This is a genomic window from Planococcus maitriensis, from assembly GCF_003289925.1.
Lineage (GTDB): Bacteria > Bacillota > Bacilli > Bacillales_A > Planococcaceae > Planococcus > Planococcus maitriensis.
Window position 1 is genome coordinate 171962 of the sequence record NZ_QLZQ01000002.1, and the last position, 57283, is coordinate 229244.

The 57283-nt window shown below is 51.0% G+C and carries 61 protein-coding genes and 1 riboswitch (2 of these 62 cut by a window edge); of the genes, 8 read left to right on the plus strand and 53 right to left on the minus strand.

Translation table 11 applies throughout. The annotated features are described in order from the left end of the window. The 4 genes from efp to DP119_RS07205 form a co-directional block, all read right to left on the minus strand. Positions 1-68, minus strand: partial view of an elongation factor P gene (gene efp, locus DP119_RS07190; RefSeq protein ID WP_112232272.1) — the 5' end (the start) only. Its footprint begins 493 nt before the window's first position; only the first 68 of its 561 coding nucleotides appear in the window; the start codon lies at positions 66-68; its stop codon lies off the left edge, out of view. Between the two features lie 17 nt (positions 69-85). Then, on the minus strand, positions 86-1144 hold the full coding sequence (locus tag DP119_RS07195; RefSeq protein ID WP_112232274.1) for a M24 family metallopeptidase: 1059 nt from the start codon (positions 1142-1144) through the stop codon (positions 86-88). A gap of 5 nt (positions 1145-1149) precedes the next feature. Beyond that, complete coding sequence (gene aroQ, locus DP119_RS07200; RefSeq protein ID WP_112232276.1) at positions 1150-1590, minus strand: type II 3-dehydroquinate dehydratase; 441 nt, start codon at positions 1588-1590, stop codon at positions 1150-1152. 165 nt (positions 1591-1755) lie between these two features. Beyond that, on the minus strand, positions 1756-4314 hold the full coding sequence (locus DP119_RS07205) for a vitamin B12-dependent ribonucleotide reductase (protein ID WP_112232278.1): 2559 nt from the start codon (positions 4312-4314) through the stop codon (positions 1756-1758). A 388-nt stretch (positions 4315-4702) separates the two neighbouring features. Here DP119_RS07205 and DP119_RS07210 point away from each other — a divergent pair, with 388 nt between their 5' ends. Further along, positions 4703-5083, plus strand: coding sequence for a rhodanese-like domain-containing protein (locus tag DP119_RS07210; protein WP_068869066.1), 381 nt, complete (start codon positions 4703-4705; stop codon positions 5081-5083). Positions 5084-5124: 41 nt separating this feature from the next. On the opposite strand, the gene gcvPB is transcribed toward DP119_RS07210, so the two are convergent. The 10 genes from gcvPB to comGA all read right to left on the minus strand — a co-directional run bounded on the left by gcvPB (position 5125) and on the right by comGA (position 13692). Next, positions 5125-6597, minus strand: a complete 1473-nt coding sequence (gcvPB, locus tag DP119_RS07215; RefSeq protein WP_112232279.1) for an aminomethyl-transferring glycine dehydrogenase subunit GcvPB — start codon at positions 6595-6597, stop codon at positions 5125-5127. After that, positions 6590-7957, minus strand: a complete 1368-nt coding sequence (gcvPA, locus tag DP119_RS07220) for an aminomethyl-transferring glycine dehydrogenase subunit GcvPA (RefSeq protein WP_112232281.1) — start codon at positions 7955-7957, stop codon at positions 6590-6592. The genes gcvPB and gcvPA overlap by 8 nt, the downstream gene beginning before the upstream one ends. Positions 7958-7984: 27 nt before the next feature. Beyond that, positions 7985-9085 carry a glycine cleavage system aminomethyltransferase GcvT gene (gene gcvT, locus DP119_RS07225; protein ID WP_112232282.1) on the minus strand — a complete coding sequence of 367 codons (1101 nt, stop codon included), beginning with the start codon at positions 9083-9085 and terminating at the stop codon, positions 7985-7987. Between the two features lie 148 nt (positions 9086-9233). After that, positions 9234-9324: riboswitch (glycine riboswitch) on the minus strand. A 143-nt stretch (positions 9325-9467) separates the two neighbouring features. Further along, a complete protein-coding gene (locus DP119_RS07230; protein ID WP_112232284.1) occupies positions 9468-9980 on the minus strand; it encodes a shikimate kinase in 513 nt (170 codons plus the stop codon). A gap of 200 nt (positions 9981-10180) precedes the next feature. After that, entirely contained in the window at positions 10181-10621 is a 441-nt protein-coding gene (locus tag DP119_RS07240) for a ComGF family competence protein (RefSeq protein WP_112232288.1), read from the minus strand. Next, positions 10609-10881: a hypothetical protein gene (locus DP119_RS07245; protein ID WP_240616393.1), complete on the minus strand. Its 273-nt coding sequence runs from the start codon at positions 10879-10881 to the stop codon at positions 10609-10611. The genes DP119_RS07240 and DP119_RS07245 overlap by 13 nt, the downstream gene beginning before the upstream one ends. A 13-nt stretch (positions 10882-10894) precedes the next feature. Then, entirely contained in the window at positions 10895-11338 is a 444-nt protein-coding gene (gene comGD / locus DP119_RS07250) for a competence type IV pilus minor pilin ComGD (RefSeq protein WP_276308710.1), read from the minus strand. Beyond that, positions 11323-11640, minus strand: a complete 318-nt coding sequence (gene comGC / locus DP119_RS07255; protein ID WP_112232290.1) for a competence type IV pilus major pilin ComGC — start codon at positions 11638-11640, stop codon at positions 11323-11325. The genes comGD and comGC overlap by 16 nt, the downstream gene beginning before the upstream one ends. Before the next feature lie 11 nt (positions 11641-11651). Beyond that, positions 11652-12695: a competence type IV pilus assembly protein ComGB gene (gene comGB / locus DP119_RS07260; RefSeq protein ID WP_112232292.1), complete on the minus strand. Its 1044-nt coding sequence runs from the start codon at positions 12693-12695 to the stop codon at positions 11652-11654. Further along, entirely contained in the window at positions 12667-13692 is a 1026-nt protein-coding gene (comGA, locus tag DP119_RS07265; RefSeq protein ID WP_112232294.1) for a competence type IV pilus ATPase ComGA, read from the minus strand. Before comGA ends, comGB begins: the two co-directional genes overlap by 29 nt. Before the next feature lie 286 nt (positions 13693-13978). On the opposite strand from comGA, the gene DP119_RS07270 reads away from it, so the two are divergent. Then, a complete protein-coding gene (locus tag DP119_RS07270) occupies positions 13979-14221 on the plus strand; it encodes a DUF2626 domain-containing protein (protein WP_112232296.1) in 243 nt (80 codons plus the stop codon). A 56-nt stretch (positions 14222-14277) separates the two neighbouring features. On the opposite strand, the gene DP119_RS07275 is transcribed toward DP119_RS07270, so the two are convergent. Further along, positions 14278-14916 carry an MBL fold metallo-hydrolase gene (locus DP119_RS07275; protein ID WP_112232298.1) on the minus strand — a complete coding sequence of 213 codons (639 nt, stop codon included), beginning with the start codon at positions 14914-14916 and terminating at the stop codon, positions 14278-14280. Between the two features lie 152 nt (positions 14917-15068). Here DP119_RS07275 and DP119_RS07280 point away from each other — a divergent pair, with 152 nt between their 5' ends. Next, entirely contained in the window at positions 15069-15251 is a 183-nt protein-coding gene (locus DP119_RS07280) for a DUF2759 domain-containing protein (protein ID WP_068869055.1), read from the plus strand. Positions 15252-15351: 100 nt separating this feature from the next. Here the strand turns inward: DP119_RS07280 and DP119_RS07285 are convergent, their stop codons facing one another. The 13 genes from DP119_RS07285 to DP119_RS07345 all read right to left on the minus strand — a co-directional run bounded on the left by DP119_RS07285 (position 15352) and on the right by DP119_RS07345 (position 28440). After that, complete coding sequence (locus tag DP119_RS07285) at positions 15352-17250, minus strand: LTA synthase family protein (protein WP_112232300.1); 1899 nt, start codon at positions 17248-17250, stop codon at positions 15352-15354. 155 nt (positions 17251-17405) lie between these two features. Next, positions 17406-17612 (minus strand): YqgQ family protein, encoded by a 207-nt coding sequence (locus DP119_RS07290; RefSeq protein ID WP_112232302.1) that lies wholly within the window; start codon positions 17610-17612, stop codon positions 17406-17408. Further along, positions 17609-18184 (minus strand): 5-formyltetrahydrofolate cyclo-ligase, encoded by a 576-nt coding sequence (locus DP119_RS07295; RefSeq protein WP_112232304.1) that lies wholly within the window; start codon positions 18182-18184, stop codon positions 17609-17611. The genes DP119_RS07290 and DP119_RS07295 overlap by 4 nt, the downstream gene beginning before the upstream one ends. Before the next feature lie 115 nt (positions 18185-18299). Continuing rightward, the gene (gene rpmG / locus DP119_RS07300) at positions 18300-18449 is read right to left on the minus strand and encodes a 50S ribosomal protein L33 (protein WP_082799233.1); all 150 of its coding nucleotides are present in this window, start codon (positions 18447-18449) and stop codon (positions 18300-18302) included. A 158-nt stretch (positions 18450-18607) separates the two neighbouring features. After that, positions 18608-19267, minus strand: coding sequence for a phosphate signaling complex protein PhoU (gene phoU, locus DP119_RS07305; protein WP_112232306.1), 660 nt, complete (start codon positions 19265-19267; stop codon positions 18608-18610). 71 nt (positions 19268-19338) lie between these two features. Then, positions 19339-20166, minus strand: a complete 828-nt coding sequence (gene pstB / locus DP119_RS07310; protein ID WP_112232307.1) for a phosphate ABC transporter ATP-binding protein PstB — start codon at positions 20164-20166, stop codon at positions 19339-19341. Between the two features lie 26 nt (positions 20167-20192). After that, positions 20193-21071 (minus strand): phosphate ABC transporter permease PstA, encoded by an 879-nt coding sequence (pstA, locus tag DP119_RS07315; RefSeq protein WP_112232308.1) that lies wholly within the window; start codon positions 21069-21071, stop codon positions 20193-20195. Between the two features lies 1 nt (position 21072). Then, positions 21073-21999: a phosphate ABC transporter permease subunit PstC gene (pstC, locus tag DP119_RS07320; RefSeq protein ID WP_112232309.1), complete on the minus strand. Its 927-nt coding sequence runs from the start codon at positions 21997-21999 to the stop codon at positions 21073-21075. Positions 22000-22069: 70 nt separating this feature from the next. Next, the gene (locus DP119_RS07325) at positions 22070-23038 is read right to left on the minus strand and encodes a PstS family phosphate ABC transporter substrate-binding protein (RefSeq protein ID WP_112232310.1); all 969 of its coding nucleotides are present in this window, start codon (positions 23036-23038) and stop codon (positions 22070-22072) included. A gap of 193 nt (positions 23039-23231) precedes the next feature. Continuing rightward, positions 23232-25400, minus strand: coding sequence for a peptidoglycan D,D-transpeptidase FtsI family protein (locus tag DP119_RS07330; RefSeq protein WP_112232311.1), 2169 nt, complete (start codon positions 25398-25400; stop codon positions 23232-23234). A gap of 113 nt (positions 25401-25513) precedes the next feature. Continuing rightward, positions 25514-26122, minus strand: coding sequence for a superoxide dismutase SodA (sodA, locus tag DP119_RS07335; RefSeq protein WP_112232313.1), 609 nt, complete (start codon positions 26120-26122; stop codon positions 25514-25516). A gap of 117 nt (positions 26123-26239) precedes the next feature. After that, positions 26240-26722, minus strand: coding sequence for a DUF456 domain-containing protein (locus tag DP119_RS07340; protein WP_112232315.1), 483 nt, complete (start codon positions 26720-26722; stop codon positions 26240-26242). An 86-nt stretch (positions 26723-26808) separates the two neighbouring features. Further along, on the minus strand, positions 26809-28440 hold the full coding sequence (locus DP119_RS07345; protein WP_112232317.1) for a Na/Pi cotransporter family protein: 1632 nt from the start codon (positions 28438-28440) through the stop codon (positions 26809-26811). A 170-nt stretch (positions 28441-28610) separates the two neighbouring features. On the opposite strand from DP119_RS07345, the gene DP119_RS07350 reads away from it, so the two are divergent. The 3 genes from DP119_RS07350 to DP119_RS07360 all read left to right on the plus strand — a co-directional run bounded on the left by DP119_RS07350 (position 28611) and on the right by DP119_RS07360 (position 31031). Further along, complete coding sequence (locus DP119_RS07350) at positions 28611-29126, plus strand: DUF1189 family protein (RefSeq protein ID WP_112232319.1); 516 nt, start codon at positions 28611-28613, stop codon at positions 29124-29126. Between the two features lie 186 nt (positions 29127-29312). Beyond that, positions 29313-30431 (plus strand): flavodoxin-dependent (E)-4-hydroxy-3-methylbut-2-enyl-diphosphate synthase, encoded by a 1119-nt coding sequence (ispG, locus tag DP119_RS07355; RefSeq protein ID WP_205853862.1) that lies wholly within the window; start codon positions 29313-29315, stop codon positions 30429-30431. Between the two features lie 12 nt (positions 30432-30443). Beyond that, a complete protein-coding gene (locus tag DP119_RS07360; protein WP_112232323.1) occupies positions 30444-31031 on the plus strand; it encodes a hypothetical protein in 588 nt (195 codons plus the stop codon). A 380-nt stretch (positions 31032-31411) separates the two neighbouring features. Here DP119_RS07360 and DP119_RS07365 read toward each other — a convergent pair whose 3' ends face one another. The 5 genes from DP119_RS07365 to DP119_RS07385 all read right to left on the minus strand — a co-directional run bounded on the left by DP119_RS07365 (position 31412) and on the right by DP119_RS07385 (position 35891). Then, on the minus strand, positions 31412-31822 hold the full coding sequence (locus tag DP119_RS07365; protein WP_112232325.1) for a Fur family transcriptional regulator: 411 nt from the start codon (positions 31820-31822) through the stop codon (positions 31412-31414). Continuing rightward, positions 31819-32673, minus strand: a complete 855-nt coding sequence (locus DP119_RS07370) for a metal ABC transporter permease (protein ID WP_058380914.1) — start codon at positions 32671-32673, stop codon at positions 31819-31821. Before DP119_RS07370 ends, DP119_RS07365 begins: the two co-directional genes overlap by 4 nt. After that, positions 32666-33439 (minus strand): metal ABC transporter ATP-binding protein, encoded by a 774-nt coding sequence (locus DP119_RS07375; protein ID WP_112232327.1) that lies wholly within the window; start codon positions 33437-33439, stop codon positions 32666-32668. The genes DP119_RS07370 and DP119_RS07375 overlap by 8 nt, the downstream gene beginning before the upstream one ends. 241 nt (positions 33440-33680) lie before the next feature. After that, positions 33681-34583: a deoxyribonuclease IV gene (locus DP119_RS07380; RefSeq protein ID WP_112232329.1), complete on the minus strand. Its 903-nt coding sequence runs from the start codon at positions 34581-34583 to the stop codon at positions 33681-33683. Between the two features lie 12 nt (positions 34584-34595). Further along, on the minus strand, positions 34596-35891 hold the full coding sequence (locus tag DP119_RS07385) for a DEAD/DEAH box helicase (protein ID WP_112232331.1): 1296 nt from the start codon (positions 35889-35891) through the stop codon (positions 34596-34598). A 131-nt stretch (positions 35892-36022) separates the two neighbouring features. Between DP119_RS07385 and DP119_RS07390 the strand changes: the two genes are divergently transcribed. Beyond that, positions 36023-37003 carry a 4-hydroxy-3-methylbut-2-enyl diphosphate reductase gene (locus DP119_RS07390; RefSeq protein WP_112232333.1) on the plus strand — a complete coding sequence of 327 codons (981 nt, stop codon included), beginning with the start codon at positions 36023-36025 and terminating at the stop codon, positions 37001-37003. A gap of 42 nt (positions 37004-37045) precedes the next feature. On the opposite strand, the gene DP119_RS07395 is transcribed toward DP119_RS07390, so the two are convergent. The 8 genes from DP119_RS07395 to ccpN all read right to left on the minus strand — a co-directional run bounded on the left by DP119_RS07395 (position 37046) and on the right by ccpN (position 45526). Then, positions 37046-38158 (minus strand): Nif3-like dinuclear metal center hexameric protein, encoded by a 1113-nt coding sequence (locus DP119_RS07395; protein ID WP_112232335.1) that lies wholly within the window; start codon positions 38156-38158, stop codon positions 37046-37048. Next, positions 38145-38858 (minus strand): tRNA (adenine(22)-N(1))-methyltransferase, encoded by a 714-nt coding sequence (locus tag DP119_RS07400; RefSeq protein WP_112232337.1) that lies wholly within the window; start codon positions 38856-38858, stop codon positions 38145-38147. Before DP119_RS07400 ends, DP119_RS07395 begins: the two co-directional genes overlap by 14 nt. A gap of 59 nt (positions 38859-38917) precedes the next feature. After that, on the minus strand, positions 38918-39310 hold the full coding sequence (gene cccA / locus DP119_RS07405) for a cytochrome c550 (protein ID WP_112232339.1): 393 nt from the start codon (positions 39308-39310) through the stop codon (positions 38918-38920). Between the two features lie 191 nt (positions 39311-39501). Further along, on the minus strand, positions 39502-40641 hold the full coding sequence (locus DP119_RS07410; protein WP_112232341.1) for an acyl-CoA dehydrogenase: 1140 nt from the start codon (positions 40639-40641) through the stop codon (positions 39502-39504). 208 nt (positions 40642-40849) lie between these two features. Next, positions 40850-42004, minus strand: coding sequence for an RNA polymerase sigma factor RpoD (rpoD, locus tag DP119_RS07415; RefSeq protein ID WP_058380923.1), 1155 nt, complete (start codon positions 42002-42004; stop codon positions 40850-40852). Between the two features lie 33 nt (positions 42005-42037). Further along, a complete protein-coding gene (gene dnaG, locus DP119_RS07420) occupies positions 42038-43843 on the minus strand; it encodes a DNA primase (RefSeq protein WP_112232343.1) in 1806 nt (601 codons plus the stop codon). Between the two features lie 224 nt (positions 43844-44067). After that, positions 44068-44877, minus strand: a complete 810-nt coding sequence (locus tag DP119_RS07425) for a pyruvate, water dikinase regulatory protein (protein WP_112232345.1) — start codon at positions 44875-44877, stop codon at positions 44068-44070. Positions 44878-44887: 10 nt separating this feature from the next. After that, positions 44888-45526, minus strand: a complete 639-nt coding sequence (gene ccpN / locus DP119_RS07430) for a transcriptional regulator CcpN (RefSeq protein WP_112232347.1) — start codon at positions 45524-45526, stop codon at positions 44888-44890. Between the two features lie 316 nt (positions 45527-45842). On the opposite strand from ccpN, the gene DP119_RS07435 reads away from it, so the two are divergent. Next, positions 45843-47219 (plus strand): glycine--tRNA ligase, encoded by a 1377-nt coding sequence (locus DP119_RS07435; RefSeq protein WP_205853852.1) that lies wholly within the window; start codon positions 45843-45845, stop codon positions 47217-47219. Positions 47220-47238: 19 nt separating this feature from the next. Here DP119_RS07435 and recO read toward each other — a convergent pair whose 3' ends face one another. The 12 genes from recO to deoC form a co-directional block, all read right to left on the minus strand. Next, positions 47239-48024 (minus strand): DNA repair protein RecO, encoded by a 786-nt coding sequence (gene recO / locus DP119_RS07440; RefSeq protein WP_112232351.1) that lies wholly within the window; start codon positions 48022-48024, stop codon positions 47239-47241. A 12-nt stretch (positions 48025-48036) separates the two neighbouring features. Then, entirely contained in the window at positions 48037-48954 is a 918-nt protein-coding gene (gene era / locus DP119_RS07445) for a GTPase Era (RefSeq protein WP_112232353.1), read from the minus strand. Then, positions 48938-49348, minus strand: a complete 411-nt coding sequence (locus DP119_RS07450) for a cytidine deaminase (RefSeq protein ID WP_112232355.1) — start codon at positions 49346-49348, stop codon at positions 48938-48940. Before DP119_RS07450 ends, era begins: the two co-directional genes overlap by 17 nt. A 49-nt stretch (positions 49349-49397) precedes the next feature. Next, complete coding sequence (locus DP119_RS07455) at positions 49398-49751, minus strand: diacylglycerol kinase family protein (RefSeq protein ID WP_112232669.1); 354 nt, start codon at positions 49749-49751, stop codon at positions 49398-49400. Continuing rightward, positions 49738-50220 (minus strand): rRNA maturation RNase YbeY, encoded by a 483-nt coding sequence (gene ybeY, locus DP119_RS07460; RefSeq protein WP_112232357.1) that lies wholly within the window; start codon positions 50218-50220, stop codon positions 49738-49740. Before ybeY ends, DP119_RS07455 begins: the two co-directional genes overlap by 14 nt. Positions 50221-50241: 21 nt before the next feature. After that, a complete protein-coding gene (locus DP119_RS07465; protein WP_112232359.1) occupies positions 50242-52371 on the minus strand; it encodes an HD family phosphohydrolase in 2130 nt (709 codons plus the stop codon). A gap of 172 nt (positions 52372-52543) precedes the next feature. Next, entirely contained in the window at positions 52544-53503 is a 960-nt protein-coding gene (locus DP119_RS07470; RefSeq protein WP_112232361.1) for a PhoH family protein, read from the minus strand. Between the two features lie 136 nt (positions 53504-53639). Continuing rightward, on the minus strand, positions 53640-54182 hold the full coding sequence (locus DP119_RS07475; RefSeq protein ID WP_112232363.1) for a hypothetical protein: 543 nt from the start codon (positions 54180-54182) through the stop codon (positions 53640-53642). 33 nt (positions 54183-54215) lie between these two features. Then, positions 54216-55205 (minus strand): flotillin-like protein FloA, encoded by a 990-nt coding sequence (gene floA / locus DP119_RS07480; protein WP_112232365.1) that lies wholly within the window; start codon positions 55203-55205, stop codon positions 54216-54218. Beyond that, positions 55206-56534 (minus strand): NfeD family protein, encoded by a 1329-nt coding sequence (locus tag DP119_RS07485; RefSeq protein ID WP_205853853.1) that lies wholly within the window; start codon positions 56532-56534, stop codon positions 55206-55208. A 246-nt stretch (positions 56535-56780) separates the two neighbouring features. Beyond that, the gene (gene rpsU / locus DP119_RS07490) at positions 56781-56954 is read right to left on the minus strand and encodes a 30S ribosomal protein S21 (protein WP_112232367.1); all 174 of its coding nucleotides are present in this window, start codon (positions 56952-56954) and stop codon (positions 56781-56783) included. Positions 56955-57049: 95 nt separating this feature from the next. Further along, on the minus strand, positions 57050-57283 hold the 3' end of the coding sequence (deoC, locus tag DP119_RS07495; protein WP_112232369.1) for a deoxyribose-phosphate aldolase. It continues 435 nt past the right edge of the window; 234 of the gene's 669 nt are visible here — the last part of the coding sequence; the start codon falls outside the window, past its right edge; its stop codon occupies positions 57050-57052.

The window sequence follows — 57283 nt, forward strand, 5'->3', positions numbered from 1 at the left end:
ATCACGCGCCAAATATCGTTATCCACTTCGATCGTCAAGCCTGTTTTAAAATCGTTTACTGAAATCATAGTAGTTCCTCCGTTTGTTATAAAATGCGAAGCTCTTTCGAAGAATGCGTCAAGCGCTCGTTCCCCGTCTCGGTTATCAGTATATCATCTTCGATGCGCACTCCGCCAATCCCCGGCAAATAGATGCCGGGCTCGACCGTGACAGCCATACCCGGTTCAAGCACAGTTTCCGAGCGGAATGACAGCCCCGGCCCTTCGTGGACCTCGAGCCCGATGCCGTGGCCGGTCGAATGCCCGAACGCTTCCCCGTAGCCTTTTGATTTGATGTAATCGCGCGCGATGGCATCCGCTTCGATGCCGGTCATGCCTGGCTTGATTTTATCGAGCGCCAGCACTTGTGAATCCAGCACCACTCGATAGATTTCCTTGAGCTTGTCGGATGGTTCGCCGACCGCAACGGTACGGGTGATGTCCGAGACATAGCCATTGTACAAGGCGCCGAAATCGAGCGTGATGAGGTCGCCTTGTTCGATTTTCTTGTCGGACGCGACGCCGTGCGGCAATGCGGAGCGCAAGCCCGATGCGACGATGATGTCGAACGAAGAAGAAGTCGCGCCTTGTGAACGCATATAAAATTCCAATTCGTTCGAGACCTGCAATTCCGTCATGCCGGGTTTGATATAGGTGCAAATATGCTCGAATGCATCGTCGGCGATCTTGGCTGCCGCTTTCAGCACTTCCAGTTCTTCCGGCGATTTCACCATGCGCAGCTTTTCGATCAGGCCGCTGACTGGTTCGAGGGCAGCGGATAATTTTTCCTTATACTGCGAGTAAGTCGCAAAGGTCATATAATCCTGCTCGAATGCCAGCCGCTCGACTGCCGCTTCCTCTGCAATGCGTGCCACTTCGTCAATCAAGCCTTTTTGCGCCTGGACCACTTTGAATTCCTTGACTTGCTCCCCAGCCTGCTCCGTATAGCGGAAGTCGGTAATGAACCAAGCATCATTCGGCGTGATGAGCGCAAGCCCAGCCGTTCCGGTGAAGCCTGTAATAAAACGAAGGTTGTATGGATTTGTCACCAGCAGGGAATCCAGTTCCCGCTTTTGCATTTGTTCGCGCAGTTTCATCAATTTCATCTGTTTCATCCTTTCTGTTGTCGAAGCAAGAGCGCCTGGAGCCCCAGCTTGTAGACATGCTTGCCGAGCCCTGCAATCTGTCCGATGGCTACCGGTGCGATATAGGAATGGTGGCGGAATCCTTCACGCCCGTGGATATTGGAAATATGTACTTCAACGACCGGCACCTGGATCGACTCGATGGCGTCGCGTATGGCGATGCTCGTATGTGTATAGGCACCGGCATTCAAGACGATGCCCGAGACGGCATCATCGTCCGCGCCATGGATCCAGTCGATCAGTTCGCCTTCGTGATTGGACTGGCGACAGATCAGCTCGAAGCCTTCCCCATCGGCGAATTCCTGCAGCTCTTGCTCGAGTTCCTGCAAGGTGAAGCTGCCGTACTTTTGTTTATCGCGTTTTCCGAGACGGTTCAGGTTAGGACCGTTCAACACCAGGACTCTCATGCCCCTGCACCCCTTTCTTGGCTTTCCTTTTCCATTTTAGCATACGATCACTTCGCAGCAAGCTAGAAGACGGGCTTAAGAGGGGACATAAAAAAAGCGGAAGCCTATTTTGGCTTCCGCTTTTTGTCACTGGAGAGTGTTCCTCCGGCTTTATGGAATTTCCTTTTACAGTCCGCATTTCAATTGGGCTGCGCAGTTCGTGCACGTATTGCAACCGCCCATTTCTTCCACTGTCCCTTTGCGGCAGACAGGGCAAGTATTACCTACTTCCGAACCGATCGTGACATTCGTTGAACGCAAGTCCTGGATCGTGTCGATCAAGACGACCGGGCGCTTTCCGGTGTCTTCTTCCTTGTGGTCTTCTTCGAATGTATTGTCTTCAGCTTTCAAAGTCAGCACCTGTGAATCACGGCTGCCGTCGACGTAGACTGTGCCGCCTTTGGCACCGCCTTTGTAGAGGCGCTCATAGACGCCTTCAACCTGCTCGACGGTATAGCCTTTCGGCGCATTGACCGTTTTCGAGATCGAGGAGTCGATCCAGCGCTGGATGATGCACTGCACATCTGCATGCGCTTCCGGCGCAAGGTCCATTGACGTGATGAACGCTTGCGGCAAGTTGTCTTCATCCGCATCCGGGTTATTTTTCAAATATTCACGGACGATATCCGCTTTCACTTCGATGAATTTCCCGAGGCGCCCGCTGCGGTAATATGTGAAGGAATAATACGGTTCCAAGCCTGTCGATACGCCCACCATCGTCCCAGTCGATCCTGTCGGCGCAACCGTCAATAGATGGGAGTTGCGGATCCCTTTATCGAGCACCGCTTGGCGGATTTCTTCAGGCATCCCTTGCATAAAGCCGGTTTCAGTAAATGCACGGCGCAAGTTCTCCGTTTCTGCATCTGTTTCGCCGACGAGGAACGGGAAGCTGCCGCGTTCTTCAGCGAGCTCAGTGGACGCTTCGTATGCTGCGACCGCGATCGTCTTGAAGATTTCATCGACCAGCTCATTTCCTTCAGGCGAACCGTATTCGCGGTCCGAGTAGATGAGCAGGTCGGCAAGTCCCATGACACCGAGCCCTACACGTCGTTCGCCGAGTGCTTGGACGCGGTTTTCCTCAAGGAAATAAGGGGTTGCGTCGATTACGTTATCCTGCATGCGGACACCAACGCGCACCGTTTCTTTGAGTGCCTCGAAGTCGACTTGCTTCGTTTTCGGATCCGCGAAACGCGCCAGGTTGACCGCTGCCAAGTTGCACACCGAGTAAGGAGCAAGCGGCTGTTCACCGCATGGATTCGTCGCTACGACTTTTTGGCCGTAAGCGGTCGCGTTTGTCTTTTCATTGGCATTGTCGATGAAGAAAATGCCCGGTTCTGCGGAATAGGTCGCGCACACATTGATCAAGTTCCACAGTTCGCGCGCTTTGATCACGCGGTATGTGCGGACCTTATGGCCGAGGCGTTCCCATTCGCGGACATCGCCGATCTTGTGCCATTCTTCGTTGTAGACGGCCATCTCTTCTTTCGAATACGTCTCCACTGCCGGGAAGCGCAGTTCGAAATCGGCGTCTCGCTCTACAGCTTCCATGAAATCCTTCGTCAGCGTAACGGAAATATTAGCGCCTGTCAGGAATTCTTCGTTGTGCACCGAGAATGTTCCGCCGTCGCGCAGCTTCGTCTCCGCATCACGCATGATTTTTTCGTTGAAGCCGCCCATGCCAGGAATCGCACGGTAGTTAAGCAAGCCTTGGTACATCGCTTCTTCCTGTTCCGTCAAAGGCTTGAACTTCAATTTATCGTTGGCCAGGCGCTTGATCGTTTCGTCTTGCGTGTTTTCGATCAAATAGCGCAGGATACGCGGATTCTGCATCTTGGAAATGATGAACTCCACGATATCCGGATGCCAGTCAGCAAGCATGATCATCTGTGCACCTCGGCGCGATCCGCCCTGTTCAACTAAATGCGTCAGTTTGGCGATGTCATCCAACCATGAAACGGAACCGGATGATTTGCCGTTTACGCCTCTTGCAAGCGTATTGCGCGGGCGAAGAGTCGATCCGTTCGTCCCGACACCGCCTCCGCGGCTCATGATTTCCATCACTTGCTTGCGATGGTCTGAGATGCCTTCGCGCGAATCGGCGACAAAAGGCATGACGTAGCAGTTGAAATAAGTGACATCGGTGTCAGCGCCTGCACCGTACAGCACACGGCCGGCCGGCACGAAGTTCAAGTTGACGAGCTGTTCGTAGAATTTCTCGAACCATTCGCTTTGCTTTTCCGGGGTTTTCTCGACCGCAGACAGCCCTTTGGCGTTGCGTTTGGCGATTTGCTCGTAGAATACTTCAAGCGGTTTCTCGATGACATCGATCGGGCGGTTCACGATGCCCTGTTCCACTTCTTCAGGGTTGTCGATGGCGCTGCGGTAATCTTCTTCGATCCATACGCGCGCTTTGTTCGCGTCCTGATCGATCGAGACGATGTATCCAAGCCCGCGTGCCGGGAACTTCGGGTCCTCTTTGACTGTCAGGACGACGAAATCACCGGCTTTCAATGTTTTCTTGCTGGTATCCTTGAAGGAATAGCGGTCGATCATGACCAGGCGGGATACGCCTTTATGCGTCTTCTTCATATCCTTCGTTACAGCGTGGACTTGCGGAAAAGCCTCAATGTCTTTGTTCAGGGACTCAATGTTCAATGTATAATCGGATTGTGTGGCGGAAACCATTTGACAAATCCTCCTTTGTATTATATGGAGTAAACACTATATATAGTATTATTACAATTCCCATGATACTATATATTGAAACTTACTCGCAATAACATTTTTATGATGGAAAATCGGCCTGCCCGGACAACCGAGCAATGGCAAGGGTTCCGCGTTTCGGCTCTCGCCAAAATGAGACGAAAGACACGTACGTTCGCATAATTGAGCACAAAAATCGGTTTAATTCCCCGCACAATCCGCTTGACAACTGCAAGTGCAGGCGCCGTGCGGTTCCGGCCGGCCGGCTTCACAGGATTGCCTCTGATTTGCCCAGATTACTGTAACATAGCCATTGAATATCCGTCACCTTATCTTTTATAATGGGTAAGTATAGAAAGGGGCAAGAACAGTGGAATTATTGTATATCACATTGGGTGTCGTCATTGCCATCCTCATTTTTGCGGTCGTCTCCTTCCTGCGCATCCGCAAAGCGGTCACCGACCTGAACCAGGAAGAATTCATCCAAGGCTACCGGAAAGCGCAGCTCATCGATGTCCGGGAACCAAAAGATTTTGCAGCCGGCCATATTCTCGGGGCGCGCAATATCCCGCAATCGCAATTGCGCCAGCGCTATAAGGAAATCCGTGCGGACAAACCGGTCTATTTATACGACCAGAACGGCGCCAGAAGCGGCCGTGTCGCATTGTTCCTGAAGAAAAAGGGCTATGACCAATTGTTCCAATTGCAGGGCGGCTTCAAGAAATGGACAGGCAAAATCAAATCCAAATAATCAAAAACCCCGGAAGCATTCGCTTCCGGGGTTTTTTTCTATTATTCGCTGCCTGTCGTTTTCTGGTAGCGGAGAACCGGCTTGCGGGCCGCTTTCGTTTCATCCAGCCGGTTGATGACCGTCGTATGCGGCGCATTTTGGACGATCTCCGGATTTTCTTCCACTTCACGCGCGATCTGGATCATCGCATCGATAAAGTTATCGAGTGTTTCTTTCGATTCGGTCTCGGTCGGCTCGATCATCATGCCTTCTTCCACATTGAGCGGGAAGTAAATCGTCGGCGGATGGTAACCGAAGTCGAGCAGGCGCTTCGCCATATCGAGCGTTCTGACGCCGAGTTTCTTCTGGCGGCGGCCGCTCAGCACGAATTCATGCTTGCAATGGCGGTCGTACGGCAAGTCGAAATGAGGCGCAAGGCGGCGCATCATATAGTTGGCATTCAATACGGCGTATTCAGTCACTTTCTTCAAGCCATCCGGCCCCATCGTGCGGATATAGGTATAGGCACGGACGTTGATGCCGAAGTTACCGTAGAAAGGCTTGACGCGCCCGATAGACTCAGGGCGGTCGTAATCGAATGTAAAGCCTTCATCTGTCTTGATGAGGATCGGTTTCGGCAAATACGGGATCAGGTCCGCATTGACGCCGACAGGTCCAGACCCTGGCCCGCCACCGCCGTGGGGGCCGGTGAATGTTTTATGCAAGTTCAAATGGACCACATCAAAGCCCATATCGCCAGGGCGCGCTTTGGACATGACGGCATTCAGGTTCGCGCCGTCGTAGTACAGCTTGCCGCCGACTTTGTGGATGATCGATGCCATTTCAAGGATATCTTCTTCAAAAAGGCCGAGCGTGTTCGGGTTTGTCAGCATGAGTGCCGCAGTGTCGTCGCCGACTACGCGCTTCAAGTCTTCTAAATCGACTAGGCCGTGCTCGTTCGATTTCACCGTCACCGTCTCGAAACCGGCGACTGTCGCAGAAGCCGGGTTCGTTCCGTGGGCAGAATCCGGCACGATGACTTTCGTCCGGTTGAAATCCCCGTTCGCTTCGTGGAAGGCACGGATCATCATGAGGCCCGTCCACTCACCGTGTGCCCCAGCAGCCGGCTGAAGCGTCACTTCGTCCATGCCGGTGATTTCCTTCAAATGTTCCTGTAGGTCGTACATCAATTCCATCGCGCCTTGTACAGTCGATTCCTCCTGAAGCGGGTGGATGTTCGCGAAGCCTGAGAAGCGCGCGACGGATTCGTTGATTTTCGGGTTGTATTTCATCGTGCACGAGCCCAGCGGATAGAATCCAGAATCGACACCGTGATTGCGTTTCGATAGCGCTGTGTAATGGCGCATGATATCGAGCTCCGAGACTTCCGGCAATTCCGCAAATTCTTCACGGACAAGTTCTTGGCCGAGCAGTTCATTCAAATCCACTTCCGGCACATCAAGTTCCGGAAGGCTGTAGCCGACGCGGCCTTGTTTGGTCATTTCAAAAATGAGTGGCTGGTTGTCTTTATGCATGGGAAGCCTCCGTTTCTCGCACGAATGCATCGATTTCCTGTACAAACGCGTCGATTTCTTCTTTAGAACGCTGTTCAGTGACCGCAATCAGCATATGCCCTTGCAACTCGTCATAGCTCAAGCCGAGGTCATAGCCGCCGATCATGCCTTTTTCGAATAAAGCCGCATTCAATTCCTTGACCGATGAATCGACCTTGACGGCAATTTCGTTGAAATGTGCGCCGTCGAATGCGATTTCAAACCCGGATTTCTTCAGCTGTTGCTTCATGTAATGTGTCTTGGCGATGTTCTGCACCGCAATTTCCTTCGTGCCTTCCTTGCCGAGTGCCGTCATGGCGACAGAAGCCGCAAGGGCGTTCAAGGCCTGGTTCGAACAAATATTCGAAGTGGCTTTATCGCGGCGGATATGCTGCTCGCGCGCTTGCAAGGTCAGGACGAACCCGCGTCTGCCTTCATCGTCCGTCGTCTCGCCGACAAGGCGCCCCGGCACTTTGCGCATCAATTTCTGTGTCACGGCGAAATAGCCGCAATGGGGGCCGCCGAATGCTTCAGGAATGCCGAACGGCTGTGCATCGCCCACTGTGATATCCGCCCCGAATTTGCCCGGTGGCGTTAGCGCACCAAGTGCCAGCGGATTGGAAGAGACGGTGAAAAGAGCACCCGCTCCGTGGACGATCGGTTCGATTTCTTTCAAATCCTCCACTTGACCGAAAAAGTTCGGGTATTGGATCATGACGGTTGCCGTGTTTTCATCGACCATTTCCTTCAAGGCGCCAATATCCGTACGCCCGTCTTTCAACGGGATTTCCACAACGTCGATCGATTGGCCGAGCGCATATGTGCGGACTACGTCTCTTGACTCGGGATGGACGGCACGGGAAACGAGGATTTTCTTGCGGCGTGTTTGGCCGGCTGCGAGCATGCCCGCTTCTGCGAGTGCCGTGCCGCCGTCGTACATTGAAGAGTTCGCGATATCCATGCCGGTGATTTCTGCGATCATCGTCTGGAATTCGAAAATCGCCTGCAGTTCACCTTGGGAGATTTCAGGCTGGTAAGGCGTATAGGCAGTATAGAATTCCGAACGCGAGATGACGTGATCGACAATGATCGGTTTGTAATGGTCATAAACACCTGCGCCGAGGAAAGACGCATAACGGACTGAATCCGCATTCTTGCCGGCAAGCTGTGCCAATTCCTTCGTCAATGCCGATTCGGATTTGGCAGGCTTGATGTTGTATTCGCCTTTAAAGCGTACTTTTTCAGGAATATCCGAAAACAATTCGTCGATCGATTGGACGCCGATCGTCTCGAGCATGTCTTTTTCATCTTGGGAAGTCATTGGTAAATAGCGATGTTTCATCGTGTGCAGTCCCCTTCTTTATTCGGATTAGTTAGAGCGTTTGTAAAATGGCGCTGCGACAATTTTTGCTTTGAGGCGCTTATTTCGGATTTCGATATCCACTTCCGTGCCAAGCTCATCATGGTTGGAATCCAGCAAGGCCAGCCCGATATTCTTTTTCAATGTCGGCGACTGCGTACCGGTCGTGACTTCGCCGATTTTCTCGTCGCCCTTGTAGACTGCATAGCCGTGGCGCGGGATGCCCTTGTCGATCATTTCGATGCCGACCGATTTGCGCGGTACCCCAGCCTCTTTTTGTTCCGCTAAAGCCTGTTTCCCGATAAAGTCGGCGTCTTTTTTCAGTTTGACCGCAAAGCCGATTCCGGCTTCAAGCGGTGTGATGTCTTTCGATAGTTCTTGCCCGTATAAAGCGAGACCTGCTTCAAAACGCAGCGTGTCGCGGGCGCCCAAGCCTGCCGGCACGACGCCTTCGGATTCGCCGGCCTCAAGGATCCGGTCCCATAGAACCGTGACCGCTTCGGGGCTTCCGTAGATTTCAAATCCATCTTCCCCTGTGTAGCCGGTGCGGGAAACCAGTACTTGCTGTCCGGCAACTTCCACATTGTCCTTGAAGCGGAACGGGCGGATTGCCGATAAGTCCTCTTCCGTCAGCTCAGACAATACTTTTTCTGCCAACGGCCCTTGAAGCGCCAGCAAGCCAAAACGGTCAGAGGCGTTATCAAGGTCGATTACGCCTTCCTGATGCTTCTGCAACCAATCGAAATCCTTGTCGATATTCGATGCATTGACCACTAGCAGATAGCGGTCATCGCCGAGTTTGTAGACAAGCAGATCGTCGATGGTGCCACCATCTTCATAGCACAAGGCTGTATATTGCGCCTGCCCGTCCTGAAGCTTCGATACATCATTGGTCAGCAATTTCTGCAAATAAGGCAGGCTGTCCGGTCCTGAGACGAAGATCTCGCCCATATGGGAGACATCAAACAATCCCGCTTTTGTGCGGACTGCTTCATGCTCGTCTTTGATGGAAGAAAATTGCACAGGCAATTCCCATCCGCCGAAATCGATCGTTTTCCCGCCGTAGCGGGCGTACGATTCAAACAAAGGTGTTCGCTTCAATTGTCCCAATCTTTTCCCCTCCTGTTTTCAAGGCACACAAAAAAGGACAGAAAATCCCCTTCACTCTAAAAGGGAATTCTCTGTCCTGGCACCTGAAAGTTTACCGTAACGGCTTTCCTCATCGGTAGCTGCACATCGTCAGCATTCTCCAGAGATGCGTCCTGTACGAGTCTTTTTGCCTGAGAGATTCATGACTGATCATTTGCTCCTTCGGCGACGCCCAATGCGTTCTCTCCCCGTACAATCATCCGCCCAAATCAATGATGAATTGGTCCATCCCGTTATACAGAATAGTATAACTTCGACTACATCCTAACATTGAATCGGCGAAAGCGCAATCTTTTTTGCCTTGTAGCTCTAATGACGAACGATTGTCAATAAAAATAATAAATCATTCGTTTTTCAAGCGTTTAACTTGGAATGCCGCATATTGCGTGATCTGCCTTAGCGTGCGGTGCTCGGTCCGGATGGTGATATGCGCTGTCCTTTTATAATCACGGTAGCGCGATTTATGGAGCGCTTCGATTTCTTCGCGCGTTGATCGCCGCACGATCGGGCGGTTCGGATCTTTGTGGATGCGCCGCCAGATTTCCTTGAATGGCGCATCCAGGAACAACACAAGCCCCGTCTGGCGCATGATGCGCTGGTTCACTTTGCGCATAGTGACCCCGCCGCCCGTAGAGATGATGCAATGATCCTGTTGCAAATTTTGCAAAAATTCCGTTTCGAGATTCCTGAAATAATCTTCGCCGAAGCGCTCGAAAATCTCGGGGATCGCCATGCCCATCTGACGGACAATTTCTTTGTCCATATCATAATAAGGCATTTTCAATAAAAAGCTTAGCCTCCTGCCGACCGCGCTTTTTCCGCAGCCCATAAAACCGATTAAATATATTCTGTTCATTGTACCCACCCGTACTACCCTACTCAGGGATTTTATTTTGCCCAATTTCCATCAGTAGTTGTATAGTAGCATTTCTATGGACATTTTCCAAACTATCATAAGTCTGGTATTCAATCGCGTAAAGCAGCGCCATGTGGGAAAGCAGGGTCAATGCGGTCAGAAAAAATGCGAGAGACAAGGGATAGACTGCGCCGGATTGGCTAGTCAGGAAGCGAGAGCGCATAATCGGCCTCCTCTTTTGCGCCGCTTTGGAACTCCAGCTGGATTTTCAAACGATCTCCTTCGACTTCAAAATGCCCGCCCTTCACATCGGTCAACATGATTTCATGGCCCAGACCGGCTTTTCGCTTGCGTATCACTGTGCCGTTCAATTCAATATCGTAGACGGTTTTGCCTTTGACGATGCGCACTCCCTTTCCTTTGAGCGTGAGATAAACTCGATCGCTGCCTTCCAGATACGGCTGCAGCTCCAGCGTGAACAGCCGGAACTCCGTGGCGCTGGAATCCAGCTCCACCAGAAATTGCGTGCTGAATAAATAGAACATCGCAGCAAGCGGCAGCATGACAGACAATGCCAATAATTCCAGCAGGCTGTCGAGAAACGCGAACCCGTTTGACGACCGGATGTTCACTCGATGCATAGGCGCTCCCGCTCCCCTTTGAAATTCTCGTATTCGACACAATGCCCTTCAGCTTGCCAGGAATACAAGGTGCCGTTCACGGAGCGCTCGCCATGCGTGCTGCCTGATGAGATGACGGCTTTTGCCGCCTCGTGTAAAGTTTCATAAGCTGCAAGCCGCTCTTTCTTCAGCTCCAGCCTCACTTGCATGTCATGGACTAGCGGCAATAGCGAACCGAATATCAGAAAGACCATGAACAGGCTGAGCATCGTTTCCGCCATGGAGATGCCCCTGTCATTTCGAAACCACGACGCGCCCTTTTCCAAGGTGGACCGTCACCGTCCTTTCCCCGCTGCTGGTTGAAAAGCTCAGAGTGCCAGGCTGATGGATCGACCCACTCGGCGTGAAGTATATTTCACTCAGATTGCTTGATTTGTTTAAGGTGATCGACTCGGGCATCGCCCTGGAATACCCCGGGCGGGTCAAGCCATACACCACTTCATAACCTGGCTTGTGGTCCCAGAAAAACAAGACCACCGATGTGCCGAGCAAATAACTCTGGCTTTGGGCATAATGGATGTCTTGCTCCAGCAATGCGAAGAAACGGTCTTCTTCCCGCTTTTTTTCGAGTGGTGCTACAGAAGCCACAACAAGCGATGCGCTGATTCCAACCGCCATCAACACAATCAGCATTTCAATGAGCGTAAAGCCTGAATTACTTTTTAGGAGGCTTTTGATGAGCTCACCACGCCGTCAACCGAAATATTGATCACTTCCCCGTTCGGGCAGTTTGTTTCGCCTGTTTTCAAATAGCCTTCAGAAACCAAGTCAGCCATCACCGGCACCGCTTTTTTATCCATTCGGTAGGATTCCACTTGTCCCTGGACCATCTGGACGAATGCCTTGCAACCCTTTTCATCGACAGCCGATGTCTGTTTCGAGACATTCGGGATGGCGATGGCGATCAATACCGTGATGATCAACATGACGATCAGCATTTCGATGAGCGTAAAGCCCCGTTGGTTTTTTAATCGTTTCATCTTATTCCTCCTTATATCGTATGGACGAGATTGTACATCGGCAAGAGAATCGCCAAATACGCGGCGACGATACAAACTGCAATCAACACAAAGAAACTGGGTTGGATGATCTTCAATGAACGCTGGGCTTGCAGTTCGATTCGGTCGAGCAACACTTCGCTATAGAGCATCAATTCCTTCCCGAGCATGCCGGTCGCTTCCCCGTGGCGGATGAATGCCGCCATATCGTTCGCTGCAAAAGCATGGCGCTCTACAGCAAAAGACAACGCAAGGCCGGTCTTGACCTCATCGTGCAGCGACTCAGCGATCCGGCTGATGATGGTGTGGTGCCTCTGCCTGCGCAGCAGCAACAGCGCCTCCTGCAGGGAGATGCCGCTGTGCAAAAGCGTGCCGAGTTCCCGGGAAGCAAGCTGCGACCAATAGAGCCGCATAGCAGGCCCGATGACCGGCAGCTTGATCAATAGCGCAATCTGTCGCCCGGCAGGCTGCCGCCTCAGATATTCACGGAAGCCAACAACTAGCAATGCAGCAGCCGTGAACAAGGCAATCGCCATGTCCGGGATGCGCAGTAAATAGACGGGAACCCCTGGGCCTTCATCGCCGTGCTGCAGTGAAGAGATCAAGGCCGTCAGATTGGGCACATAATTGGTCCTGAAAAACAGGAACAAAGCAGCGGTAAGGATCAACAGCGAAACAGGATAGACGAGGATATTGCGCAGTTTCTTCTGCACTTCTTCAGTCCGCTTGTAGCCTGCGGCGATGCCATGAATCGCTTCACCGAGCCGGCCATGGAACTCGGCAATCTCCACCGGGAACAGGACACGCTCCCGGAACCCGAGAAATTTCAGCACTTCGGCAGCATTGCCGCCGCCTTTCAAGATGCTGTCCATGCCGGACAGCGCCTCTTCCACACGTCCTGTGTGCATGGGCAAGAGAAGCGTCATGGCGACAGGAAACAAATAGCCTTCAGACATCAAAACCGATAGCCTCGACAGGAATTGGGCGCGTTCCCGGAACGGCAAGCGCCTAGAACTCGAAACCGGAATGAAGCGCACCGATCCTCACCCCTTCCCGGATCTGCCCGCCAAATGATAAATGCTCCGGCAGCTCATAATCCTGCTGCTGTTTCGCTGAACGGATGGCGTCCGCCAAACTTGCATCGCACAGAATTTCATATAATGCCCGATGCTTCGTCTCGAGCTGGTCCAAATCTTCGTACATCGGCACAATTTTCTGGGCTGCGATGCCGATGAGCGTCTGCAGCATGTCTTCGTAAGGAATGCCTAGGTCATGGAGCCTGTGAAGGCAGCCCACCGAATGCCGGGCATGGATCGTCGAAAACACCAAGTGGCCAGTCAAAGCGGCCCGGACAGCAATTTCAGCCGTTTCGGCATCACGGATTTCGCCGATCATGATGATATCGGGATCATGCCGTAAGATGGCTTTCAAGCCGGTCGCATAATTCATTCCCGACTTTTCATTCACTTGAATTTGAAGAAAGGCAGGATTTTGCCGCTCGACCGGATCTTCAAGAGTGATGACATTGCGATGGAGACGTTCGGAACAATGGCGCAAAAGAGAATACAGAGTGGTCGATTTACCGCAGCCGGTCGGTCCTGTCAAAAGCATTAGCCCTTGCCGTTCGCCGGCAAGTTTCTCGAGCAGCCTGGCCGAGTCGCGGAATGCCGCCAATTCGTCGAGGAATAGGGCGGTGCTGTCGGGAATGACGCGGATGACGATGCTCTCTTTCGTCATCACGGATGGCAATGTCGAAATGCGGAAATGGTGGGTATGGCCATTCATCTGGAGATGGAATGATCCGGTTTGGGGTTTTCGTTTTTCGCTCATGTCCAAAAGGGAGAGGTATTTGAAGTAAGCGATCATGCGATCGCCTAAATCGAAGGGGATTTTCGCCACCGGCTTGAATTGGTTATATGTCCGGTAGGTAATGCTGTAATCGCGGGGTTCTGGCCTGATGTGGATGTCGGTGGTTTTTTCTTCTACGGCGGCATGCAGCAGGTCGAAGCATCGCCGTTCAATGATCTCTTGCATATTCACCTCCTGTCCGGGTCTCCGAGCGAAGGCTGCCTCTCCGCTCCCCATTAGTATAAGCACATGGACAGTCCTTGAATATCGAAAATACCAAAATAATTATTTGAATGCCTTTAACGCCGGGAATCCAGGTTTTCAGCCCACGCGCCATGAGCCTGGGAACGCTTTATGGATAAGCCTACACCGCTTTGTCACAAACTAGCCCGAAGTCCTTGTTTACACATTGACTCGTCTTCCTATATAATGAATAGGAGATTATTGTATTGTGGCAAAGGAGGGATTACCCATGGATAATATGTTTAAATTAATGGGATGGTGGACTGGGATCTTTGCAATTTTATTTTACGTCGGCGACATGGTAGAAGTATCATTGTTGATGGTTGCCAATACCGGCTTCTTCGTTCTTCTTGGATACTTGAACATTTCTGAACGCATGTACATGTATATTTTCGGAGCCTACCTGACAGTCTTTTTCGTTGGCTTCACTTACTACTCTACGTTCATCCACATCCCAGGAGCAGATCATTAATAGCAATTGAACATGAACGCAAAAAACGGCCAAATAGGCCGTTTTTTTATGTCCTGCTATGTCATCCGCAAGAAAGGGTTATGCTGCTTTTCCTGTTTGGGAGTCGTTTCCGGTCCGTGCCCCGGGAATAGGAAGGTTTCTTCCGGCAAGGTCAATAGCGATTCACGGATCGATTTCAACAGCACCTGTTCCGAGCCTTCCGCCAAATCGGTGCGCCCGATGCTCCCTGAAAACAACGTGTCCCCGACAATCGCGAAACGGTCTTGCGGAAAATAAAAGCTCACGCTGCCTGGCGAATGCCCTGGCGTATGGAACAATTCCATGTTGAACGGGCCGATTTCAAGCGATTGTTCATCGGTGATCAATTCGTCCGCCTCCGCTACACGGTAATCCGGCAATGCCGCATATTTGCCTGAGCCGTTCAAATTCGGGAGGCCAAGGAAATCGCGTTCTTTGTAATGGAGATAGACAGGGATTTTATAGAGTTCCCTCAATTCGTCGACTGCCCCGATATGGTCGAAGTGGGCATGTGTCAGAAGAATCGCAAGCGGCGCCAAATGCTTGCTTTTCAAGACTTCCTGGATTTTCCCCGCTTCCTCTCCGGGATCAAAGATGACGCATTGCTTGGCTTCATTTGATACGATATAGCAATTCGTTTGCACTGGTCCTAGTTCCAGCCGGTCAATTTTCAACATTTCTTTCACCTCATTAGCAGTATATCATGAACAGATTCCCTGCTTGTTCAATAGAATGACATTTTTACGGCTCGACAAACTTGACGGATTTCTTTACAATATAAAGAGTAGAAGACGGCACTGGCTGTTAAAGTTGAAGGGAGTGTCATAAGATGAGTTGGATTTTGATGGTAATTTTCGGCCTCACAGCAGTTCTTGCTGCAATCGGTACAGTTCAAACGCTAAAAAACAAAGAAGTTTTAGGATTCTTATTTAATTTTGGGACCTTTGTTATTTTCGGCGGTTTCACCGTTGCAACTCTCATTACACACGGTTACCCACCTGGCCTTCATTAAGAAAGAAAAACCGGCGCATCCATTGCGCCGGTTTTTTTATTGCCATGAAGAAAAGGGCTGCCATGACCTTATCGGTTTGGCAGCCCTTTTGGACTTACGGTTATTGTTGTTCGCCCAATGTTTTCAATTGACCATTTTCTTCTTCGTAGAACCGCAGCAAGTCGCCGTTGATGATCGATTCGGAATACTGGAGCTCCTCGAGGGCACGTTCAGCATATGGGTCGCATACGCTTTGGTCTTCCACCGGTTCCCCCGTTTCGATATCATGGCAGACATTCGCTGCGTAGACATACTCATCGGTAACAAAGCGCCCGTCACGGAAAATGACAAATTCCTCATGTTCCTCAGAGAACAAATCGCCCCCGAATTGAATGTCCTTTTCGGTTTCCATGCCCATCAAATGAAGGATGGTTGAACGCATATCGACTTGGCCGCCAATCTCTTCATCTACATAGCCCTTTTCATATCCCGGGATATGGACGAAAAACGGCACTTTCTGCAATTGCGCCGATTCATATGGCGTGATTTCCTTGCCTAGATACTGAGCCATCGCTTCGTTGTGGTTGTCGGAAATTCCGTAATGGTCCCCGTACATGACGATGATGGAGTTTTCGTACAATCCTTGCTCTTTCAAGTCTTCGAACAGGGATTTGACCGCTTCATCCAAATAACGCGCTGTCTGGAAATAACGGTTCAATGTGCCTGAATTGGAATCGAATTCATCGATCAGCTTGTCTTCTTCATCCAGGGTGAACGGGTGGTGGTTGGTGAGTGACAACAAGCGCGAGTAGAACGGCTGCTGCATCTCAGACATATGGCCGACCGATTGCTCGAAGAACGGGATGTCCTTCATGCCCCAGTTGACGGCTTGCCCTTCTTCCACCGTGAAGCTCTGGATATCGTAGAATTCGTCGATGCCGAGCGATTCATACATCATATCGCGGTTCCAGAAGCTTTTCGTATTGGCGTGCTGGACATTGGTCGAATAGCCTTCATTGCCCATCTTCTCCGCCATGGAATTGAAGGTGTTGCCGCTGTGCGTAAAGAATACAGCTCCTCCGCTCAGCGGGTACATGCCGGTCTCAAGCAGGAACTCAGAGTCGGAAGTCTTGCCGAGCCCGGTCTGATGGTAAAAGTTCGGGAAGTAGATCGTATCTTCGTCTTGTGTCAATTCGTTCATGAAAGGGGTAATGGTCTGGCCGTTCATTTCATTGTTCAAGACGAAGGTCTGCAATGATTCAAGCGTCACGACGATCAGATTGCGCCCTTCCGCTGCGCCGAACATTTCCCCTGACGGTTCTGCCTGGTTCGAACGGACATAGTTGGTCACTTCCGTCAATTCGGAGCCGTCCGCGAGCGCTCGCTGGGCTTGTGATTTCGATTGGATATAGACATCGTACAGATGGTAATTGTACATGCCCAGATTCTTGACAAGCATTTCACGGTCAAAGCTTCTCGTCAACAGCTGCGGGCGTTCTGCTTCCGCAAGCCCGAGATTGAAGAACAGCACTGCTGCCGAAAGGACAAAATACGCTTTGCGGTGTGTCGTTGCCGATTTGGGTGCAGATTCCTTTTCATTCACGAAACGCATCGCCAAGAGGATGATGATGATATCGGCGAAATAGAAGATATCGGTCCAGTAGATGCTCGCGGCAGCACTGGATCCAAGGTCGCCGAAATTATCCGTCTGGAACAATACGGGCAGTGTGATGAAATCCGTAAAGAAGCGGTAGAACGCCACATTGCCGTATAGGATGATCGATGTCACGGCGGCGATGGCTATGATATAGCGGTTCTTTGCTTTCTTGCTCTTGAAGAAGAGCGCGCCTCCATAGGCGAATAACAGTAAACTTAAGGGGTTCAAGAACAGGATGAATTCCTGCAATGCATTGTCGATTGTGATGGAAAAGGCCGTTTTATAGACGGCATATGTCGTCAGCCATGTCGTGATGACTGCGATGGCCAGGACTGAATGCTTAGGCCATTCTTTGTTTTTCATTGCCGCACATCCTCCTCGTCTTTCCGGAGCGTTTGCCCGGTTCTTACGATTTTCAGTTTCAAGTAAAATGGAAATTCAATACCTTATAGTATAGAACAAATCACCTTCAAGCGAAAGCAATTACCCTTAATAGACGCGTTAAAGCGCTTTCGGTTTCATGATTTCCCTTTTTTCTCATATTCCGTGCGCTTCTGGCGCAAAATCATCAAGGCGGACGCATATTCGCGCGGCGTGATGAACTCATGGTCATACAGATCCCGGATATCGGATTCCATCAAATCGAGATCTGAGATGAAATCCGCCGTGTAGATGATCGTTCCATACCTTTTCAGCAATTGCATCACATCGTAAAGGTCTTTCATGTTCTCACCGCCTTCGAATCGATCGCTGCCGTTTCCGTGATGATGCCGTCGACCGGGATGTCATGGCTTTCGATAGGCAATTCGCCAGCCAGCTGGAGATCGAATGCCAGCGAACGGGTATTGCCGTTAAACCCGCTTAAATAGCGGTCATAATACCCCCCGCCGAAGCCGATGCGGTAGCCGCTTTTTGTGAAGACGACGCCTGGCACGATCAACAAGCCGATATCTTCGGGGCCGATCGCTTGCGTCAAAGCTTCGACAGGTTCCTGCAGGTCCATATACACGACTTCCAATTGGTCAAGGCTGTCGAACAAGCGGAAGTCCATCGTCCGGTCTTTAGCGAAACATTTCGGCGCGGCGACTTTCTTCCCCAAATTCCAGCACGCCTCGATCAGCGGAAGCGTATCGACTTCCGGCCATCGCGATATGGTCACCCCGATGGTATCGGCTTGCTGGAAATCTGGATCTTCCAGGAGTTTCTCCAAAATCGCAGATGACATTTGGGCATGCTGCGGTTTCGTGAGTTCATTCATTTGGCCAATGACCGATTTCCTCAACACTGCTTTCTCCATTACGCAAACGTCCTTTCTTCTGATATGTCGGGCATTTCTATGTATATGATCCATGCTATTCTGCACAGAATAAAAGAAAAAGCCAAAACCCCGGGAGGTTTTGGCAGTCAATTACTTACTTCGTTTCACGGTGTGTTGTCATTTTCTTTTCACGTGAGCAATATTTTTTCAATTCAAGACGCTCAGGGTTGTTGCGCTTATTTTTAACAGTGCTGTAGTTTCTTTCGCCACAGTCTGTGCAAGCTAGTGTAATGTTTACACGCATCGATATCCCTCCCAATTCTTTCAAAAATCCATTTCATTCATAAGCGTGATCTATACGACTTAATTATTATAGCATACCTTCAGTGATTGTCTACTGAAAAATGCCGCTTCCCATTGATTTCCTCAAATAAAAAACCACAGCCGGCGCTGTGGTTTTTGTCATTTGTTCAGATCGTAATGGCGGCCGCGGACAAGGTAGAACAATTGCTCTGCGATATTGGTCGCATAATCTGCAGAACGCTCCATATAGCGGCAGACAAAAGCCAGCTGTGTCACTTGGCTGAGCTGTTCCGGCTCTTGTGCGCTGTGCTGGAACAACAGCCGGATCGCTTCCCCGTACAAATCGTCGACTTCGTCATCGAGGTCGGCGATTTCCTTGGCTTTTTCTACATCTTCCTCGATCAAGGCATCAATGCCCTGGCGCAGCATGGAAGTGGCGAGTTCGTGCATGCGCTGGATCTTGACGATCGGCTCAAGCAGGTCCTGTTGCCCGATGCGGATCGTTTCTTTTGCGATATTGACGGCGTAATCCCCGACACGCTCCATGTCCGAGGCCACTTTGATCGTGACGATCAAGCGCCGCAGATCGGTCGCGACCGGTGATTGCTTGGCGATCAAGAGGATCACCTGGTCGTTGAGCTCTTCTTCGAGGCGGTTGATATCGGCGTCATCGTCGATCACTTGAAGCGCCTTGTCGATGTCATGGGCGATGAGCGCCTTCATCGATTTATCGAGCGCATCGATGGCCATCGTGCTGAGTGTAATCAATTGTTCCTGTGCTGAATGCAGTTCATATTCAAATTTTTCGCGTACTGCCATGTTCCGTTCCTCCCATTCATCCTTTTCTGGCGGCCAGCAGGAAAATCATCTCCACTGGCCGATACGCAAGCTCACCCGAACCGCCCGGAAATATAGTCCTCTGTCCGTTTATCTGCAGGATTCGAGAAGATGGCATCCGTACTGTCATATTCGATGACTTCCCCATTGAGGAAGAAGGCGGTTTTATCGGAAATCCGCGCAGCCTGCTGCATGTTATGCGTCACGATGATGATGCTGTACTGCTCTTTCAGCTCTTGGACCAGCTCTTCGACTTTCAATGTCGAAATCGGGTCGAGCGCCGAGGTCGGTTCATCCATCAAGATGACATCCGGTTCGATCGCCAGCGCCCTGGCGATGCAGATGCGCTGCTGTTGGCCGCCTGAGATGCCGTATGCATTCTCATTCAAACGGTCTTTCACCTCGTCCCAGATGGCTGCACCGCGCAAGCTTTTTTCGACGATTTCATCAAGGATCTTGCGGTTCTTGATGCCGTGGATACGCGGCCCGTAGGCGATATTGTCGTAAATCGATTTCGGGAAGGGATTCGGCTTTTGGAAGACCATGCCGACGCGCGTACGCAATTCCTCTACACTGTAATCCGAATCGAAGATATTGCGGCCGCGGTATTGGATTTCACCGGAAGTCTTCACAGAAGGCACCAATTCCACCATGCGGTTCAAGGTCTTTAAATAAGTCGATTTCCCGCATCCTGATGGCCCGATGATCGCCGTCACTTCATTTTCCCCGATTTCAAGGTCGACATTTTTCAAGGCATGGTTATTGCCATACCATAAATTCAGCTGCCGCGTGCTGTAGACGCTGTCTTTTTCGACCTGTTGCGCTGTTTCCGCTGCCGGCTGTGCTGTATTGATATTCGTTTTGATTGTTGCTGTGTTCATAATGAACTCCCCTTCCGCATGACACTTTAATAGGATTTATCGAATTTATTCCGGATGATGACCGCAATCGAATTCATGAACAATAACACGGCCATCAAGACAATGATTCCCGCTGCCGCCACTGTCTGGAATTCAGCCTGCGGCCGGCTTGACCAATCATAGATCTGCATTGGCAAGGCAGTGAATGTATCCATGACACCCGCCGGCAGGAACTGGATGATGACCGGCACGCCGATGACGATGAGCGGCGCCGTCTCACCGATTGCCCGGGACAAGGCCAAGATGCTGCCTGTCAGGATACCGGGAATCGCTGCCGGCAAGATGATGCGCACAATCGTCTGCCATTTGGTTGCGCCCATGCCGTAGGATGCATCGCGCAGCTCCCCCGGCACCGAACGGATCGCTTCTTGCGCCGCTACGATGATGACCGGCAGGATGAGCAGGCTCATCGTGAAGCCAGCGGCAAGAATGCTGTTGCCGAGCGCCAGCGCCCGTACGAAGATCGTCAGCCCGAGCAGGCCGAAAACGACTGACGGAACCCCCGCCAAATTGGAAATGTTCATTTGGATAAAAGTCGTGATGCGTCCTTTTTTGGCGTATTCCTCCAGATAAATCGCGGACCCGACCCCAAGGATGATCGAAGTCGGCGCGACGACGGCCATCAACCAAATCGAGCCGACCAATGCCGCCTTGATCCCCGCTTTTTCAGGGAACCGCGATGCGAAATTGGATAAAAAGTCGAGCGATAGATGCCCCGCCCCTTGCGTGACGATCCGGTACAGCAAGATGACCAAAGCAAGCAAAGCGAGCAAAGTCGCGAAAAGGAACAAGCCTTGGAACAAGCGGTTGATGATCATGCGCCCGTTCATGCGGCGGACGACTGTTTCTTGTTCGATGTATCTCATATTAATATTCCTCCCGGAAACGTTTTGACATATACCCAGCCAGGATATTCATCGCCATCGTGAAGAGGAATAATGTAAACCCGACCGCATAGATGGAATAATAGATCGTCGTCCCATAACCCGCATCGCCTTTGGATACTTGCACGATATAGGCGGTCATCGTCTGGATCGAACCGGCAAAGTCACCGTCGAATTTCGGCGTCGAGCCCGCTGCGAGCGAGACGATCATCGTTTCACCGATCGCTCTGGAAATCCCCAATACGACCGATGCAATGATTCCCGACAATGCTGCCGGCACGGTGATTTTCATCGCCACTTCAAATTTCGTCGAGCCCATGGCAAGCGCGCCGTCGCGAATGCTTTTCGGAACAGAAGACATGGCGTCTTCAGAAAGCGAGGCAATCATCGGGATGATCATGATCCCGACCACGATTCCTGGTGAAATCGCGTTGAAAATCTTGATTTCCGGGAACAAGCTTTGCAATACAGGCGTCACGAAAGTCAATGCGAAAAAGCCATAAACGATCGTCGGCACGCCTGCCAGGACTTCAAGGACCGGTTTGATGACGCGCCGGACATTGTCCGTTGCGTATTCACTCAAATAGATGGCTGCCGACAATCCGATCGGCACAGCGACCAAGATCGCAATCGCGGTGACTTTCAATGTCCCGACAATCAGCGGCCAGATCCCGAATTGGGCTTCTTTGTTCGAGAATGGCAGCCACGTCGTCCCCAAAAGGAAATCCGTGATCGGCACTCTCGTGAAGAACGTAATCGTCTCGATGATCAAGGTCATGACGATGCCGATCGTGGTCAGGACCGAGACGGAAGCGATCAGAAACAAAATGACCGGTATGAGCTTTTCAATGAACTTCTTGTTTTTCTTGCCTTTTGACTGTGCGATCATATCTTGAACCGATGTTCGCATATTGGAATCCCCTTTCAACCGCAAAAGGCGAGCAGCAGCTGCTCACCCTAAGCCTGAACTTGCAACCAGATTATTTTAGAGCTTCAAGATCCGCCAAGCCTTTGTCGTATTCTTCCTGAGGAAGCGCGACATAGCCGACTGCATCAGCCATGGCTCCGGCGTTTTCAAGCGTGTATTGCATGAAATCATATGCCGCTGGGTCTTCTGCCAATTTCGCATTGTTGGCGTAAGTGAAGAGCGGGCGGGATAGCGGTGCGTACTCACCGGATTCGATCGTTTCATTCGTCGGTTCGACGCCATCGATCGTCACGACTTTCAAAGTATCCTGGTTCGCTACATAGTATGCATAACCGAAGAATCCGATAGCGTTCGGGTCTGCCTGGATGCCTTGCACGAGTGTGTTATCGTCTTCAGACAAAGTCGCTGATTTGACCAAGTCCTCTTCTTCAAGTATGACTTCGTTGAAGTAATCGAACGTTCCGGAATCCGTTCCCGGTGCGTAGAATACCACTTCTTCATCAGGCCAGTCCGGATTGATGTCTGACCATTTCTTCGTCGTGCCGTCTTCTACCCAAAGTTTCTTCAAGTCTTCGACCGTCAAATCCTCAACCCAGTCATTGTCCTGGCTGACCACTACGGACAGCCCGTCATATGCAAGCAGGAATTCCGTATAGTCGATGCCCGCTTCTTCCAGGCTCGCAGCTTCTTCTTCTTTAATTGGGCGGGAAGCGTTGGAGAAAGCTGTTTCGCCTTGGATGAATTTCTCGAATCCGCCGCCAGTGCCCGAAACGCCGACTGTCACTTGCACGCCAGGCTGTGCCGCTGCGTATTCCTCGACAATGCCTTCCATGATCGGCGCGACTGTCGATGATCCGTCGCCGGCTACCGAGCCTTCTACCACTGCTTCATCTGAAGCGGTATCAGCCGTCGTTTCTTCCGTTTCGGAACCTGTTGCAGCTTCTTCCGTGCTGCCGCATGCCCCCAGTACTAGTGCCGACCCAAGAATTGTTGATGCCATAGCGAACTTCCAGTTTCTCATTTGTGTTTTCCCCCTAAATGGTTTGTTGTTTACAAGACCAACTATACGCCCGCATTGTTGAGGGCATATGAAGCCATTGTTAAGAAATTGTAAATGACGAAAGCCTCATTGAAAAAAATAAAAACCGCCCAACCAGCGTCCGGTTCAGGACTTTGGTTGGGCGGTTTGTTCCATGTAGGAAGAAAAAGCTTCTTTATTCAATTCGCGTGCCGCTTATGGGCGGCTTGATTTCATTCGCTTCATCTTCGCTGCGCTGTGCTTTCAATTCGAAATATTTGTCCGCTGCAGCGCGGGCGATTTCATTATTCGTTCTCGGCACTTCACGCGGGTTGGTCGTCACGTATGGGATAACGACGGCATACGCGATCTCCGGATTTTCGTATGGGGCGAAACCGACATGTGCGATGTTGACATTCACGGTACCGTGCAGTTCATGGCCGCGTTCAAAATAAAAGGCTTCCGCAGTACCGGTCTTGCCGGCTGCGGTATACGGCGTATCGCTGAACTGGGCGCGTGCCGAGCCGGAGCTGCCGATATACACATTGCGCATGCCTTCTTTGACACGGTCGATCTCTTCTTGCGTGTTATTGATGCGGTTCATGATTTTCGGTTCGATGACTGTCTCAATAGGGCCTAGGGTCTCGCCGTCAGGAGATGCCTTGCGGATTTCCTTGACGACATGCGGCTGCATGCGGTAGCCGTCGTTGGCGATAGTGGAGATATATTGCGCCAATTGCATCGTTGTATACGTATCGTATTGCCCGATGGCGAGGTCCAATAATTTCGTCCCCGGGTAGGTGCCGCCAAGATAGCCGGTGCCTTCGTTCGGCAAATCGATACCGGTCTCGACACCGAGCCCGAACTGCGCGAATGAATTGCGCATCAACGCGAAACTTTCAGGGGCGACGCTCAACGGGCGGTTGTATTGATACTGCCTGTCGGCAATATCCAAAGCGATTTTGAACATATAGACGTTGGAAGAACGTTCAATCGCCATCAAATCGTTCATCGGGATGCGGTTGAAAGGCGTTGTATTGAAAATCGAGTTTTTCTGGCTCGTGCCGGCGAACTTCAGCGGTTCATCGATTTGCACTTCACCGATTTCCACGGCGTCTTGTTCATAGCCTGTGAGCAATGTCGCGCCTTTGACGGTAGAACCCATTTCATGGGCGGCCGTAAATGTGCCAAACGCATAGTCACTGACGACACGCTTGCCGTTTTCATCTTCACCGACGCGTTTGCCGACCATCGACAAGACATCCCCGGTGCGCGGGTTCATCATGACCAAGTATGCGTCTTTGACAAGCTGTGAGTTGGGCCCCGCTTTCAGCGCGAGCAACTTCTCTTCGACGATTTTTTCCAGCTCGTATTGAAGTTCGCTGTCGATTGAGAGGATCAAGTCCTTCCCAGGCTCGCCTTCGTCAACAGGCACTGTCTCGATGACGCGGCCGCGACCGTCCGTCACGTTTTTGACGATCGATTTCTGCCCTTGCAGCACATCTTCATATTGCTGTTCCAAGAAACTCGTGCCGACGCGGTCATTGCGGGAATAATCGCGGCTTAAATAATAATCAAGACGGTTGGCCGGGATTCCTTGGTCAGGTGTCGTCGTACTGCCGAGAATCGTCAAGTCGGTCATTTTCACACGCTTCCAGTCTGTGACCGTATTGACCCCTTCCAATTTCGGGTCCGTCAGGCGCTCTGACACCTTGGCGAATTCTTCTGGCGTTACACCCTCGCCTTTGATGATCTGGGGAGAAAGGGCATAGCCCGAAGTCATTTCCCGATAGATCGCGAGAACTTCCAATTGTTCGTCCGTCAGGCTGTCGAGTTCTTCATCCGTGATTTTCTCGCGGACCAGGGCATCCAGCTTCTGTTGCTTTTCCTTTTGGGTCAAGTCTTCGGCTTCAATCGCAGCCCGTTCTTCAGCTGTCACTTTTTCAGTGGCGCTTTCCGTGTTCAATTGTATGTAAAAGTCCTGCTTATCGCGCAAGGTCACTTTATCGGTATCTTTTTCGATCAGCTTGGCGAGCTCTTTGGCCACCTCGAGCATCTCGCTGCTCTTGGTCGTCTGCATCTTCGTATAGGTGATGCTGTTTACAGGCTCATTATCGACTTGCAGCCGCCCGGCAGAATCAAAAATCCGCCCGCGCGGGACGCTGGTGTTCACTGCCACTTCCTCGGTGCGGGCAATCGCCCGGGCATAATCTTCCCCCTTGACGATCTGTAAATACCCTAGGCGCAGGATGAGCATGGAAAACAGCAGAAAAATAGCAAAAAAGAGGATGTTCATCCGGAAGGTCGTATTGGACTGGAGTTTGGACTTCGCCAGCGAAACACGCCTTTTTTGAGGGGTTTTCATGAGCGCGTAGCTCCTTTCAAAAAAATATCCATTTGCTAGTATAGCACCGGACATAAAAAAACACACACTTTTTCAGACGAAAAAGTGTGTGCCTGGGTTTCAATATTTAACAATTATTTAGCAGCTTCGTAGCGCTTGGACACTTCGTCCCAGTTGACGACATTCCAGAATGCTGCCAAGTAATCCGGGCGGCGGTTCTGGTATTTCAAGTAGTATGCATGCTCCCAAACGTCCACTCCAAGAATCGGCGTCTTGCCTTCGGAAAGTGGTGAATCCTGGTTTGGCGTTGACGTGACTTCAAGCTCGCCGTTGGAGACGACTAGCCAAGCCCAGCCAGAACCGAAACGTGTTTTGCCTGCAGCTTCGAATTTCTCTTTGAACTCGTCAAAGCTTCCGAATTTGCTGTTGATCGCATCAGCTACTGCGCCAGTCGGCTGTCCTCCGCCGTTCGGGGAAAGGAGCTGCCAGAATAGCGAGTGGTTCGCATGGCCGCCGCCGTTGTTGCGGACAGCTGTGCGGATGTCTTCCGGCACTGCGTTCAAGTCAGAAATCAATTCTTCGATTGATTTTGAAGAAAGATCGTCATGACCTTCCAAGGCCGCATTTACGTTTGTTACGTACGTGTTGTGGTGTTTCGTGTGGTGGATGTTCATAGTTTCTTTGTCGATGTGCGGTTCTAGCGCATCGTACGCGTAAGGTAGTTCCGGTAGTTCGTATGCCATGATTAAATTCCTCCTTGAGTCTATTGTTCTACTTTCTAAGCGTATCAAAATTTTCTGACCGACACAAATATAAAGCATATCGGCATGTGCTTTTCAGACCTTAGTCGGAGACGGCGGTCAAATCACCCAGAAGAACAAGCCGACCATCACGGCCTGGATGATGCCTTTCGTGAGTGCAGAAGTGATAAAGCCGACCACCGAGCCGATTCCGGAACGGATCGATTTTTTGATCGATGATTTATTGACGAGCATCTCTGCAATGATGGCGCCGAGGAACGGGCCGATGAGGATTCCGGCAAACGGGATGACGAACGGGCCGAAGATCAATCCGACCGTGCTGCCTACCAAACCTGCTTTTGAACCGCCGAATTTCTTCACGCCGACCGCATTGGCCAGAAAGTCTGCACCGAACAATAACAGGACGAACAGGATTTCGATGAGCCAGAACCACCACGGCAAATCATCGAAGCTGAAAAACAGGCCATAAATGATGAATCCCCCAAAAATGAACAGCGAAGCGGGGATGACCGGGTACACCAGCCCGATGAAACCGATTGCGAAAAGCACAAGCACAAAAACCCAGCCAACAATTTCGAGCATCGCGGCCCCTCCTTTTTTCGATATAAAAACTCCCTTTCATCGTGCCCTACATTTCAGGAAATGTAAAGGATGAAAGGGAGTGTGGATCATGTGCGGTTGCCGAGGATGGCTTCCGCGATATTGACGGAGTGGTCGCCGATCCGCTCCAAGTTGCTGACGATATCGACGAAGACGATTCCCGCTTGTGCGGAACATGCGCCTTCGTTCAGGCGAAGGATGTGTTTCTTGCGGAATTTACGTTCCATTTTGTCAATCAGGTCTTCCTGCTCTGCCACTTCACGCGCAAGCTCGTGGCTTGTCGTGTCGAGTGCATCAAGTGATTTCGAAACCGTGGCAATGGTCAAGGTGAACATTTCGTCCAAGTCTTCCATCGCTTCGCCGGTCAGTTTCACTTTATTGGCTTCCTGGTAATCGATCAATTCGATGATGTTCTCGAAATGGTCGCCGATCCGTTCGATATCACGGACCGTTTCCATCAGCATCGTGTGGCGGGTGGAATCCGCTGCCGAAATCGATTCTGCGGAAATGAGCACGAGGTAATCGGTGATTTTGCCATCCAGGTTATTGATGGCATCTTCCAATTGGTAACCCATCTCGGCATGCTTCTTGCTTTTCGTTTTCAAGTATTTATACGTTTCTTCCAGTCCTTGCACAGAATATTTACCCATGCGCAACACTTCTTCTTTGGCCTGGCCAAGAGCGATCGATGGCGATTGCTCGATGAAGTTCAAGTCCAGATGCTTCGGCTTGAATTCGACAAGCACTTCGTCCCCTGGAATCACTTTTGTCACGAGGTATGCCCAAGCACCGATCAACGGGAATTGGATCAATGTATTCGCAACGTTGAAGGTCCCGTGTGCGAAGGCAATCTGCATTTTCGCCTCAAGATCTAAAACGCCCGTGAGCCATTCGACGTATGCTGTAAACGGCACCAGCAGGATTAGGAAGATAATGGAGCCGATAACATTGAACAGAACGTGGACAGCTGCTGCACGGCGCGCTGCAATGGATGTACCGAGTGCTGCGAGCACGGCCGTAACGGTTGTCCCGATATTGTCACCGAATAGAACCGGCAATGCAGCATCGAGGCTGAGCAGGTTCTCTGCATACAACCCTTGAAGAATGGCAATCGTTCCGCTCGAACTTTGGACGATGAATGTAAAGATTGTCCCGGCTGCAACGCCAAGGATTGGGAATTCACTCAAGTTGACGGTCATGTCGATGAACGCCGGCAATTCACGCAACGGCTTCATCGCCCCACTCATCGTTTCCATCCCGAAGAACAATCCCCCGAAACCGAAAATGACTTGCCCGATATTCTGGATCTGATTTTTCTTGAAGAAGAAAATCAAGAACGCACCGACTGCCATGATCGGCAGAGAGTATGCCCCGACATCCAAACCGATGATGAACGCCGTTACGGTCGTCCCGATATTCGCGCCCATGATGACGCCGATCGCTTGTCTCAGCGTCATGAAGCCGGCACTAACGAGGCCGACGACGATAACGGTCGTCCCTGAACTCGATTGGATCAGAATCGTTACTACGATACCGACCAAGACACCCATGAACGGATTGGTCGTAAAACGGTCCAAAATGTCCCGCAGTTTATCGCCCGCAGCTTTCTGCAAAGCGTCACCCATATACTTGATTGAGAATAGGAAAATACCGAGTCCCCCAAAGAAGGTAAACAGCAATTCCTGCCAATTCATTTCCACGATTCACATTCAACTCCTAAATATAACGTAATGACACCTCACCTATTATGAAGACTTCGCTAAGTAAATGTAAATACCTTTATTGAAAATTTACAAACCCGTAACATAAGCCGCCATTTTTCCTCTTTGGGCATGATAATATTACAATACATATGGAAAGGAAGATTGCTGTGAATCTCTATCAATTATTGAAAGCAAGCTTCATGGAACCGAAAAAACGGGCGGCGGTCCGCATCATGCCGATCGGCCGCATCCTTAAGTTCGTTTTTTTGTTCATCACCGTGCTTTCGCTCATCTCTTTTGCCGTGTTCGCGCTTGGCATCGGCTCGAGCTCTTCTGAACTGGAAGGCCTGCTGCAATTCATAGAAGAAATCGAATGGCTGCTGTACCCGTTTGCGCTCGTTTTCCTGTTTGTATCGACAACGCTTTACCACTTCATCAAAATCAGCGTTTTTGCGGCATTCGGTTATGGCTGCCTCGCTTTGCTCAAGCGCCGCGGGGAATACCGGCATATGTGGCGCACGGCAGCACTCGCCGTTACCGTTCCGACCATCGCAGCCTATATGGCGAGCTTCTGGATCAATAGCTTGTGGATTTCGGTCTTGACGAGTTTATGGACGCTGTTCCTTCTATATAGTGCAGCGCGTTTCTACCCGAAAGCCCCGCCTGCTAAAAAACCGCAATAATATTGCGGCGATGTAAAGAATCTGCGCAGGACAGCCGTCTTTCTTGTCTTTTCAAACGAGACACTGCTAAAATGGCTATAGGCAAGAGAAATAGACCTGCACATGAATTCCGTGCAATAGTAAGCTGAGTGAACCGTCCGGATTTCCGGAAACTCACAAAAAGGAGAGATTTTTAACATGAGTGAAATAACTCACCGTTCAAAAACACGCCCCGTCAAAGTCGGCGATATCACGATTGGCGGCAGCAATGAATTATTCATACAAAGTATGGCGACTACAAAAACACACGATGTGGAAGCAACGGTAGCGGAAATCCTCCGCTTAGAAGAAGCCGGATGCCAAGTCGTCCGTGTCGCATGCCCTGATGAGCGCGCGGCATACGCTATCGGCGAGATCAAGAAACGCATCAATATTCCGCTCGTCGTAGATATCCATTTCGATTATAAATTGGCCTTGATCGCGATCGAGCAAGGCGCTGATAAAATCCGCATCAACCCGGGCAATATCGGCCGCCGCGAAAAAGTCGAAGCGGTCGTCAATGCAGCGAAAGCGAAAGGCATCCCGATCCGCATCGGCGTCAACGCCGGTTCGCTCGAGCGCAAAATCCTTGAGAAATACGGCTATCCGACAGCGGACGGCATGGTCGAATCGGCATTGCACCATATCAAGATCCTTGAAGACCTTGATTTCCATGACATCATCGTATCATTGAAAGCATCCGACGTGAGCCTCGCCATCGAAGCATATGAAAAAGCATCGAAAGCATTCGATTACCCGCTCCACCTCGGCATCACGGAATCCGGCACATTGTTCTCCGGAACCGTGAAAAGTTCTGCAGGGCTCGGGGCATTGCTCGCAAAAGGCATCGGCAATACGCTCCGCGTCTCATTGAGCGCAGACCCTGTCGAGGAAGTCAAAGTAGCGCGTGAACTATTGAAAGTCTTCGGCTTGTCATCGAACGCCGCGACGCTCATCTCGTGCCCGACTTGCGGGCGTATCGAGATCGATTTGATTTCCATCGCGAATGAAGTGGAAGAATATATCTCCCACATCAAAGCCCCGCTTAAAGTCGCCGTTCTCGGCTGTGCCGTCAACGGCCCGGGCGAAGCGCGCGAAGCCGATATCGGCATCGCTGGCGCACGCGGAGAAGGCCTGCTCTTCATGCATGGCAAAACAGTCCGTAAAGTGCCTGAAGAAACGATGGTCGAGGAATTGAAGATCGAAATCGATAAATTAGCCGAAGAATATTTCGCTAAACAGGCTGAAGAGAAAAAGCAAAAGGAACTCGAACAACAACAAGCATAAGGTTGTGATTACATGTACCGATTCGGTATCGACATCGACGGCACCGTCACCTGCCCGACCTCATTGATCCCCCATATCAATGAAGCGTTCGGCAGCGAGCTGACCATCGAAGATATCCGGGAATATGATTTGACGGCCGCTTTGCCGCAGCTCGATAAAAAAGAGTTCTATTCCTGGTTCAAAAAGCACGAACCTAAAATCTATGCATCCTCCCCCATCTCGAAAGATGCAAAACAGATCCTCAATAATTGGAAAGACTATTATGAGCTGTTTTACATCTCCGCACGCGGGGACAATGTCAAAAGCGTCACGTTCGATTGGTTCGAACAGCATGCCATTGCCTACGACCATATCGAATTGATCGGCACGCATAAAAAAATCAGCACCGCCAAAGCGCATAATGTCGATTTGTTCTTCGAAGACAAACACGATAATGCAGTAGAGATATCCGAGGAACTGGACATTCCGGTCATTTTATTCGACACCCCTTACAACCGTGAGCCGGTGCCGGATAAAGTGGTCCGCGTCTATGATTGGCTCGAAGCCGAGCAATGGGTGAAAAAAGAATTCGGCGTCCAACAGGAATTGCTCAAGCGGTGAACAGAGAGCGCAAGTCTAACTTGCGCTCTTTTTTATTTGCCCGTTTCTATTGTCAGTAGACAAAAAGGGCCTGACAGCATTAGCTGTGAGGCCCTCTCAGAGTTTTGAAGAAGTCTATTAATCTATTGCGAATTAGAATGAATTCTTTTTTTCTACATTCAAAAATTAATGATCTTTCTAAGTATTTGGAGAAGTGTTCGCTCGACTCCAGTGGATCAGCGAGACGACCGAGACCCCGCAAGGCGCGAAGCGGCTGAGGAGGCTTGGGCGAGAGCCCACGGAAAGCGAGCGATAAGCTTCGGAAAATACGACTTTTTAACTTTCCCGACAGCCGAAGGGCCTGGCAGCATTAGCTGTCAGGCCCTTTTCACTACTAGCGTTTATTTACAGTCCGGGCATTTCCCGTAGATTTCGAATTTATGGTTGTCGATTTCATAAGCCGGCAACGCCGCCCCCAACATGTCCATCGGGCATAGTGGAATTTCCTTGATCTTGCCGCAATCCATGCAGATGAAATGGTGATGGTGATGGTCGCTTTCGCAATGCATGCGGAAATGCTTTTCGCCGGACAACTCGGTCGCCTCCAAAATATCGAGCGACACAAACGTCGCCAAGTTGCGGTAAACGGTATCGTAGCTCATGCTTGGATAGTCTTTTTGCATGACATCCAAAATATCACGGGCGGTTAGATAGCGTTCGTCCCCTTCGAAAATTTCCAGGATCTGATTGCGTTTTGTCGTTTCTTTAAAACCGTTTTCTTTCAGGATGCCCCACGCTTTTTGTAAATTCATGCGGCTGCCCCCCTTTTCTTAGATAACGAGATTTTTCGATAAGCCAGAATGACCAGCAAAATGGCAATGGATGTGACGACAATCGTGCCGCCTGGCGCTAAATCGAAGTAAAACGCAGCGACCAGCCCGGTCAGGACCGATATTTCACCGAATAGGATCGATAGCCAGATGGTTTGCTTGAAGCTTTTGGCGACGCGCATTGCCGTCGCTACCGGGATGGTCATCAGTGATGACACGAGAAGTATGCCGACGATGCGCATCGAACCGGCAATGACTAAGGCCGTGACGATCATGAACAGGAAGTGGATCCATTTTGCAGGCAGGCCGGATGCCCGTGCGTATTCATCGTCGAAGGACAAGACAAATAATTCCTTGAAGAAGATACGGATAAACGCCAACACGATCACGGCGATTCCTGCGACGATAAATAAATCCTGCCGGCTGACGGCTGAGACCGTGCCGAAGAGGTAGCCGAACAAATCGCTCGAAAATCCTTCCGCCAGGGAAATGAAAATGGCCCCGAAGCCAATGCCTGCGGAAAGGATGATCGGGATGGCCAGTTCTTCGTAATGCTTATAGACACTGCGCAGCCGCTCGATGAGCATCGAGCCCATCACCGACGAGGCGATCCCGAGATACAGCGGGTTCAGTAACGCCAGTGCCCCGACACTTTGGCTTAGATAAAGGCTTCCGGCAATGCCGGCAAGCGTCACATGGCTCAAGGCATCTGCGATCAGCGACAGCCTTCTCACGACGATGAAGACGCCGAGCAGCGGCGCAATGACGCCGATGATCAAGCCGGATGCGAATGCGTTTTGCAGAAATTCATAGGACAGTATGGCGTCAAGCATGCGTATGGCTTCCTTCCGTATGATGGATTTTCCGGACGGAATGGCCATACCACGCTTCGCGCTTCTCATCGCTCATCATATGCAATTGGTCTTTAAAGCCGTGGAAATGGATGGTCTGGTTCAAGCATGCGACGTGCGAGATGCGATCGGTCACCGTATCGACGTCATGCGTCACAAGCACCAGCGTGATATTGCGTTCCCGGTTGAGCGCGGCGAGCATATCGTAGAACGCCTGCACGTTCTGGACATCGATGCCGACTGTCGGCTCGTCGAGTATGAGCACTTTTGGCTTGGCGACAAGTGCGCGCGCAATGAAGACACGCTGCTGCTGGCCGCCCGAAAGCTCGCTGATGCTGCGGTTTTTGAAGGATTTCATGCCCACTGCATCGAGCGCTTCCTCGACTTGCTGGGATGTGTTTTTCGGCAGTTTGTGGAACAAGCCGGCTTTTTTTGCCAGCCCACCCGCCACCACTTCCTGTACAGTCGCCGGAAAAGCCGAGTTGAACGAATTCGACTTCTGCGACACATAGCCGATCCATTCACGGTGTTTGAACTGCCTCGAATCAATACCGAACAATTCCACCCTGCCTTCGGATGGCCGGATGAGCCCGAGCATGATTTTCAATAAAGTCGATTTACCGGACCCATTCGGGCCGAGTATCGCCAGGAAATCGCCTTCTTCCACTGTCATCGAAATGTGGTCCAGCGCTTTCGTTTGTTCATATTCATAGCTGACTTCTTTAATGTTGATCAATGGCGCTGCCATAGGGACGCCCCTTTTCCAATAATAATGATTACGATTTACTATAAAAAGTATAGAGCAGTTGCACGGTTCTGTAAACCGTTTGGGCTTCTGGACAAAGCCGTTAAAAGATGGAACAAGCGTATGGAACTCATGATATTGAACGGCCATTCCCAATCAAGTTGACTTTAAGCCGCCCGGTCACCCGCCTCCTGCCCCCCAAAAAGAAGAAAACAGCGCCACATTGGCGCTGTTTCCGGATTGATCATTGTGATTCGATCGGCAATTTCATCTTCTCGATTTCATCAGGCGCAAAGACGCCATTTTTGAACATCTCGATTTCATATGCATATGGCGCTTTTTTCTTTTTCGCATCCAGTCCGACGTATGGTGTCTCCAGTATTTTCGGCACGTGCATCAATTGTTTATGGTGGACAATCGAATTGAGTGCGTCAAAACCGATTTCGCCGAAGCCGATATTTTCATGGCGGTCTTTCCCTGCCCCGCGTATGTTCTTGCTGTCGTTGATATGCAACACTTGCAAACGGTCGATTCCGATGATGCGGTCGAATTCCGCCAGCACACCGTCGAAATCTTCCTTGATGTCATAGCCTGCATCGTGGACGTGGCATGTATCGAAGCAGACCGATAAACGCTCATTATGCGTTACGCCATTGATGATCGCTGCCAACTCCTCGAAGTTACGCCCGATTTCACTGCCTTTTCCTGCCATCGTCTCAAGCGCGATATTGACCGGGAAATCCTGTGTCAGCACTTCATTCAAGCCTTCGATGATTTTCTGTGTGCCGGCTTCTACACCCGCACCCACATGCGCACCGGGATGCAACACGATTTGTTCTGCCCCGAGCGCTGCCGTGCGTTCGATTTCCGACTGCAAAAACTCGACACCGAGTTCGAATGTTGCAGGCTTTGTCGTATTGGCGATATTGATGATATAAGGTGCGTGGACGATGATATTCGACAGGCCATGCTCTGCCATATGCGCCCGTCCCGCTTCGATATTAAGTTCTTCGATCGGTTTGCGGCGCGTGTTTTGCGGTGCGCCCGTATAGATCATGAAAGTCGTGGAGCCGTAGGAAGCGGCTTCCTCGCTCGCGCCAAGCAGCATCTTCTTGCCGCTCATCGAGACATGCGATCCTAATAGCATTTGGATAACCCCTTACTTTTTGCGGTTTTTGCGTCTTTCCGCTTTTTTGATTTCGTCCATTTTCCATTTCATTTTCTTCTTGTACATCGGTTTGACGCTTTTCGGTTTATGGACCATCGATTTTGCCTTGGTATCGGCTTCGTTCTCCGTGCGCACACGTTTTTTACGGCCGTGGCGCTCTTTCATATCGACAAATTCGCCTTTGACGATATCCTTTTGCTGGAACGGGATGCCCATCTTCTCGACGCGGACAATTGCATCCTCGTCTTCCGGGCTGAACAAGGTGATCGCGACGCCTTTGAGTCCCGCGCGCGCTGTACGGCCCACACGGTGGATGAAGAATTCCAGGTCTTCCGGCAATTCGTAGTTGATGACATGGCTGACGCCCTGGATATCGATTCCGCGTGCGGCAAGATCTGTCGCTACAATATACTGATACTCGAGATCGCGCACTTGCTTCATCATCTTGACCCGTTCGCGCGGTGCCAGATCGCCGTGGATCTTCCCTACGCGAATGCCGCTTTTCGACAATTCTTCTGCGATGTAATCGGCATTGGTGCGCGTATTGACAAAAATGATCGCAAGATACGGATTGATGATTTGCATCACTTCTTGCAAGCGTTCAACTTTCTTTTTGCTGCGCACTGGCACCAAATAGAAATCCAGGCCTTCTGCGGTTGGACGCTTATCGCCGATCTTGATATGCGCCGGGTTGGCCATGTATTTCTTCAGGAACGGCTTGAGTTTCTCTGGAATCGTAGCCGAGAAAACGTACATTTCCAGGTCGTCGCGCATTTTCCCTGCGACCTGGTCGATCTCTTCGATAAAGCCCATGTCAAATGCCAGGTCGGCCTCATCGACAATAAGGATCTTGGCGGTATGGACGAGCAACGCATTTTCGTTGACAAGGTCTTTCAAACGCCCCGGTGTCCCGATAACGATATGCGGCTGCGTTTTCAATTTATTGATCGAACGCTGTTTATCCGTTCCGCCGATGAACGATTTCACTTCGATGCCGGAGTCGCCGATCAATTTCTGGATTTCGTTAAAGATCTGCGTTCCGAGTTCACGCGTCGGCGCAGCGATCACTGCTTGGACTTCCTGCTTCGAAACATCTATGCGTTCGACGATCGGGATGATAAAGCTATGGGTCTTGCCTGTACCTGTATGGGACTGGCCAATGGCACTGTTTCCGCTCATGATTTGCGGAATCATTTCCTTTTGGATGGCTGTCGGTTCCGTAAAACCGAGTTGTTCGACCGCTTCAAGCAAAAACGGCTTGAGACGGTATTCGTTGAATTTTGTCATGGGATATAGTTCCCTCCTTAAGCTCTAGCTATTATAGCATAAAATGGCTCTCCTACGCGATGCATCTTTTGTAAAGCGGCGGCGTCTCCGTTATAATGAAGTCATGATGTTGAAAGGAGTGCGGTTTGAAAATGAAAGTAAAAAAGATTTCGCCTAGAGGGTATTGCTACGGGGTAGTGGATGCCATGGTCATCGCGAAAAATGCAGCCATGGATGAAACTTTGCCGCGCCCGATTTATATATTGGGCATGATTGTCCATAACAAACATGTGACGGATGCATTCGAAGAAGATGGCATCATCACGCTCGACGGCAAAAACCGCCTCGAGATCCTCGAGAAAGTGGAAACCGGGACGGTCATCTTCACGGCACATGGCGTATCTCCGCAAGTGCGTGAATTGGCCCGCAGAAAAGGGCTTGTTTCGATCGATGCCACGTGCCCTGATGTGACCGTGACGCACGATTTAATCCGTGAAAAAACGGCTGAAGGCTTCCATATCGTCTATATCGGCAAAAGCGGGCATCCGGAACCGGAAGGCGCAATCGGCGTCGCTCCGGATTTGGTCCATTTGGTTGAAACGCTCGATGATGTCAATGCGCTCGAACTGGACGAAGACAAGATCATCATCACCAACCAGACGACGATGAGCCAATGGGACGTCGTCCATATGATGGAACGTTTGAAAGAACGCTTCCCCCACGCTGAGGTCCACAAAGAGATCTGCCTGGCCACCCAAGTACGCCAGGAAGCAGTCGCAGAACAAGCAGTGGATGCCGACTTGTTGTTGGTGATCGGCGATCCGATGAGCAATAACTCCAACCGGCTGGCACAAGTGTCCCAGGACATCGCCGGTACACCGGCTTACCGCATCTCCGACTTGTCGGAACTGAAACTGGAATGGCTGGAAGGCGTCGAAACGGTCGCCTTGACCGCTGGTGCCTCAACGCCTACACCGATCGTCAAAGAAGTGATGAAATTCCTGGATCAATACGATCCCGAAGATCCGGAAACCCATACACTCGAACGTTCCGTTCCACTCAATAAAATCTTGCCGAAAATCAAGCATCCGAAACCATCGGAGCGTATCGAACCGTATCCGGTGAACGAATAACACTTAAAAAAGAGGCCCTGAATCGGGCCTCTTTTTTCATGTTCACTTTATGCGAAACGGTTCCGTATTCACTTCGGACGGCAGGAATTCACATTGCCAGTTTGAGCTTTTTTCGGTCATGTGGTTCACGACCCCCTGGATCATCACCTTCTCGACATGATGGCCAGGGTCGATCACCGGCAAGCCAATTGCCTGTGCATCCTGGGCGACGTGGAAATAAAGGTCACCCGTCACATAGACATCCGCTCCGGCGCGTTTTGCCTGCTGGATGTATTTATTGCCGTCGCCACCGAGCACCGCCACTTTTTTGATGGTTTCCTTGCCGGTGCCAACGACACGGGCAAACGGTACACCCAAGCTCTTTTTCACATGCTCGGCAAACTCATCAAGCGTCATCTCATCTTTCAGGCGCCCGATGCGGCCAAGGCCCATCGGCAGCTCCTTGTTTTCCAAGGTGAACACATCGTATGCCGGCTCTTCGTAAGGATGGGCTGCGATCATCGCACGGATCACGCGGTCTTTTTCGGCTTTCCTGACAACGACTTCAATTTTCGATTCCGCTGTCTCTTCCATTTTGCCCCCTTCCCCTATATACGGATCGGCTGAGGCATTCGGCCGGAAGCGCCCAGTGCCCGATAAGGTATAGCTGCAGAAATCGTAATCACCGATCGCTCCGGCACCCGCATCGCCGAATGCCTTTCGCACTTGGCCTTCATGGCTTTCAGGCACGAAGACGGCAACTTTCACGAGCTCTGCTTCATACGTCTTCACCAATACTTCCGTGTCGTTCAATCCAAGAGCATCCGCCAACAAGTCATTGACCCCGCCCCACGCAACATCGAGGTTCGTATGTGCTGCATACACTGCAATATCATTTTTGATCAATTTTTCCATTAGCTGGCCTTGGGGAAAATCCGTCTGCAGATTTTTCAAGGGCCGGAAAATCGGGGGATGATGCGCAATGATGAGCCCTGCACCTTTTTCGATCGCTTCATCCGCCACCGCCTCATCGACGTCGAGCGTCACGAGCACGCGTTCAACCTTTTTATTCAAGGTGCCGACATGCAGCCCAATCGGATCTCCTTCCATCGCCAGATATTTCGGCGACCATTTCTCGAATTCTTCAATGATCTGTTGGCCGTTAGGAATTTTCATCCGCGAACACCTCTTCCATCAATGCGATTTTCTCGAGCAATTGCTCTCTTCTCGTACGAATGTCTTCGGTTTGTTGTGCGTTCTCCAAGCGCTCGGCGATCGCTCTCCATTGTGTCGCCTCGCGTTGCCATTTTTCCTTAAAAATATCCGTTTGCTGTTTTAATAGTTCCGGGCCGAACAATAATTGCTTCGCATCCAGCTGCACTTCTTCAGCACCGGGTTCCAGCACGAGGATCTCGTAGATCTTGCCTTTTTCCTTCAGGATATCTTCTGCGGCAATATGCCAGCCGTTTTGGGCTGCCCATTGCCGGATCGCTTTGGCATGGACATTGGGCTGGAGGATCAAACGCTCCACGCCTTGCAGCCGGCCTTTTCCTTCTTCCAGGATGGAAGCAATAAGTGAACCGCCCATCCCGGCGATGGTCACCGCCGTGATGCCGTCTGCCGGTTCGACCGCTTCAAGGCCTGGCGCCAGACGGACAGTGATCTTGCTTTCCAGCCCTTCTTCGCGCACTTGCTTTTTCGCCGATTCATATGGGCCTTTGACGATTTCACCGGCCACTGCACGGCTGGCGGTGCCGTTATGGAGAAGGTAGCATGGCAAATAGGCATGATCCGAGCCGATGTCCGCCACTACAGCTCCTGCCTGGACATATTCCGCCACTTTCATTAATCGAACTGATAATTGCTGCGCGTTCATAAAGTTCCTCCTAATTGACAAAAAACCCTTAGCTCCGGAAGAACTAAGGGTTTTTGATGCTATTCGAGTGACAGTACCCACTCAGCCATTGCTGATACGTTTTCTTCTGGAACCGTACCCGGTGGCATTGAGCCTTTACCGTTGATCAGAATCTCTTCGATTTCTTCTTGTGAAAGTTCTGTGGCTACCAATGATGGGCCAACTCCGCCTTCATAGCTTGAACCGTGGCAAGAAACACAGCTTGACTGTGCATGGGATTCAGGGTCGAAGTCGCCGCTAGCTGCTTCTTCTCCGCCTTCGCCTTCAGCCGCTTCTTCTCCGCCGCCTTCTTCAGCCGCTTGTTCTTCAGCGATTTCAGCTTCGTTGCCGACTCCTTCCAATGACAGGAAGAAAATCAGGCCAATACCGAAAGCCATGATTAAGATATAAGGTACAATTGCATTCTTTTGCATCCGTTACCCCTCCTTCTACTGTGTTCTGCTTGATGATAGTATAAGTATCATTCATTATTGTACTGTATTATCCAGTAAACGAAAAGCCATAACGGATAATAATTGCCGTATTGTGACAAAATCGGTAAATTCGAAGGATTCTGTTGACGGCAATAAACAGGCAGTCAAAGTTTCACGGTTTTGCAAAGCAATCAGCAGCCGACCAGACGTGAAATAACCATGCGCTGCACTTCGGATGTCCCTTCGCCGATCTCCAGGAGCTTGGCGTCGCGCATATAGCGCTCGACCTCGTATTCCTTCATATAGCCATACCCCCCGTGGATCTGGATCGCTTCGTCAGCCACTTCCATCGCCATTTCGGAGGCATACAATTTGGCCATGGACGCTTCTTTCGTGAACGGGCGCCCTTGGTCTTTCAGCCATGCCGCCTTGTAGACCATATTGCGCGCGAGTTCGATTTTCATCGCCATATCAGCGAGCTTGAATTGCGTCACTTGGAATTCCGATAAAGGCTTGCCGAACTGCTTGCGTTCTTTCGCATAAGCGAGCGCTTTGTTGAACGCGCCTTGTGCGATCCCGACTGCCATCGCCGCAATGCCGATACGCCCGCCGTCAAGCGTCACGAGGAATTGCTTGAAACCTTCGCCGCGTTTGCCGAGCAGGTTTTCCTTTGGCACACGGACGTTCTCGAGCACCAATTCAGTCGTATTCGATGCGTTCAAGCCCATCTTTTCGTAATTATCGATGATGGTGAAACCTTCTGCATCTGTCGGGACGATGATGGCGCTGATTTCCTTTTTGCCGTCGTTCATTCCGGTGATGGCCGTGATCGCCAAATGCTTCGCGTGGCTCGCGTTCGTAATATATACTTTCGATCCATTGATGACCCAATCGTCCCCGTCTTCCACTGCTCGGGTTTCCGTCCCCCCAGCATCCGAACCGGCATTCGGTTCCGTCAGCCCAAATGCGCCGAACGATTCACCCGTACAGATCGGCGTCAAGTATTTCTGTTTCTGCTCTTCCGTCCCGAATAAGCTGAGCGGAGCGCCACCTAATGAAATATGGGCAGAATACGTGATGCCTGTCGAAGCACAGACACGGCTCAACTCTTCCGTGACGATCGCAAAGCTTGTGGTGTCTGCCCCGGCGCCGCCATAAGCTTCATCAAACGGCAAGCCCATCATCCCCATGTCGGACAGCTGCTTGAATGCTTCTTTCGGAAATTCTTTCGTGCGGTCGCGGTCGACTGCACCGGGAGCGACCACTTTATCGGCGAACTCCCGCATCGTTTTCTTGATCATCTGTTGCTCTTGCGTCAAATCGAAATTCATGTCTTACATCCCCTTCGCTGTGAATACGCTTACAATATTCATTATATAGCTAAAATTCCGACACAAGCAAGGCTTAACGGAAAGTTATTCCAATATGTTGTTCAGCTGGCGAATGGAGAGGTTTTGGACACTCCGGTATAGCTGCAGCGATTTCAGAAATCAAAAAAAAATCCTCCCTGGCTTTGCGCCCGGAAGGATTTGTCCATTTTTATTCCAAGAAATCTTTCAAGCGCTTGCTGCGCGATGGATGGCGCAGTTTGCGGAGTGCTTTCGCCTCGATTTGGCGGATGCGCTCACGCGTCACGCCGAATACTTTGCCGACTTCCTCAAGTGTCCGCGTACGGCCGTCATCCAGGCCGAAACGCAGGCGCAGTACATTTTCTTCTCTGTCAGTCAATGTGTCGAGCACATCTTCCAACTGCTCTTTCAGCAATTCATATGCCGCGTGGTCGGATGGTGATTGTGCATCTGAATCTTCGATGAAATCTCCCAGATGCGAATCATCTTCCTCGCCGATCGGCGTTTCGAGCGAGACCGGTTCCTGGGCGATCTTCAGGATCTCACGCACTTTTTCAGGCAATAGATCCATTTCTTCGCCGATTTCCTCCGGTGACGGCTCGCGGCCTAAGTCCTGCAATAGCTGGCGCTGGACGCGGATCAGTTTGTTGATCGTTTCGACCATATGGACCGGGATGCGGATGGTCCGTGCCTGGTCGGCGATGGCGCGCGTAATGGCCTGGCGGATCCACCATGTGGCGTAGGTACTGAATTTGAAGCCTTTCGAGTAGTCGAATTTCTCGACCGCTTTGATAAGCCCCATATTCCCTTCCTGGATCAGGTCCAGGAATAGCATGCCGCGGCCCACATAGCGTTTCGCGATCGATACGACGAGACGCAAGTTGGCTTCAGCGAGGCGTTTTTTCGCTTCTTCGTCGCCTTGTTCGATGAGTTTGGCAAGGCGCACTTCTTCCTCTGCCTTCAATAGGTCGACCCGTCCGATTTCTTTCAGGTACATGCGTACCGGGTCATTGATCTTGACGCCTGGGGGAACGCTTAAGTCATTCAAGTCGAACTTCTCTTCCGTCGGTTTCATGAGACGGTCCAAATGCTCTTCGTCGTCACTCTTGCGTTCGAGTTCGATGCCATGCCCTTCCAATTGATCAATGAATTCTTCTACTTGGTCCGATTCCATTTCAAAAATAGCTAATTTATCGGCAATCTGTTCGTAGTTCAATTCTCCGGTTTTTTTCCCTTGTTCGATCAATTGCTTTTTCGCGTCTTCTACACTTGCTTCCGGGCCTTCAGCAGGCAACGGGATGCTGTTTGTTACGACTTCTGTTTGGCGTTCAGATTTCTCAGCCATACAACTTCCTCCTTTAGAAAAAACCGGAATAATCTACAATGATTTCCGTAAAGCAATCACTTCTTGTGCTAGAAGCAAAGCGCGCTTCAAATCATGCTGTTTTTCCGCTTCTTTTGATTGCTGGATTTTTAAATTGATTTGTTGCTCGATGCGGTGCTTGTTCAAGTGCTTCAGGCAATCTTCGATCTCTTCTTCCGGATGGTCGGGATCTCTTTCGGCCAAGGCCGTTTCCATCACCAGCTTCCGGAGCTCCTGGTCCGTCAGGGTTTCCAGGAACTTATGGAAATCTGCCTTTTCCCATTCCTCGTAGAAACCGAGCAGCTGGACATACAGCGCCTGGTATTCTTCACTGATGAACGGGATGGCTTCCGCTTCACGGGCCAGCTTGTCCATCACGGCGGGGTCTGCGAGCGCGTGTGCGAACAGCAATCGTTCTGCGCGGTGCAGCGACGTGATTTTCTTCTGCTCCCTTTTCGGAGCTGCCTGGACCGATTCAGCGGCTTTCGGCCGGCTTCGTTCAATGCTCCGTGTTTCCAAGCGCCTATACTGCTGCAATATGGCTTCTTCCGAGAGTTTCGTTTCTGCCGACAGCTGCTTAATATACAAATCCCTTTCAACAGGTGAGGATTTTCCCGCCAATAGCTGGAGCACCTCTTGGATATATTGAAGGAGATCGTTTTCATATTGAAAGTTCTTATGGCGGCGCGCATGCATCATCGCAAAGGCGATAAAGGTTTGCGGCTTCTCGATAATGTGCTCCCGAAAAGCATCGGCGCCGTTTTGGCGGACATAGTCATCGGGGTCCATGCCATTCGGCAGCACCGCAATCCCGACTTTGAAATTCGCTTCCTCAAGCGGCACCGCCGCCCGTTTTGCCGCTTCCCATCCGGCATCATCACCGTCAAAGCAAACGACCACTTCCTGGGCAAAGCGCTTCATTTGGCGGATATGCTGAGGCGTCAATGATGTGCCCATTGTCGCCAGCGCATTGTCGATGCCAGCCTTGCCGGCGGCGATGACATCCATGAATCCTTCAAACAGGACGATTTTCCGGTTTTTCCGGATTGCGCCGCGTGCCAGATGGACGTTATAGAGAACTTGGCTTTTCTGGAAAATCGGCGACTCAGGGCTGTTCATGTATTTCGCTTCCTGTTTGGACTGTTCAAGGACCCTTCCTGAAAACGCAATGGCCTTGCCGTTTTCGTTCATGATCGGAAACATGATCCTGCCGCGGAAACGGTCGAACCAGCCATCGGATTTCTCACGCTTGATCGCTAGCCCGCTGGCTTCCAATTGTTCGTCATCATACCCTTTCCTGCGCAAGGCGACCTCCATATAGTTCCATTCAGGAAGCGCCCAGCCAATCCGGTATTTTTCGATGATTTCCTGCGTGAACCCCCGGCTCTCCAAATAATCAAGAGCCGCTTGGCCTTCTTCCGTATTCAGCAAAATGTGATGGTACATATCTGCAGCGAATTCATGCATTAAAATGAGCGGATCGTCATTTCTCGCCTGCGCTGCCCCCCTGCCTTCTCCTGGCTGGACGTCGACCTCGATTCCAGAGCGCTCGCCGAGTTTGGCCAGGGCTTCCTGGAAACTGATGTTCTCGATGTCCATCAAGAACGTGATGGCGTTGCCGCCAGCCCCGCAGCCGAAGCAATGGAAAATCTGCTTATCGGCCGTCACTGAAAAGGACGGTGTGCTTTCCCCGTGGAATGGGCAGAGGCCGAACCAATTGCGGCCTCTTTTCGTCAATTGGACATATTCGCCCACGACATCCACAATATCCGCCTTGGAACGGATTTCTTCGATCACTTCTTCAGGAATTCGATTGGACACCTTATCACCATCTTTATTTGCTTACCTTACTTTATTCGTTGAAATCCATTAAAATCCTTCAAATTTCGACAAAAAGATGGGAAAGCTCATCATGTTGTTATTAAGCTTTAGCCACAATTCTTCATTATAAAACGTTTTTTTGTAAAAATCCATAGAAAGGCGTAGAAAAGAGGTCTTTCTATTATACAGGCATAAGAAAAACCGCCTTGGCAGGCGGAATCTTCTTATTGTTTCTGGAGTTTTCCAAGAATCAAATTCGCGGTTTCCTCAACAGCCCGGTTCGTGACGTCAAGCGTCTCGCAGCCGATGCGGTCGACCACTTTGCGGAAATGGACGATTTCTTCATGGATGCGGTCCAGTTTCGCATAATTGGCATCATCGTTCAGGCCAAGGGCGATCAAACGCTCTTTCCGGATATTATTCAATTTTTCAGGCGAAATGACCAAACCGAAGCATTTTTTCGGATCCACGTCAAACAGCTCATCCGGCGGGTCCACTTCAGGCACGAGCGGCACATTGGCCACTTTCAGCCGTTTATGTGCCAAATACTGCGAGAGCGGGGTTTTCGATGTTCTCGACACGCCCACCAAGACGATATCCGCCAGCAAAATGCCGCGCGGGTCGCGCCCATCGTCGTATTTGACCGCAAATTCGATCGCTTCGACTTTCTTGAAGTAATCGTCATCGAGCTTCCGCACCAGCCCGGCTTCCCCGATCGGTGCGGAATGCAGCTCTTCTTCCAAGGCATCAAGCAACGGCCCCATCAAGTCGATCGCCTTGATACCGTGACGCGCCGTTTCGCGTTCGACAAAATGGCGCAGCTCTTTCGAGACGAGCGTATAGACAATCACTGCCCGCTGCCCTTCCGCCAGTTTGATGATCTCCTGCAAGTGTTCGATGGATTCGATATACGGGAACCGTTTCAAGACGGCATTCTGTTCTGTATTCAAGTATTGGCTGATGGCCGCTTTCGCGACAAGCTCTCCGGTTTCGCCCACGGAATCGGAGACGATAAAAACACGCAATAAACTCATAATCTGCACCTCACAGTTCGTGGTTTTCCGAAAGGGATAGAAAGGCACGGGTTATATTGGTCTTTGTCAGCCTGCCGACGACCTTATACCCTTCCGGTTGTTCTTCGACGACCGGCAATGCGTCGATTTGCTGGTTGATCAGCCGGTTTGCAGCCTGTATGAGCGAATCATTGCGCAAACAATAGGTGATATTCGGCATGCGCGTCATGATGATATGTACAGGAATTGCATTCAGGTCCTGATTGCCAAGGCTGGTGCGCAATAGATCTTTGCGCGACAGGACACCTGCAAGGCAGGAGTTTTTATCCACAACAAAAAGGGTCCCGACGTCATCCAGAAACATCTGGCTGATGGCATCGTATACGCTGACATCCTCCCTGACTACGACAGGGATCGACTGGAAATCCTTCACTTTCATATTGTTCATCGTATCGGTAATATCCTGGCCCGGTTTCTTGCCTGAATAGAAATAGCCGACACGCGGCCTGGCATCCAAAAAGCCTGCCATCGTCAAAATTGCCAAATCCGGCCGAAGCGTTGCACGCGTCAAATTCAGACGGTCTGCAATCTGTTCGCCTGTAATCGGGCCATTACCTTTGACGATCTGTAAAATCTCCTCTTGCCGCTTATTGAGTTCGATTGGACTCACCGCCTCAAATTCAAATATGTTATACTCAATACCAATTATTATATACTATTACATGCCATATTGCGAAGAAAAGATTGCCATGATACAATAATCGGGAATCGAATAATGGCAATGATGGATCGATAAGTACCGCATTCGAAGCGAGCAGGGATGGTGAAAGCCTGCAAAGCGGGAAACGGCAATCCGGAGCCATGAGCAATGCGAGCGGGCTGGACTTTCATTCCAGCCAATCGAGGTGGAACCGCGGGTAACGTACTCGTCCTCGGACATATGTCCGTGGCGTGTGCGATTTTTTTATTTTATGGAGGTAATGAAGATGTCAATGGAAAAAGTAGTATCATTAGCCAAACACCGGGGATTCGTTTTCCCGGGCTCTGAAATTTACGGCGGGCTCGCCAACACGTGGGATTATGGCCCACTCGGCGTCGAGCTGAAAAACAATATCAAAAAAGCCTGGTGGAAGAAATTCGTCCAGGAATCCCCCTACAATGTAGGCTTGGATGCAGCCATCCTGATGAACCCGAAAACGTGGGAAGCTTCCGGACACCTCGGCAATTTCAATGACCCGATGATCGATTGCAAAGCTTGCAAATCGCGCCACCGTGCCGATAAGCTGATTGAAAATGCCTTGGATGAAAAAGGCATCGAGTTGATCGTCGACGGCCTGTCGTTCGACCGCATGAAAGAATTGATCGACGAACATGAAATCAAATGCCCGACTTGCGGGAAATCTGATTTCACCGAAATCCGCCAGTTCAACTTGATGTTCAAGACTTTCCAAGGCGTCACTGAATCATCGACAAACGAAGTGTACTTGCGCCCGGAGACGGCACAGGGGATCTTTGTCAACTATAAAAACGTCCAGCGCTCGATGCGCAAGAAAATGCCGTTCGGGATCGCACAGATCGGCAAAAGCTTCCGCAACGAAATCACGCCGGGGAACTTCACGTTCCGCACTCGCGAATTCGAGCAGATGGAGCTGGAGTTCTTCTGCAAGCCAGGCGAAGACCTTGAATGGTATGCATATTGGCGCGACTTCTGCAAAAACTGGCTGCTCGACCTGAACATGGGCGAAGACAATATGCGCCTGCGCGAGCACGATAAAGACGAATTGTCCCATTACTCCAACGCAACAGTCGATATCGAATACAAATTCCCATTCGGCTGGGGCGAACTCTGGGGCATCGCCGACCGCACCGATTTCGATTTGAAGCGCCATATGGAATATTCCGGCGAGGACTTCAATTACATCGACCCACAGACCAACGAGCGGTACGTTCCGTATTGCATCGAGCCTTCCCTTGGCGCAGACCGCGTGACACTTGCTTTCCTCGTGGATGCATTCCAGGAAGAAAGCTTGGATAATGACGATACACGCACCGTGCTGAAGTTCCATCCTGCACTTGCACCATATAAGGCAGCGGTATTGCCATTGTCGAAAAAACTCTCTGAAGGCGCGACGGAAGTGTTCGCCGACCTTGCGAAGCATTTCATGGTCGATTACGACGAATCCCAATCCATCGGGAAACGCTACCGCCGCCAGGATGAAATCGGCACGCCGTTCTGCATCACCTACGATTTCGACTCGGTCGAAGACGGTGAAGTGACCGTGCGCCACCGCGATTCAATGGAACAAGTGCGCATGCCGATCAAAGACGTGCAAGCGTACATCGAACAGCATATCCAATTCTAATAAAAAAGACATCCCGAGGCTAATCGCCTTCAGGGATGTCTTTTTTCGGTTCAGGGAAAAATTCGGGTGTCCGCTCGAGCTGTTCGAGGAACGAACGCGACTTCAGCCGGATGCCCGCCTGTTCTTCGTAAATCGTCCGGACGATTTGCTTGAGCAAGGTTTTCGACTCTTTCTTCAAGGTCAATGCCCCCACCCGCTCGATCGGCACGAAATAGAACGTGCGGATCAATTTCACGAGCGCAGGGCTCAAGCGGATGATGTAGCGGTCGATATGGAAGCAGCGATGGCACAAAAAGCCGAGTTCCTGGAACGAGAACGCGAATTCCCCTTCCGTCGCCCCGCAGTTGGCGCATTCATGCAAGGTCGGGGTCAGTCCTGCCACGCGCAGCATTTTCCATTCGGCAAACAAGGTGATCGCTTCCGGGTCATAGCCGTCCGCTATCGCATGGAGTGCCTGATACAGCATATCGTAGATGGCCGGCTGCGGCTCATCCTGTTCCGTCAGGCGGTCGATCAATTCAGTGATGTAACTCGCATATGCGGTGGCCATGATATCCTCGCGGATGTGACGCAGCGACTCCAATTGGTCGCCTGCCTGCAAGGTGCCCATGCCGCGGCCTTTATAGACCGAGAAGACGCCATGCGTGAACGGCTGCGTGATGGCTGCCAGGCGGCTTGCGGGTTTTTTCGCCCCGCGCGCCATGCACGTGATCTTCCCCGCCTCTTTCGTGAACAAAGTGACGATTTTATTCGTTTCCCCGTAGGGACGCGTTCGGATGACAATGCCTTCGAGTTGGTTCTGCATGAGCCAGGCTCCTTAGTATTCGTCGTCTCTGAAACCGAAATCGCGGAGATGCATTGCTTTATTGCGCCAATCTTTCTGGACTTTGACCCACAGTTCCAAATACACTTTCGTGCCGAGCAGGTTTTCGATATCCTTGCGCGCACGCGTGCCGATTTCCTTTAAAAGCGCGCCTTTTTTGCCGATGACGATGCCTTTTTGGGAATCGCGTTCGACCATGATCGTCGCCTGGACGCGGATCATGTTTTCGTTTTCTTCATCCTTGGCAATTTTATCGATGACGACGGCGATCGAATGCGGGATTTCCTCGCGTGTCAAATGCAAGGCTTTTTCACGGATCAATTCCGAGATGATGAAGCGCTCCGGATGGTCCGTCACTTGGTCGGACGGATAGTATTGCGGCCCTTCCGGCAAGCGCTCTTCAATTTTCGCGAGCAAATTCTCGACGTTATTGCCTTGCAAGGCGGAGATCGGAATCGCTTCAGCGAAATCGAATTCGTTGCGGTAGGATTCCACGATCTTCGGAAGATTGTCCGGATGCACTTGGTCGATTTTATTGAGTACCAAAAATACCGGCACATCGATTCCTTTCAGCATGTCGAGCACATAACGGTCCTGTTTGCCGATGCGATCAGCCGCACTGACGACAAACAGCAGCACATCCACTTCACGGAATGTGTTTTTGGCGACTTTCAGCATGAAATCCCCAAGCTTATGTTTCGGTTCGTTGATCCCAGGCGTGTCGATAAAGACCATTTGGCTGTTTTCGTTCGTCACGACGCCCTGTACCTTATTGCGCGTCGTCTGTGGCTTGTCGCTCATGATGGCGATTTTCTGCCCGACCACACGGTTCAAGAACGTCGATTTCCCGACATTCGGGCGGCCGATGATGGAAATGAACCCTGATTTGTATCCTTTATTTTCCTGAAGCATAGTCTAAATCCTCCGTTGTGAAGGCGCCCGGAAGCAATTCTGCGACAGTCGTCTCCGACACCGCTCCTTCTAGATTCGTTAAGTAAACCGGCATATCCGGCGCGCAGAATTCCACCAGCACCTGCCGGCATGCTCCGCACGGCGCGACCGGCCCCTTGGTATCGGCAGCCACTGCCAATGCTTCAAACTGCTTGACGCCTTCCGATACAGCCTTGAAGACCGCTGTGCGTTCTGCACAATTGGTCAGCGAATAGCCGGCATTTTCGATATTGCATCCCGTGTAGACCTTGCCGTCTTTCGACAAGAGGGCCGCACCTACCGGAAATTCCGAATAGGGCACGTAGGCATTGCCGCGCGCCGAGATTGCCTGATCCATCAATTGTTTTTTATCCATTGTCATCACTCACTTTTCTATGATTGCAGTAATATCGATTCGCCAGATTTCAAAACCATTTAGGCAAAAAGATCAGTAAACCGATTATAGCACTTGTCACAGCAAATACCAAAACGGCTCCTGCCGCCATGTCCTTCGCTTGCTTCGCCAACGGATGGCGTTCTGCCGTGACGAGATCGACAGCCCGTTCCAATGCGGAATTGACCAGTTCGAGCGCCAGCATGCCGCCGAGCAGCATAATGACCAGCATCCATTCAGTCCGGTCGAGGCCAGTCCAAACCCCGGCAATCAAGACGATCCCCGCCGAAAATGCATGAACTCTCATATTCTGTTCCCGCTTTATGGCCGTGCCAATCCCTTGCGCAGCATAACGGAATGAGGATAGAAACCTACTCAGCTTCATGCGCATCACGCGTAACGCCCAAGGAAGCCAGAATCTCTTCCTGCCTGCCAAACATTTCCTTTTCCTCCTGCTCGTTCATATGGTCATAGCCGAGCAAATGCAAGAAGCCATGCACTGCCAGGAAGCCCAGTTCCCGTTCGAAGCTGTGCCCATATTCTTCTGCCTGGAGTTTCGTGCGTTCTACGGAAATGATGATATCCCCGAGCAGGCGCGGGCCTGTTTCACCGATGATGGCCACTTCATCCTCTCCTTGTTCTTCCATCGAAAAGGAGATGACATCCGTCGGCTGGTCCTTCTCCCGGTAATCCCGGTTGATGGCACGGATCGATTCATCATCCATGAATGTGACCGATACTTCCGCCTCTCCTGTCTTTTCGTGCTGTGCCGCATGCTCCAATACCTTGCTCACAAAGGCAAGCGCATCGTCTCCCAATTGTTCCGTTTCGTCTATGAAATCGATTGTCAGCATCGCTTTCCCTCCTCCATTGAATTATTCTTGATCATCGGGATAGGCGATCCTCGAATGGAAGATCCCGTTCAAGGTTTCGCACATGACGCTCTTAGCCCGTTTCAGTTCTTTTAACGTTATATCACATTCATCAAACTGTCCATCTTTCAACTTGTCTTCCGTAATGGAATCGACCATCTTGCGGATTTTCTCCGTACTTGGCGATTCCATCGAACGCACCGCCGCTTCCAGGCTGTCGGCGATCATGATGATGGCGATTTCCCGGCTTTGCGGTTTCGGACCCGTGTAGCGGTATTCCTGTTCAGGGAGCTCTTCATTCTGCTCTTTCGCTTTATAATAGAAGAACTTCAATAAAGTCGTGCCGTGGTGCTGCTCTGCGATATCGATCAATTCTTTCGGCATTTTCTGCTTGCGCAAGATCGCCGCCCCATCTTTGCCGTGCGCGAGAATGATGTCGCGGCTTTGTTCGGGCGTCAATTGGTCATGGGGATTGCCATGGGATTGATTTTCGATAAAGTACTGTGGGTTGATGGTCTTGCCGATGTCATGATAATAACAGCCGACCCGCGCAAGCAAGCCGTTTGCCCCTATCGCCTCGCACGCCGCATCCGAAAGGTTTGCCACCATGACACTGTGATGGTAGGTTCCCGGTGTCTCGGTCAGGATTTTCTTGAGCAAAGGATGATTCGGATTCGATAACTCGAGCAGCTTCATCGTCGACAGAATGCCGAATGCCGTCTCAAACAGCGGCAATAAACCGGTCGCGAGAGTCCCGGACAATAAACCGGCTGCCAGCGCCGCCGCCACATAGAATGCGACTTCTTCCGTGGAGTACTGGCTTTGGTTCACCAAAAGGTAAAATGCCACGTAAAGCAAATGGACACCGCCGACCGCCAAGCTGATCGGCAGGATGCGGATGCTTCTATGCCCATTGCGTATTAAATATATCCCCGTCAAGCCGCCAAATAACACATAAAAAGCGGAATCCATCTGAAAAACGCCGGCATAGCCGCTCTGCAGCATCATGCCTGCACTGGCGCTCAGCAAAATCGTTACATATACCGCTGTTCGCTCATCAATAAGCAGCCGCACCAAAATACCGGCCAAGGCTGTCGGGTAGATGAAATCGATGACCACTTCAAAATTGCCGCTGATGATTTCAAGCAGCTTCATGATCGCCAGGGACAAAGCGACGACAACAAAGACGATTGTCAGGCGAATGGCCTTTTTGACTCCTTCGGCTTTCGAGCTTTGCAGCACCAGCAGCAATAATCCTGCCGCAATGAGCACCAACAAACTCAAGGCCATCACAGGCCGGTAATTCGATTGCTGCTCGGTCATCCCCGCCAGTTCAAGCTGCCGGTAGACTTCACGGTCGATCAACTGGCCTTCCTGGATGAGCACTTGCCCCTGCAGGATGCGTGTCGGTTCAATGCTCGCCCGCGCCTGTTCGGCCTGCTGTTCCGTCAGTTCTTCGTTGATGACTTCATTCGGCATGATGGCAGCTCTGGTAATGGCTACCGCAGCTGGAATGGCAGAAGCCGGAACTTGGTCGTTTCCACGGATTTCCTGCTCAGCCGAATTACGCGCTTGGGTAAGACCGGCCTCCCGCAATGGATCCTGCAGCACTGCCAGCACTTGATTGCGCACTTCCCGTTGCACGCGTATCAGCACTTCATCTTCCAGTGTGAGCAGCGAAAACAGCATGTCGTCAGTCAAGCGAAGGCCGTTTTCATTTTGTTCGAGCAGGCGGATCGATTCGCGCAGGCTGTTTAACGCCTCATCTAACTCACGTGGATCCGGTTCGTCTTCCCCGCCTGCCCGATCGGCGCGCTTCGCTTCCAGCACATAGCCGAACAGCGAATCGACGAGCGCCGCTTGATTATCCGCGATCTCCTCGATATATCGGTAGCTCGGCTGCACTTCCGCTGCTGCCCGCTCTCGTTCGAGCTCTGTCCTCACCGGGTCCTCGACCGTTTTTGCTGCCCGTATCGTTTCCTCGGATAATTGGAATAACTCCACTTCATATGTATCGGTTGCCATCGTATCGTATACAAATCCAAACATGAGCAGTGCTGTCATGAAACTGATGCCGATCAAGACTACAGGAGCCCCGAACCGCAAATAAATGCGCCTGATCCATCCCGCCATTTGACCACCTCACTATTCTTCTTTCATCATACCAATACCTCGTGCTTTTTTCATCGCCCCTTACAAATTAATAACAATTTCCTGGACATGGATGCGCGATCAGCTTATCCATCCTGAAGAAAAACATGAACATAATTCGCATGGAAAACTTCCGGCAAAAAAAGAACCAGCCTTAGCTAGGCTGGTTCTCGTAAGCTTCGATGATTTTGGAGACGAGCGGATGGCGGACGACATCGCCCTTTTCCAAGTATTGAAACTCGATTCCTTTGACCCCGTGCAAGTTCTTTTCTGCCGCGATCAAGCCTGACTCGGCCCCGCGAGGCAAATCAATTTGCGTTTTATCGCCCGTAATGATCATCTTGGAATTAAAACCAAGGCGTGTCAAAAACATTTTCATCTGGGCTTTCGTCGTATTCTGGGATTCATCCAGGATAATGAAAGCTTCCTCGAGCGTACGGCCCCTCATGTAGGCGAGCGGCGCCACTTCAATCGTCCCGCGCTCAATCAGGCGGTTGGTCTGCTCCTGGCCCATGACGTCATGCAAAGCGTCATATAAAGGGCGCAAATACGGATCCACTTTTTCCTTCAAGTCGCCAGGCAAGAAGCCAAGGCTCTCTCCCGCTTCAACCGCCGGGCGTGTCAGGACGATCTTTTTGACATGGCCATTTTTCAAGGCTTGCACCGCTAGTACGACAGCTAAATAGGTTTTCCCGGTCCCTGCTGGGCCGATCCCGAACACCATATCGCTTTTTTTGATGGCATGGATGTAGTGGCGCTGACCGATCGTTTTAGCACGGATCGAACGGCCGGTCGCACTGCGCGCCACTTCTTCATCGTAAAGTTCCGCGAAATATTCAATCGTCCCGCTTTTCGCCATTTCAATGGCTGAAACGATATCGCGCTGGTCGATATTGATGCCTTTACGGATGACCTTCAATAATTGCTCCAGCAGCAACTTGCCCGTTTGGCGGCCTTCTTCGGACCCTTCGAGGCGAATCACTTCACCGCGGGTGATGATGTGTATATCAAAACTTTCTTCGATCAGCGACAGATGGCTGTCGGATGTACCGAGAAGCAGGACCGCTTCGTTCGGGTCTTTCACATGCAATTCGAGTAGGCTGTTTTCTGTCATTTAGACGCTCCTTGGATCGTGTTTTTACTTCTTCTCAACTCTATCATTTTCTGTATGGGAATGTAAATTAATTCATCGGAAGATGGTTTACATAACAATATTATAAATATATTCATTCAAAAGAAAAAGGCCGGCATTAAATATGCCGGCCTTGCTTTTGTCGCTTCGACTTAGGCGCTTGTAAAATCTCCGCCATGATAATGCCTTTTCTTACGTCGTTTTCCTTCAATGGAAACAGATTTTGCTCTTCTTCTTTTGCGATTGCCCGTTTCAACGGCTCTTTTTGATGGGTACTTAATCTTCCAGGGCGATTTTTCGGCTCGCCAGCTTGCTTGGCCTGGGCCGGAGACCGTTTTTCAACTTCCTCCACTGCACGGGCCTTGGCACGTTCCGCCTGTTCCTTGACCTGGCGGGCCTGCTCTGCCCGCTTCGGATCGTTCTCCATCTGGGATTGAAACTCACCGTAAATCTCCTTGGCGTAATCTTCAATACGCTTAAAGCTTCGCTGTCCGCCGCTTGGCGCCTGCTGTGGCTTTTGCTGTGCAGATCGAGGAGGGGCGCCTGGGACTTGTTGGCGCGTCGTTTGCTGGCCTTTTTGCTGATTGGCGTCTTTCTTCTTGTCTTTACCGAACAAGGTACTGACAGCCGCAATGATCAGCATCATGATGAGGGGTTCCATTCCAAAACCTCCCTTAAGTTATGGCGGAGCTTATTAGTTTTCGTCTTCTTGCTTTTCCGTTCCGCTCTTCGAAATGGATTCGCGCATGCTCGTATCGGCTTGCACGTTCTTGTAATTGATATAATCCATCACACCGATATTTCCTGAACGGAGAGCTTCTGACATCGCCATCGGTACTTCCGCTTCGGCTTCGACAACTTTCGCGCGCATCTGGACGACTTTCGCTTTCATTTCCTGTTCGCTGGCGACAGCCATTGCGCGGCGTTCTTCGGCTTTTGCCTGGGCGATTTTCTTATCAGCGTCGGCTTGCTCAGTCTGGAGCTCGGCACCGATGTTCTTGCCGATATCAACATCTGCGATATCGATCGACAGGATTTCAAAAGCAGTGCCGGAATCCAGCCCTTTGCCAAGTACGGTTTGGGAAATGAGGTCCGGGTTTTCAAGGACTTTCTTATGGTTTGTGCTCGAACCGAGTGTAGAAACGATCCCTTCACCGACACGGGCAACAATTGTTTCTTCACCCGCACCACCGACAAGGCGGTCGATATTGGCACGCACGGTGATGCGCGCTTTTGCTTTTACTTCAATTCCGTCCATCGCGACACCGGCAATGAACGGTGTTTCGATGACTTTCGGGTTAACCGACATTTGAACCGCTTCAAGTACGTCACGGCCGGCTAGGTCGATCGCTGCTGCGCGTTCAAATGGCAAATCGATATTGGCACGATGTGCAGCGATCAATGCGTTAACCACACGGTCGACGTTACCGCCAGCCAGGTAATGACTTTCCAATTGGTTAATCTGTACGGAAAGTCCGGCTTTGGAAGCCTTAATCAATGGGTTGACGATGCGCGATGGGATAACCCGGCGCAATCTCATCCCGATTAATGTGAAGATGCTGATGCGGACACCGGCCGCTAAAGCCGAGATCCATAATGTGACGGGTACGAATGTGAAAAAGATGGCAAGTACAACGATAATACCAATTATCGCGGCGCCTAGGCCGATTGTTTCAAGTCCCATTTATTCTTCCTCCTCTTGTTTTTCGAGTTCACGCACAACGATGCGAGACCCTTCTACCTTGATAATCTTAACATCTTTGTTGCTGTCGATAAACCGCCCTTCGGATACCGCGTCGATGTATTCATCACCGAGACGGATGGTTCCGGAAGGCCTCAGGGCAGTGGTCGAGCGGGCGACCTGGCCGATAAGTTCCGGCCGGTTGACAGCCGATACATAGCCATGCTCGGTATCGGTGGCATCGGTCAGGATGATCCGTTTGAACATGTTCAATTTCTTCCCGAAAAATTTCACTAAAATCACCATCCCTGCTGAAGCTACGAGTAATGCAATCAAAATCGCGATCGCTGTTGTCTGGACGTCTTCACCCGCTAACAGGACACTTCCGATGACCGCCAGTATCCCTAGGATCCCCAGTATGCCGCCCGGAACGAAAAATTCCAGGAGAATAAGCCCGAGACCGAAGACCAGCAGCAAGATCGATTCATATCCGGCAAGCCCTGCCACCAAATGGCCATAGAAGAACAGCATCAGTGAAAACAATCCGAAGAATCCGGGGATCCCGACTCCCGGCGTGAACAACTCAAGCAGTAAGCCAAGGCCAGCCACCGATAGTAAAATCGGGACCACGATCGGGCTCGTCAGAAAACGCGCGAGCGTCTCAGACCAGTTTTCTTCCACTTGAATCACTTCAGCGCCGGAAAGGCCTTTACTCTCAAGAAGTTCATCCAGAGAAGACACGGTTCCTTCCGAATAGCCGACATCTAGCGCTTCCTGGGCGCCGAGCGTCAATAATTCACCTTCAGCTGCACGGTATTCCGGAAGATCGATGCTGGCATCCGCCATAGCCAAAGCATATTGCGGATCACGGCCAGAGGATTCCGCTGCGCTTCTCATCGAAGCCAGCCAGGCAGAGTTCGCCTTATCGGCAGCTGCGTTGCCCGACTGGTCGATGACTTGAGCCGCCCCCATCCGCCCATTTGGATGCATGTAGATTTCGTCGTTATGCAAGGCAAGAAATGCGCCAGCCGACAACGCATCCTGGTTGATGAAAGCCAATGTCTCAGGATCGGCTTCGTCCAACAGGCGAGCGATGCCATCTGCCGCATTGACAAAACCGCCAGGAGTATCGATCTCAAAGACGATGGCTTCCGCCCCGGCTTCTTCAGCCTCTTCAATACCCCGCTCCAGGAATGACTGCAAGCCCCTCTCCACTTCCGCTTCAATCGGGATGACATAGACTTTTCCGTTATCCGCCGAGATGGCTGGAATCGCTAAAGCAAACGCCACAACCAGGAACAAAAAGCCGATCCAGGCTTTTTTTCTACGCACGGCAAGTTCCCCCTCTCCTTCATGAAAACTTTAGGATAATTATGTATACGGATGAGACAGGCTGTGGTTTCAAATGCCGGCTCCTTTTTTCATTATATAGCAATTTTCCCCAAGTTACGATGGAATGCGCTTACATCCCCATCATTTCGTGACCGTTTTAAGTCAAAAAAAAACCGGAAGCACAATTGTGCTTCCGGCCTTAGCTGTTCGTTACTATTTTTAAAAGTCATTTAAGATCAAAGTCAATTAAAATTTACGTTTACGCGCAGCTTCTGATTTCAATTTACGTTTTACGCTCGGCTTATCATAGTACTCGCGCTTTCTTACCTCTTGCATTGTTCCGGACTTTGAAACAGTGCGTTTGAAGCGGCGAAGAGCATCTTCAATTGATTCGTTTTTACGAACATTTGTTTTTGTCATCTCTTTTTCCCTCCCTCCGAACACACGTTGAAGCAAATAACAACAAGTGTTATATACTAGAAAATTATAACGCATCCAACGATCTGCGTCAATAGTTAATAGTCATTATCAGAAGTAAGGCCTTGCATGATCTGGACTCCTGAACTCGCGCCGATGCGAGTCGCTCCAGCCTCGACCATTTTCTCTACATCCTCTAGGCTGCGGACGCCGCCGGAAGCTTTGACACCAAGATCCGGGCCGACCGTTTCGCGCATCAGGCGGACTGCTTCGACAGTTGCGCCGCCGGTTGAGAAGCCAGTCGATGTCTTGACGAAATCAGCTCCCGCTTC

Bases quoted from the DNA above. Each gene is read 5' to 3' on its own strand.
- DP119_RS07195 (WP_112232274.1), bottom strand. From the start codon at position 1,144: ATGAAATTGATGAAACTGCGCGAACAAATGCAAAAGCGGGAACTGGAT.
- aroQ (WP_112232276.1), bottom strand. From the start codon at position 1,590: ATGAGAGTCCTGGTGTTGAACGGTCCTAACCTGAACCGTCTCGGAAAA.
- DP119_RS07205 (WP_112232278.1), bottom strand. From the start codon at position 4,314: ATGGTTTCCGCCACACAATCCGATTATACATTGAACATTGAGTCCCTG.
- gcvPB (WP_112232279.1), bottom strand. From the start codon at position 6,597: ATGCATAAAGACAACCAGCCACTCATTTTTGAAATGACCAAACAAGGC.
- gcvPA (WP_112232281.1), bottom strand. From the start codon at position 7,957: ATGAAACATCGCTATTTACCAATGACTTCCCAAGATGAAAAAGACATG.
- DP119_RS07230 (WP_112232284.1), bottom strand. From the start codon at position 9,980: ATGAACAGAATATATTTAATCGGTTTTATGGGCTGCGGAAAAAGCGCG.
- DP119_RS07240 (WP_112232288.1), bottom strand. From the start codon at position 10,621: ATGCATCGAGTGAACATCCGGTCGTCAAACGGGTTCGCGTTTCTCGAC.
- DP119_RS07245 (WP_240616393.1), bottom strand. From the start codon at position 10,881: ATGGCGGAAACGATGCTCAGCCTGTTCATGGTCTTTCTGATATTCGGT.
- comGC (WP_112232290.1), bottom strand. From the start codon at position 11,640: ATGAAACGATTAAAAAACCAACGGGGCTTTACGCTCATCGAAATGCTG.
- comGA (WP_112232294.1), bottom strand. From the start codon at position 13,692: ATGCAAGAGATCATTGAACGGCGATGCTTCGACCTGCTGCATGCCGCC.
- DP119_RS07270 (WP_112232296.1), top strand. From the start codon at position 13,979: ATGGATAATATGTTTAAATTAATGGGATGGTGGACTGGGATCTTTGCA.
- DP119_RS07275 (WP_112232298.1), bottom strand. From the start codon at position 14,916: ATGTTGAAAATTGACCGGCTGGAACTAGGACCAGTGCAAACGAATTGC.
- DP119_RS07280 (WP_068869055.1), top strand. From the start codon at position 15,069: ATGAGTTGGATTTTGATGGTAATTTTCGGCCTCACAGCAGTTCTTGCT.
- DP119_RS07285 (WP_112232300.1), bottom strand. From the start codon at position 17,250: ATGAAAAACAAAGAATGGCCTAAGCATTCAGTCCTGGCCATCGCAGTC.
- DP119_RS07290 (WP_112232302.1), bottom strand. From the start codon at position 17,612: ATGAAAGACCTTTACGATGTGATGCAATTGCTGAAAAGGTATGGAACG.
- DP119_RS07295 (WP_112232304.1), bottom strand. From the start codon at position 18,184: ATGGAGAAAGCAGTGTTGAGGAAATCGGTCATTGGCCAAATGAATGAA.
- rpmG (WP_082799233.1), bottom strand. From the start codon at position 18,449: ATGCGTGTAAACATTACACTAGCTTGCACAGACTGTGGCGAAAGAAAC.
- phoU (WP_112232306.1), bottom strand. From the start codon at position 19,267: ATGGCAGTACGCGAAAAATTTGAATATGAACTGCATTCAGCACAGGAA.
- pstB (WP_112232307.1), bottom strand. From the start codon at position 20,166: ATGAACACAGCAACAATCAAAACGAATATCAATACAGCACAGCCGGCA.
- pstA (WP_112232308.1), bottom strand. From the start codon at position 21,071: ATGAGATACATCGAACAAGAAACAGTCGTCCGCCGCATGAACGGGCGC.
- pstC (WP_112232309.1), bottom strand. From the start codon at position 21,999: ATGCGAACATCGGTTCAAGATATGATCGCACAGTCAAAAGGCAAGAAA.
- DP119_RS07325 (WP_112232310.1), bottom strand. From the start codon at position 23,038: ATGAGAAACTGGAAGTTCGCTATGGCATCAACAATTCTTGGGTCGGCA.
- DP119_RS07330 (WP_112232311.1), bottom strand. From the start codon at position 25,400: ATGAAAACCCCTCAAAAAAGGCGTGTTTCGCTGGCGAAGTCCAAACTC.
- sodA (WP_112232313.1), bottom strand. From the start codon at position 26,122: ATGGCATACGAACTACCGGAACTACCTTACGCGTACGATGCGCTAGAA.
- DP119_RS07340 (WP_112232315.1), bottom strand. From the start codon at position 26,722: ATGCTCGAAATTGTTGGCTGGGTTTTTGTGCTTGTGCTTTTCGCAATC.
- DP119_RS07360 (WP_112232323.1), top strand. From the start codon at position 30,444: ATGTACCGATTCGGTATCGACATCGACGGCACCGTCACCTGCCCGACC.
- DP119_RS07365 (WP_112232325.1), bottom strand. From the start codon at position 31,822: ATGAATTTACAAAAAGCGTGGGGCATCCTGAAAGAAAACGGTTTTAAA.
- DP119_RS07370 (WP_058380914.1), bottom strand. From the start codon at position 32,673: ATGCTTGACGCCATACTGTCCTATGAATTTCTGCAAAACGCATTCGCA.
- DP119_RS07375 (WP_112232327.1), bottom strand. From the start codon at position 33,439: ATGGCAGCGCCATTGATCAACATTAAAGAAGTCAGCTATGAATATGAA.
- DP119_RS07380 (WP_112232329.1), bottom strand. From the start codon at position 34,583: ATGCTATTAGGATCGCATGTCTCGATGAGCGGCAAGAAGATGCTGCTT.
- DP119_RS07385 (WP_112232331.1), bottom strand. From the start codon at position 35,891: ATGACAAAATTCAACGAATACCGTCTCAAGCCGTTTTTGCTTGAAGCG.
- DP119_RS07390 (WP_112232333.1), top strand. From the start codon at position 36,023: ATGAAAGTAAAAAAGATTTCGCCTAGAGGGTATTGCTACGGGGTAGTG.
- DP119_RS07395 (WP_112232335.1), bottom strand. From the start codon at position 38,158: ATGAAAATTCCTAACGGCCAACAGATCATTGAAGAATTCGAGAAATGG.
- DP119_RS07400 (WP_112232337.1), bottom strand. From the start codon at position 38,858: ATGAACGCGCAGCAATTATCAGTTCGATTAATGAAAGTGGCGGAATAT.
- cccA (WP_112232339.1), bottom strand. From the start codon at position 39,310: ATGCAAAAGAATGCAATTGTACCTTATATCTTAATCATGGCTTTCGGT.
- DP119_RS07410 (WP_112232341.1), bottom strand. From the start codon at position 40,641: ATGAATTTCGATTTGACGCAAGAGCAACAGATGATCAAGAAAACGATG.
- rpoD (WP_058380923.1), bottom strand. From the start codon at position 42,004: ATGGCTGAGAAATCTGAACGCCAAACAGAAGTCGTAACAAACAGCATC.
- DP119_RS07425 (WP_112232345.1), bottom strand. From the start codon at position 44,877: ATGAGTTTATTGCGTGTTTTTATCGTCTCCGATTCCGTGGGCGAAACC.
- DP119_RS07435 (WP_205853852.1), top strand. From the start codon at position 45,843: ATGTCAATGGAAAAAGTAGTATCATTAGCCAAACACCGGGGATTCGTT.
- recO (WP_112232351.1), bottom strand. From the start codon at position 48,024: ATGCAGAACCAACTCGAAGGCATTGTCATCCGAACGCGTCCCTACGGG.
- era (WP_112232353.1), bottom strand. From the start codon at position 48,954: ATGCTTCAGGAAAATAAAGGATACAAATCAGGGTTCATTTCCATCATC.
- DP119_RS07450 (WP_112232355.1), bottom strand. From the start codon at position 49,348: ATGGATAAAAAACAATTGATGGATCAGGCAATCTCGGCGCGCGGCAAT.
- DP119_RS07455 (WP_112232669.1), bottom strand. From the start codon at position 49,751: ATGAAGCTGAGTAGGTTTCTATCCTCATTCCGTTATGCTGCGCAAGGG.
- ybeY (WP_112232357.1), bottom strand. From the start codon at position 50,220: ATGCTGACAATCGATTTCATAGACGAAACGGAACAATTGGGAGACGAT.
- DP119_RS07465 (WP_112232359.1), bottom strand. From the start codon at position 52,371: ATGGCGGGATGGATCAGGCGCATTTATTTGCGGTTCGGGGCTCCTGTA.
- DP119_RS07470 (WP_112232361.1), bottom strand. From the start codon at position 53,503: ATGACAGAAAACAGCCTACTCGAATTGCATGTGAAAGACCCGAACGAA.
- DP119_RS07475 (WP_112232363.1), bottom strand. From the start codon at position 54,182: ATGGAACCCCTCATCATGATGCTGATCATTGCGGCTGTCAGTACCTTG.
- floA (WP_112232365.1), bottom strand. From the start codon at position 55,205: ATGGGACTTGAAACAATCGGCCTAGGCGCCGCGATAATTGGTATTATC.
- rpsU (WP_112232367.1), bottom strand. From the start codon at position 56,954: ATGACAAAAACAAATGTTCGTAAAAACGAATCAATTGAAGATGCTCTT.